Source organism: Jeotgalibacillus salarius (assembly GCF_004405125.1).
GTDB classification, from domain to species: Bacteria; Bacillota; Bacilli; order Bacillales; family Jeotgalibacillaceae; genus Jeotgalibacillus; species Jeotgalibacillus salarius.
In genome coordinates this window covers 57,672-115,342 of the sequence record NZ_SORX01000005.1, presented here as the reverse complement: position 1 = coordinate 115,342, position 57,671 = coordinate 57,672, and the positions used below count along the sequence as shown (strand labels likewise).

The following is a 57,671-nucleotide window of genomic DNA, read 5'->3' as shown; positions in this document are numbered from 1 at the left end:
GTAGCGGTGCTGATCCGCTAAGGCATGATTCAACAGAAGTGAGGTCATATTTCTTGAGATCAGGGTGATTTAAGATCCCAATGTAAATGGTTGGTGCTCCCGGGAATATTGTCGGCTTTTGTTTGTGTATTGTCTTCAATGCTGTTTCCACATCAAACTTTGGAAGCAGAATCATTTTATAACCCTGCATAATAGAAAGAATCATCACAGTGGTCATTCCATAAACGTGGAAAAATGGTAAGATCCCTAAAATGCTTTCTTCACCTTTTTTGTTTTTATACAGCCATGCGTCACACATTGATGCATTAGCGATCAGGTTTTTGTGTGTCAGCATTACACCTTTAGGAAAACCTGTTGTACCACCTGTATATTGTAAAATCGCAATATCTTCCTCAAAATCCAGCGGCGGTATATTCGGATCCGGTGTCGCCGTTTTCAAAATTTCAGTCAGCAGGTGATTGCTTCCTGAATGCTCTACCTTCACTGTGATACCGTATTGCTTTTTCTGAATAAATGGGTAGATTAAATTTTTTGGGAAAGGTAGAAAATCTTTAATTGCTGAAATAATAATGTGTTCCAGATCAGTATCATTAAAAACTTTAGAAATACGTGGAAATAAAATATCCATCGAAATAATTGCTTTTGCTCCGGAATCTTTCATCTGATATTCAAGTTCCCGTTCTGTATAGAGCGGGTTTGTCTGCACGACTACGCCACCTGCATATAAAATTCCATAATACGCAATAACGGAAGCAGGCATGTTCGGAAGCATAATTGCTACACGATCACCTTTTTGGATACCAATATCCTGTAAATACTTCGCCATTTTGAGTGATGATTCATACATTTCTTTAAATGTGAACTCTTTCCCCATAAAATGTACTGCAATTTTTTCCGGGTACTTTTGTGCCGCTTCGGTTAAGTACGCATGGACGGGTTTCGGCTCATATTCCAGGTGTGTAGGAATTGAATCGGGGTAAAGCTTCAGCCAAGGCTGTGATGTCATTGTAAAACCTCCTTCTTATTAGTAAAATAATTAGAAAATTCTCATTTCTGATTCCATTATAAGCTAAAAAGAAAACGGTTACAATTTTATTATGAGAAAAAAGACACAGAGTGCCTTTTTATTAATACTCCATTGATGTTGGCTGGTGATTTCCGCTTCAGGCGGACGCTTTCCGCATGGACGGCGGTGAGCCTCCTCGGCGCAAGCGCCTGTGGGGTCTCACCTGTCCGTCGTTCATGCTGGAGTCGCCGCCTTACGCTCCAATCACAGCTGTGCAAAATCAACATTGCTATTTACTAACTAATAAATAATTGGTAGTTACTTTACTGAGCTGCAGATTAGAGTGGAGAACTGAGACTCCTGCACCAGTAAGGAGAGACAGGACATACGCGAAGCGACGAGGTTCGTCAGGACTGGTGCGGAAAGCGGAGTTCCCCCACGGAAATCAACAGCGGTTTTATATTTGATTACAGTGTAACTAAATAAACAATTCCAATCACCATAAATACTGCACAACAGACGATGAGTATTTTAATTAAATTCTCCATTTTACGTTCTCCTCTAGTTTATACTTGCGCCAATCACATATGACAACCCGATTGAAATGAGCATTGAAATTAACCCTACTGCTCTATTGTCGGCTTTAATTTCTTCATCGACTTTAAAGCCTGGTGTCAGAAATTCAAAAACGAAGTAAGCGAATAACAATAAAATAAATCCATACAATCCCCAGCCCATCATTGTTAAAAGGGTATCATGCTGGCTGATTGAACTGCGGAATATATTTGCGATTCCGAATACCTTTCCTCCAGTTGCCATGGCAACGGAGATGTTACCGTTCTTAATTTCTTCCCAATTCTTGTACTTTGTTACTAGTTCAAAAATTGATAAGAAAACGATCATACAGACAACAACAACACTGAAATAGCCTGCGGTTTCGATCAGAGGGTGCTGCCAGAATCCTTCCATGCCGCTCACCTTCTGTCCCATTATTTAAACTCAACAACGGTCACACCGCTGCCACCTTCACCGTCTTCACCCAGACGTACTTTTTTAACCGAACGATGGTTTTTCAGTTTTTCCTGCACACCTGAACGGAGAGCACCGGTGCCTTTACCATGAATAATGGACACGCGCGGATATCCCGCAAGGAGCGCGTCATCAATATATTTATCCACTCTCATGATTGCATTTTCGAAACGTTCACCCCGCAGGTCAAGTTCCAGACTGACATGAAAGTCTTTTCCTTTCACTGTTGCCAGCGGTTTAGGATCAGGTTTTTTCTCACCTTTAATAAACTCAAGGTCAGATTCATTTACTTTCATTTTCAAAATACCCATTTGAACTGCCCACTCTTTGTCGTCTGTTTTTTTGATAAGCGTACCTTTTTGCCCAAAGCTCAGAACATTCACTTCATCACCAGGCTGCAGTTTTCTTTCTGACTTCACTTTTTCCTGCTTTTTCTTGGCAGAAGCTTTAGGAGCAGCGTCATCAAGACGTTTTCTTGCATCAATGAGTTCATGCTCTTTCACATCTGCCTGTTTTTCAAACCTCAATTGACGAAGCTCTGACATCACTTCTTCTGCTTCGGTTTTTGACTTTTCTACGATCTCCTGTGCTTTCGCTTTTGCCTTTTCGACCAACTCTTCTTTTTTCTCATAGTACTCAGCCATTTGTTTTTGAAGATCGCGATGAATTTTTTCTGCATCTTTTAATAGTTCATGCGCTTCCTCATAGTCAGTTTCAGCGCTTCTTCTGCTCGTTTCAAGTGATGCAATCATGGCTTCTACAGCTTTACTGTCTGTGCCAACAAAAGATTTAGCGTGTTCGATCACATGATCATTCAGACCGAGACGTCTGGAAATATCAAAAGCATTACTGCGTCCGGGTACTCCGATCAATAACCTGTAAGTCGGGCTGAGTGTCTCGACATCAAACTCAACACTTGCATTGACCACACCGTCCCGATTGTATCCATATGCTTTTAACTCCGGATAGTGCGTTGTAGCAACTACTCTTGCGCCAAGACCATGTACTTCGTCTAAAATTGAAATTGCCAGCGCGGCACCTTCCTGAGGATCAGTACCGGCACCAAGTTCATCAAATAAAACTAAACTTTCATTGTCTGCCTGTTTTAAAATTTCCACGATATTGACCATATGAGAAGAGAAAGTACTTAAGCTCTGCTCAATGGACTGTTCATCACCGATATCAGCATGAATCGACTGAAATACAGCAATCTTTGATCCATCTAATACGGGTAACGGAAGTCCTGCCTGTGCCATCAGCGTACATAGTCCAATCGTTTTCAGCGTGACTGTTTTACCACCTGTGTTAGGTCCAGTAATGACAATTGTAGAAAATTCTTCACCAAGATAAATATCATTTGCAACTGCTTCTTCCATTGTCAGAAGTGGATGACGGGCTTTATTAAGCTTTATAATCCCCTGATCATTGACTTCAGGTTTCGTTGCTTTTATTGTTCTGCCATATTTAGCTTTTGCGAACATGAAATCCAAATCAGCAAGAATATTAACGGTCAACAGCAGACTGTCTGCTTCCTGCTGCACTTCAAGTGAAAGGGCAATCAGAATTTTTTCGATTTCCTCCTGCTCCTTCAGACGCTGCTCTCTCAGCTGATTGTTGAATTGTACAATTGAAGCTGGTTCAATAAAGAGCGTTTGACCTGATGAAGACTGATCATGGACAATCCCGCCGTAGTGGCTTCTGTATTCCTGTTTGACCGGGATCACATAACGGTCATTTCGGATTGTGATGACTGCATCTGAAAGCATCGTTGCAGCGTTTTTTGAACGGATGGCACTTTCCAGTTTTTCTCTCACTCTGCTTTCGCTCGTTCTGATCCTCTGGCGGATGGCGCGCAACTCAGTGCTCGCTGAATCAAGCACTTCTCCGCTTTCGTCTATTGAATCAAAGATCTGATGTTCCAAAGGCGTCAGAATCGCGAGCATCTCTTTTTTTTCTGTAATGATTGGAATGGAAATTTCGCGCTCTTCATGAAGATCTTCGACAAAATTTCTAATGTTTTTCCCTGCTCTGATCGTGCTTGCAACCTGAATTAATTCAGCTGCGCTCAGCATTCCGCCAATTTGTGAACGTTTGATATGAGCTCTGATATCAAAGATCCCTCCGAGTGGCATACCACCTTTTACTCTGAGAATCGTAGCTGCTTCATCCGTTTCATCCTGAAGCCTTGAGACTTCTTCTAAAGAGAATGAAGGCGCCAGCTTTTCGATTCTCATTGAACCAAGTGATGAAGCAGCGTGCTCCATCACCAAACTTTTTATTTTATTAAATTCAAGTGTTTTGATTGATTTATTCAACAGGTTTCTCTCCTTACTCGTGGCGTTTTAAGAATTTGGACAGTCCTTCAAAAGTCATGGCATTGATCACTGATTCTTTTTTCAGCCATCCTTTTCGCCCGACCTTCACCCCGAGATCCATAAAGTTCAAATGGGCTTTATCGTGTGCATCCGTATTAATAAAGACAGATACACCCATGTCCTGCGCTTTGGCAATATGTTCATGATTCAAATCAAATCTGTATGAATTTGCATTCAGTTCGAGTCCGGTTTTTGTTTCTGCAGCTCTTTTAATCAGCTGGTCCATGTCCGGATCATATCCTATGCGTTCTCCCACTATTCTCCCGGTCGGATGCGCAATAAAGTCTACGTGCGGATTTTGGAGCGCAGTTTCAAGGCGTGCCATGATTTTTTCCTGAGATTGTGAAAATGATGAGTGAATTGAAGCGATCACTATATCGAGTTCCGCCAGCAGATCATCATCATAATCAAGTGTACCATCAGGCAGAATATCCATTTCTATTCCTGCAAGCACTTCAATCTCACTATACTTCTTATTCAATTCTTTAATCTCAACCATTTGCTTTCTTAAGCGGTCAGCAGACAATCCATTCGCAACTTTTAAATAGGCAGAATGGTCTGTGATGGCCATGTAATCGTATCCTTTTTCAATACATGCTTCAATCATTTCCTCCAGAGAATACGCACCATCACTCCATGTTGTGTGCATGTGCAGATCGCCTTTAATATCTTCTAAGGTAATGAGTGACGCTGCCTCTTCATGTCTCTCTATTTCTCTGCCGTTTTCACGAAGTTCAGGTGAGAGAAATTCAAGATTAAAATAGCTGAAAAAGTCTTTTTCTGTTTCAAACGTTTTCACTTCTCCGGTTTCAATGTTTTCCACACCATACTCACTAATCTTTTCACCCCGCTCTTTAGCGATTTGTCGCAGCCTTACGTTATGATCTTTAGAGCCTGTAAAGTGATGGAGTGTTGAAGGAAACGCCTGATCTTCAATCAGCCTGATGTCTACAGATATTTCAACTCCCCGCTCAAGTACAATTGAAACTTTTGTGTCACCATTTGAGATGACTTCTTTTAATCCTTCAACTTTTAAAATCTGTTCCCTTACCTCTTGAGGCTGATCAGTAGATGCAATAAAATCAAGATCTTTTACAGTTTCTGATGTTCTGCGCAGACTGCCTGCCCTGGAGTAGCGAATAATTTCCTTTATCCCGCCGAGCAGTAAATCAATTTCTTCTGCAATCGGCAATACGGTTGCAATCGGAAGACGTTCCGGTCTGCTGCCTGCATTTTCAACTGCTGCGAGAATCTTTTCTTCAGTTTTTGCACCGAATCCGGATAATGCCTGCACTTTGCCTTCTTCACAGACTTTTTTTAAATCTTCAATTGACTGCACTCCCAGCTCCTGATATAACCGGGCAATCTTTTTACCGCCGAGACCCGGAAGTTTCAATAACGGAATCAAACCTTCAGGCACTTCTTTTTTCAGGGAGTCGAGCACTTCAGACTCACCCGTGTCAACGTATTCCTTAATGACCGCTGCGGTTCCTTTACCTACACCTTTTAAAGCTGTGAAATCATCAATCTGCGATAAACTTCTCTGATCAGTTTCAACTGCCTGAGCAGCTTTCCTGAACGCGCTGATCTTAAATGGGTTTTCTCCTTTTAATTCCATGTAAACTGCAATTGTCTCTAGTAATTTAATAATGTCTTTTTTATTCAAGGTGAACGCTTCCTTTCGTTAAAAAGCCCGGAATCCACTATGGGGAATTCCGGGCTTTCTGCATGGTTAAGATGATGACGAACGCGTTTCCAGCCACCAGTCCTTCACTTGCTCTGAAAACACGGGTGTATGTTCAAGAATAAATGCTGCAATCCAGGAATCAGCCAAAGCGTTTTGTATCATTCCCATCGGTATCATCGCAGCGATATAAATCAGTACAAAGAGCACGATGTACATTTCTATAAAACCCATGAGTCCCCCACCAGCAACATTTAACGGACGGAGCATCGGGAACTGGGCAACAGAATCAAACATTGACCCAATCAGTTGCATAACAATTTTTGCAGCAAAGAAAATAATTGCAAAAGCGATGATCCGGTAATAAGCATCTTCCAGGTTCACGGACTCAGCAATCAAATGAAGTTGTGAATCAGTATCAAAAGCAGGATAAGGCACCCATAGCACCAGCTTTGGCGCTAGTTGTTCGTAATAACGATAAGCAAGGAAAAAAGCAATAATGAAACCGATCATATGGATCAGTTGTAAAATAAACCCTCGGCGCAGTCCGATCAGGAAGCCGGCCACAAGCAAAATAAATAACAGCAAATCCAGCATCTAGCATTCAATCCCTTAATTTTTTTAATTCTTTCTCGAGTTCTTCCATTTCTTCTTTTAACTTTAAATAATCATGTACTGCATTTACAGCTGTCAGTACTGCCAGCTTAGAAGTATCCAGCGCGGGATTAGCCGAGCTGATTTCTCTCATTTTATCGTCAACCATTGAGGCAACAAGTCTGATATGAGACGTGGACTCACTGCCTACGATGGAGTAAGATTGTCCATAGATGTCAACACTTGTGCGGTTTTTATTGTTGTTCGACAACGCAGCTGCCCCCATTCTCAAGAATCCTATTCACTATCATAACATGTACAATTTACAGATGAAAAGAAAAGTTGATTTTATTTACATCTATACTCTCTTAATGTCGAAAGTTGATTTCCGCTCCAGCTGTGCAAAAACAACACGAGATTTCAACATAGGCCACATCTATATTAAATATGGTAAGCTGTCAAAGCAAATATTGCTTACATAAAGGAGAACCAAATGGCAAATGCAGTTTTAACTTTATCTAATTCAACCATCAATGAAATGAAAAAACATTATCAAAGCTTTTTAAAGCCTAATCCACCTGCAGGCGCTTCGTTTGCTGCAAAGGGCCCTTCCTATTCAATCACTGCTTACAAATCAGGAAAAGTATTATTCCAGGGACAGAATGGTGAGCAGGAAGCTGCCAAATGGGGAAAGCCGGCCCAACCAGCGAAAAAGACGTCTTCACCTTCTAATAAAAACCTTCCGGAAGATATTGCAAATATGTCTATTATCGGAACAGATGAAGTTGGAACAGGAGATTATTTTGGTCCGATTACAGTTGTTGCTGCTTATGTATCAAGAGACCAGCTGAAGCTTTTAAAGGAGCTGGGCGTAAAAGATTCAAAGCATCTGACAGATGACACGATCGTTAAAATCGCAAAAGATCTGATTCATACAATTCCATACAGCCTGCTTACACTGCCCAATGAAAAATATAATGCGAAGCAAAAGCAGGGGTGGACTCAGGGGAAAATTAAAGCGGTGCTTCATAATCAGGCTATTCTGCATTTAAGAAATAAGATTGAACCAGTTACACCTGAATGTGTATTAATTGACCAGTTTGCTGAAGAAAAGATTTACTACAGACATATCAGCGGTGAAAAATCGATTTATAAAGAAAATGTGTATTTCAGTACGAAAGCTGAAGGTATTCATTTAGCGGTTGCTGCAGCTTCAATTATTGCGCGCTATGCATTTATTAAAGCAATGGACCAATTGAGTAAGGAAGCAGGCTTCACATTACCTAAAGGAGCAGGCGCAAAAGTAGATCATGCAGCTGCCAGACTAATTCGCTCTAAAGGGGAAAGCAGCCTGGATCATTTCACTAAAACACATTTTGCTAATACACAAAAAGCGAAAAAGCTTGTTTAATAACGAAAGCCGGAACCTTTTTTGAGGTTCCGGCTTCTTATTATGAACGCAATGCTGCGCCAGTTTTTTCTTTAACTGCTTCAAGCACCTGATCGTGCGCCTTCACGACTTCTTCATCAGTCAGTGTACGTTCAGGATCCATATAGGTCAGTGAGAATGCAAGTGATTTCTTACCTTCTTCCATCTTATCTCCCTGATACAAATCGAAAAGCTGTACATTTTTAAGCAGCTTGCCGCCAGCATCTTTGATAATTGATTCAAGTGTTCCGGCGTCAACAGATCTGTCTGTCACAAGTGCAATATCTCTTGAAATCGATGGATATCTAGGAATCGCATTGTATTTAAGCGGTGCCGTTTCATCTCCGTAAATGTCTTCAAGCTTAATTTCAAATACATATGTCTCTTTTAAATCAAGCTCTTTTGCTTTGACAGGGTGAACCTGACCAACAACGCCGACCTGCTTTTCTTTATATAAAACTGCAGCTGTTCTGCCAGGGTGCATGTGATCCATGTTAGATGCTTCATATCGGATTTCATCACTGATGCCGAGTTTTTCCCAAAGCGCATCTAACATTCCTTTTGCAACATAGAAATCTACCGGCTTCTTTTCGCCCTGCCATGGGTGCTGCTGCCAAAGACCAGTCAGTGCCCCTGCAAGGTGTTCATCTTCATTCGGCAGTTCTGAACCATCAGCCAGGAATACTGAACCTGTTTCATAAAAGGCTGAAGAGTCTTTTTGTCTGGCACTGTTATATGCCACACTTTCAAGCAGTTGAGGAATAATGCTTTGTCTGAGCTGACTTCTTTCTTCACTCATAGGCATCATTAATTCAACCGGCGTTTTGGCCGCCAGTGCAAACTCAGTTACTTTTTGCTGATTTGTTAATGAATATGTGACTGCCTGTACTAATCCCGCGCCTTCCATCGTTTGACGGATTAGACGGCGTTTTTGCTGTCTCGGTGACAGTCCGCCCGGATTTGTTTCGTGTACCGGTAGTGTCATCGGGATATTGTCATATCCATAAAGACGGGCCACTTCCTCAATCAGATCTTCTTCAATTTCAAGGTCACCGCGTCGTGTTGGAGCTGAAACTGTAATCAGTCCACTATTTACTGATGCCTCGATTTGCAGACGGCGGAAAATTTCCAGAACGTCCTGTTCAGATAGCTCAGTACCTGTCACTCGATTGATTTTTTCCAGGCTGATTGAAATTTCTTTTTCTTTTATCACCATGTTTTCAGATGCAGAAGTACCTGAAAGGACTTCCCCATCAGCGTAAAGTGACAGCAGCTGTGCCGCGCGTTCTGCTGCAAGGGAAGCACGCTTCGGGTCTACACCTTTTTCAAAACGTGAGCTCGCTTCACTGCGAAGGCCAAGTTCTTTAGATGTCTGGCGGACAGTTGACGGTGCGAAATACGCAGACTCAATCACGACATTAACAGTTTTGTCTGTTACTTCGCTGTCATAACCACCCATGACACCTGCGATTGCCATTGGCACTTCACCATTTGTGATGACTAAATGGTTTTCATTCAGCGTTCGTTCAGCTTCATCAAGCGTTTTAATTTTTTCATTCTGCTTTGCAAGACGGACAACAATTTCCCCTGTCCCGATCTGATCAAGATCAAATGCGTGAAGTGGTTGACCGTATTCAATGAGAATGTAGTTCGTAATATCAACAACATTATTATGCGGTCTGATTCCGGCAGCAACAAGGCGGTTTTTCATCCATTGTGGAGATTCGCCGACTTTCACACCTTTTACTACTTTAGCAAGGTAAATCGGATTCTCTTCAACTGCTTCAACTGTTACTTTGATCGCATCTTCTGCACGCTCTGCAGCAGTTTCATATCCGAGTTCAGGCAGCTTTACAGGACGATCTAGAATCGCTCCAGTTTCATATGCTACCCCGATCATGCTCATGGCATCTGCACGGTTTGGTGTCAGACCCAGTTCAAGTATCGCATCATCCAGCATGAGTGCTTCAAGTGCATCTGCTCCAACTTCTGCATTCTGAGGGAAATTGAAAATACCTTCAGCATACTTTTTCTCAACCAGCTTCGCTTCGACTCCGAGCTCCTGCAGTGAACAGATCATGCCATGTGAAGCTTCTCCGCGCAGTTTGGCTTTTTTAATTTTGAAGTTTCCCGGTAATACTGCGCCTACTTTTGCCACAGCAACCTTCTGGCCTTCAGCAACATTTGGTGCACCGCAGATAATCTGTACATTTTCTTCTTCACCAACATCTACCTGACAAATATTCAGCTTGTCAGCTTCAGGGTGCTTTTCACAAGAGACGACGTGGCCAATCACAACATTTTTAATACCTTCTGCCGGAACTTCCACTCCTTCAACTTCGATACCGGAGCGGGTAATCTTCTCAGCTAGTTCTTCAGGCGTTACATCAGTTAAATCTATATATTCTTCAAGCCATTTATAAGATACAAACATGGTTAGTCCTCCTTAGCGAATTTCTTTACGGGCGAATTGTTTTAAGAAACGGTCATCATTTGTGTAGAAATGTCGGATATCATCAATGCCGTATTTCAGCATCGCAATACGCTCCGGTCCCATACCGAATGCAAACCCTGTATATTTCTCAGGATCAAATCCGGCCATTTTTAATACATTAGGATGTACCATTCCGGCTCCGAGAATTTCAATCCAGCCAGTGCCTTTACATACACTGCAGCCTTTTCCGCCGCAAATCTTACATGAAATGTCCATTTCAACTGAAGGCTCTGTAAACGGGAAGAAACTTGGACGCAGTCTGATTTCACGGTCTTCACCGAACATTTTCTTCGCAAATACATTTAACGTCCCTTTTAAATCGCTCATTCGGATGTTTTCATCTACAACGAGGCCTTCTATCTGCATGAACTGATGAGAGTGAGTCGCATCATCATTGTCACGTCGGTACACTTTACCAGGACAGATAATTTTGACAGGACCTTTTCCTGCGTGACGCTCCATCGTTCTTGCCTGTACCGGAGACGTATGTGTACGTAAAAGTACGTCCTCAGTAATATAGAACGAATCCTGCATGTCTCTTGCAGGATGGCCTTTTGGCAAGTTCAATGCTTCAAAGTTGTAATAGTCCTTTTCAACTTCCGGTCCCTCTTCTACTGTATAGCCCATTGAAATAAATAAATCTTCAATTTCTTCAATAACTGTTGTTAATGGATGCGCATGACCTGCAGGTACCGGACGTCCCGGAAGCGTTACATCGATCGACTCTTCAGCAAGCTGCTTTTCAACCGCTTCCTTCTCAAGTCCTTCCTGCTTCTCTTCAATTGCGTTTGTAATCGTGTCGCGCACTTCATTTGCCAGTGCGCCCATTTTTGGACGCTCTTCAGCAGAAAGCTTACCCATTCCTTTGAGTACTTCTGTAATTGGTCCTTTTTTGCCTAGATAAGCTACCCGGACATCATTCAGTTCTTTTAAGTCTGCAGCATGCTGAATTTTTTCAAGTGCTTCCTGCTTTAATTCCTGTAAACGTTGTTCCATTTCAGCGTTCCTCCTTTAATTCAATACAAAAAAGCACTCCATCCCCTGGTAAAAGGGACGAAGTGCTAAGATTCCGTGGTACCACCCTGATTGATCTGCACAATATAACAGATCCGCTCATAAGACTGATAACGGCGTTTAGCCGGTACACCTTTACGCATAACGCGGTCCCGGTGACAACTCTGGAGGTGAACTTCATCATGGTTTCTGCAGGCAGATTTTCAGTCTTGGATCCGCCTTCCCTACATAACAGATTGACCAGATTACTTTTCTCCGTCAATGTTTTTCAATTCATTCCTTAACAAGTATATACTACTCTATTGTGACTTTAAAGACAATCATTCACTTTTTAAATGATAAAGCAGAATACCTGCAGCAATTGCGACATTAAGCGATTCACTTTTTCCGTAAATTGGGATGTAAAGGTTGTGGTCTGTTTGGTTAAGGAGATCCTCATCCATTCCCGCGCCTTCATTGCCCATAATGAGTGCAAATTTTTTCTGTGAAGATGTTTTGCTGTATGGTTCAGCGTTTTGAAGTGAAGTACCGTAAACGGGAATTCCTTTTCTTTTACAGGTTTCAATTGCTGATAACAAATCCTGTTTGATAATAGGAAGGTGATAATGACTACCCTGTGCAGATCGCAAAACTTTTGCGTTATATGGATCTGCAGTCCCTTTGCCCAGAATCACCGCATCCATTCCAACTGCATCTGCTGTTCTGATCATCGTGCCGATATTACCGGGATCCTGTATCGCGTCAAGCAGTAAAATATTTGACAGGTCCAGATTTTCAACATCAGCTTCCGACTGTTTGCAAACCGCAAACACACCTTGAGTATGTTCAGTTTCAGCAAGTGCTAAGGCGATCTCCTCTGTTACAAAGTGGATGTCTGCTGAATCAAGGTAAGAAGGCAGCGCTACACCTTCTTTTACAATCACCTCAACTGCAGCCTCTGCCTTTACAGCCTCTTCAGTCAGATGCCAGCCTTCTGCAATAAACATCCCGGTTTTATCACGGCCTTTTTTTGTCGTAAGCTTTTTCCACTCTTTCACTTTCGTATTTTGCAGTGATTGAATCACATATATACACTCCCTGTATAATCGATTTTCCTATTATATCCGAGTTTTCATGTATAGACAAAGGGAATGCGGAGAAAATAATACTATTAACAAATTGGAGGTATGATGATGAATTTAAATATCAGACAAACAGTTGTACAAAATGTAAAAGATAATAACACTGAACAGTTACAGGATACGATTGTCGACTCCATTCAGCGGGAAGAAGAACAACTCCTTCCAGGACTGGGTGTATTATTTGAAATTATTTGGAAAGAAAGTGCAGAACAGGATCAGCAGCAAATGTTGCAGAAGCTGGAAAACGGATTAAAGCATTAAGTATTGATTAGAAAATCGATCCCGTAAATAGCAGCATAACCAAAAGCAAGCGTCCACAATGCAATACTGACAACCTGCCAAATAAGTACGCGGGTTTTATCAGCACCTAACGATAATGCGATAAAAGCTGCGATGTGGGTCCCGATCAGAATTGGTCCTAGTAGTGACAGCCCGGGCAAACCGTATTTGTTCCATATATTACGAGCTCTGGTCTGCCGCTTGCTTTCTTTTTGGCTTTGCTTTTTCTCATTCCTGTTTGCTAAATACTCTTTCACTTTTTGAAATAAAACGATCAGAAGAAATACAGTAAGCAGATTTCCTGCAAATCCTGTTATCATTACCCAAAATGGTGAAAGTCCTCTGATAATGCCAAGCGGCACTACCAGTGCAATTTCCAGCCATGGTGTAGCAGCGGCTAAAAAAAGCAGTGCATATTCGACGATAAGCATAATGTGACTCCTTTAAAATTATTATTATTTTATTCAGTATATCACTAAAAAAGATGCCCCCTGAAAAGAGGCATCTTTTTTGTTTCAGTCGAACGTAATTGAATTAACTGCGTCTCGATCCAGTTTCTTAATCACTTCTACGATCAGCTTCACAGCATTCTCGTAATCATCTTTGTGAATCATCGCAGCATGTGAGTGAATATAGCGTGATGCAACAGTGATTGCGATTGAAGGTGCGCCTGTAGCAGATAAGTGAATCGAACCAGCATCTGTCCCGCCGCCTGCAATTGCATCAAACTGGTAAGGAATATTATGCTCATCTGCAATGTTTGTGATGAAGTCTCTGAGGCCTTTATGTCCAACCATTGATGCATCATAAAGGATGATCTGCGGACCTTTACCCATTTTTGAGCTCGCTTCTTTTGCCGTGATACCAGGTGTATCGCCTGCAATTCCAACATCAACTGCAATGCCAATATCCGGATTTACAGCAGCCGCTGCAGTTCGTGCACCGCGGAGACCGACTTCCTCCTGAACTGTCCCTACACCATATACCTCGTTAGGGTGCTGCTGATTTTTAAGGTGTCTCATTACGTCAATCGCAATCGCACAGCCAATACGGTTATCCCATGCTTTAGCAAGGAGCATTTTTTCGTTATTCATTACTGTGAATTCAAAATAGGGAACTGCCATATCACCTGGCGTTATGCCCCATTCCATTGCTTCTTCTCTTGATGAAGCACCGATATCAATAAACATATCTTTAATATCAACAGGTTTTTTACGCGCTTCCGGTGGCAGAATATGAGGTGGCTTAGAGCCAATCACACCGGTAACGTCCCCTTTTTTCGTAACGATCGTGACACGCTGTGCAAGCATGACCTGTGACCACCAGCCACCAACCGTCTGGAATTTCAGAAAGCCTTTGTCGTCAATCTGAGTAATCATAAACCCGACTTCATCAAGGTGCCCGGCAACCATAACACGCGGCCCGCCTTCTTCACCTGATTTTTTCGCGATTAAACTGCCAATGCCGTCTGTTTTCACTTCATCAGCAAACGGCGATATGTATTTCTTCATAACCTCTCTCGGTTCACGTTCGTTACCAGGAATCCCTTTTGCATCTGTTAAATCTTTCAGCATTGTAAGCTGTTCATTATACTTTGTCATTTCTTCGCCTCCCTAACATATTTCCAACAGCTATTATATCACTTCGACAGAGTATTCACAAAATTAGTACTCATTTTTTTGGCGTTCAACATTTACTTCGTTTTTTAATTTATATGCTTTAATCGTATCATTTGCACTGAAGTTGAGGTTGTTTCCTATTGATAAATAGACGTTCCACATATGAATGTAATGGTCTTCGGATTGCACTTTCTCAAATTCGCTAATGCTCCTGTTAAATTGAAGAAATAATTCCGTAAGCGAAGTATCATTTTGATCAGGTTCAACTCCTGCAAATCTATAGTTCGTTTCCAGACCAATTGATAATAAAAAATGAATACCATCCACATACTCTTCCAAAATGATGCTTTTTTCTGAAGGACCTTTACGACTCCAGAATTTGAAGCATCTCGTTTCATTGGCAAGCTCTCCCGCCTCAACGGACAAAGCAAGCAACTTGTCTCTCAACAAATTTTGTTCAGTCAGATTATTCTCTTCTTCTATAAAAGAATCTAATTCATGCTGCATTTGATAAAGTTCTTCCCAGTTAAGCATATTCCACACTCCTTCAAGCATAGTGTATCAAAAAAATATGTTGAATCTGAAACTTTTGTTGTATCCCAAACGTAAAAATGGGAACGATGTTACAGGAGGACCTTTTATGATATTAATATTTCTTCGCGTACTGATCACAGTATTAATTTTTTATTTACTATATAAAGGTATAAAATATTTATTTGATCCAAAAAGAAAGCTTGAATTGGCTCATGAAAAACAGGAGTATTTCTTTCATGATGATGCGCATAATCCGCGAAAAAACTTCTTTATCACTTACAAAGGGGTTATGTTTCAGGGAGAAAAATATCTTGGGGAAGCTGATAGATCGTTTGATGTCGTTAATATTTTTGTGTGGCCTGATGACCCATCAAACCTGCAGGGGTTCAAAGTAGAAGATTTTCGCTTTATGGAAACAGATATCAGAAGCAATTACCCGCATGCTAAAATTGACTGGAAAAGTCCCATTAGAGAACTGCTCGGAAAAGAAACCTGACAATGGCTGCCACATGACAGCCTTTAATCAGGTTTCTTTTTTAACGTACTGCCCATATGATCAGCGCGCTGTGTAAAATGACAAGAACCGGCATACCAACTCTGAATGTAAGATGTTTCGTCTTATGTCTGAACACATTCATACCAGCCCACGAGCCAAGCGCACCACCTAATAGCGCAATCACCCAAAGCGTTTTCTCAGAAATCCTATACTCATCATTCCTAGCCCGCTTCTTATCTATTTTCATTGATATAAAACCAACTACAGACAAGATAAAATAATACAAAGTAAGTACTGATTCCAAAAGGACACCTCTTTCTCTATTTCATGATAGCTATGTTAAGACACTCGTTGTGTTAGTACACCTGGTGATTAGAGAAGAAATCAACAGCAAGATTTAACAGAACCACATAAAAAGACTGCCCATTAAAGGACAGTCTGATCATTATTACTTGTTTAGTTCTGTTTTAGCAGCGTCTGCAAGCTGTGCGAATGCTTTTTCATCTGCAACAGCAAGATCAGCAAGCATTTTACGGTTTACATCGATACCTGCAAGCTTAAGTCCGTGCATAAGACGGCTATAAGAAAGGCCGTTTGTACGAGCAGCTGCGTTGATACGAGTGATCCATAGCTTACGGAAGTCACGCTTCTTCTGACGACGGTCACGGAAAGCATAGTTTCCTGACTTCATTACCTGCTGATTAGCTACTTTGTATAGCGTGTGTTTTGAACCATAATAACCTTTTGCGAGTTTAAGAACTCTTTTTCTACGTTTACGAGAAACGATTCCACCTTTAACACGTGGCATAATAATTACCTCCTAATAAATCATGTTCGTTATTTTTGTATTAGATCATGTGTTTGATGCGCTTGTAATCGCCTGATGACACAAGTGAGCCTTTACGCAGCTTACGCTTAGCTTTTGTAGACTTGTTAGCGAAAAGGTGACTAGTAAATGCACGTGAACGCTTAAGTTTCCCTTTACCTGTCTTCTTGAAACGCTTAGCTGATCCACGGTGAGTTTTCATTTTTGGCATGAGTAGTATCCTCCTTAAATCATTACTTTTCGTTCGTTGGTGCAAGCATTAGGAACATGCTACGGCCGTCCATTTTAGGCTTGGTTTCGATTGTGGAAAGGTCTTTACATTCCTCAGCGAAACGCTCAAGCACTCTCTGGCCGATTTCCTTGTGTGTAATCGCACGTCCGCGGAAACGGATCGATGCTTTTACTTTATCGCCTTTTTCAAGGAACTTTCGTGCATTACGAAGCTTTGTATTGAAATCATGTTCTTCAATTCCAGGGCTCAGACGAACCTCTTTCAAATTGATGATTTTTTGATTTTTACGTGCTTCTTTTTCTTTTTTCTGCTGTTCGAATTTATATTTACCATAATCCATAATTCTCCCAACAGGCGGCTTTGCATTCGGTGCAACAAGAACGAGGTCAAGGTTGACGCGCGCTGCGATTTCAAGCGCTTCATTCTTTGATTTTACACCTAACTGTTCACCGTTTTGATCAATCAGACGCACCTCGCGTGAACGGATGCTTTCATTAATCTGTGTGTTATCCTTGCTAATAGTAATCCACCTCCGGATTGATTTTGAATACCATTGTGACATGTTTTCAGCAATAAAAAAAAGCCGGAAACTTCTGAAGTCTCCCGCTGCCATGCACATATTACCCTTAAAAGAGTTCATAAATGCGTGTTACCATCCAGCTTGTTAGCCGGGAAGGTGAGAAGCGGGTGCTTCTTCTTGTACACAAATTCGTATTCGATTCACTCTAGCTATTGTAGCAACTAATGAGTTGAATGTCAATCCAAGTTCTTAATCAACAAAACTGATGATATCAGATAAGTGAACTTGACGCAACACCATTTCGACAAATACCTCCGTAATATGATTCTTTTTTTGAAAACAGATTTAATTCTGTAACAAATGACATGATCATCTATTGCCTTTACAGCAGGCTAAAAAGCATTTTTTTCATTGAATTATTTTATCATCCTTTATAACAGCATTAACTCAGAATTATTTATTTATCAAAATGAGTTTTAAGATCTTTCTAAACGGCTAAACCTAAGGTAATTCAATAAATTGCTGGAGGTAATGTAAATGAAAAAACGATATGGTATTACAGCAGTCACCAGCTTGAGCCTGCTATTAACTGCATGCGGCGAGGAAGATGAAACTGTCGAAAATCCTGAACCAGTTGAAGATACTGAGCAGGCCAGTGAATCAGAAGGCGGGAATGCGAATCAGGAGGAAGCGGGAATCACTTTCCTCGAATTCGATATGGACGCATCTTATGAAGGGAACGACAACGACTTTGAAATCTCATACGATTCTGAGGGAAGCGAAATTGAAGCTTCCTATGAAAATGAGCGTGACATGATGACGATGTCAGGGGATGACGCATTCCAGGAGATTCAGCCGGTATTGAGCGAGTTTGATTTCACTCCTGAAACGGAAGATGATGAAGTGATCGACAGAGTGATTGAAGGTTTTGAAATTGAAGAAGGTTTTAATTCAATTGAAGTAGAAATCAAATTCGAAGATGGAACTGAAAAAGAATATGAACGCGGAAGTTAAAAAATCTGCCAGAGCTCTCCATGCCAACTCTACAGTATTGTAAAAGTGACCGGTTCATTTCCGTTTCAGTCGGAGGCTTTCCGGACGGCCTGCACTAAGCCTCCTCGTCTTCGACTGCGGGGTCTCAGCTGACAGGCTAATCGTCCCGGAGTCCCCGCCTTCCACTGCAATGAACCAAAGTTATTTATTCAATATAATATAACGAAAAGGAAGACGATGCTCAGTTTCCAGAGCATCGTCTTCCTTTCTTTTGCTTATCATCAATAATTCTAAATTCATCAAAAGCTTATAGCTCCGGCAGATTTTTAACCTTTTATCGAGTGATTTCCTGTTTTAACTGTTGAGCGAAGTCCGATAGTGAGGCAGTTTCTGTATCCTGCTCACCGTATTTACGGATGTTCACTTCGTTATTTTCCATTTCTTTATCCCCTACTACAAGCATGTAAGGAATCTTTTTCATTTGTGCTTCACGGATTTTGTAGCCCATTTTCTCATCACGCGTATCAACTTCTACACGTGCACCTGCGAGCTGAAGCTCATCCTGTACTTTTTTTGCAAAGTCGAGGTGAATAGATGGTGAAACCGGAATGACCTGTACCTGGACTGGAGCCAGCCATGCAGGTAATGCACCTTTATGTTCTTCAATCAGGAAAGCAACAAAGCGCTCCATTGTGGATACAACGCCACGGTGTATCACTACTGGACGATGCTGCTTTCCGTCTTCAGCAATATAGTTTAGGTCAAAACGCTCAGGCAGCAGGAAGTCAAGCTGAACAGTGGAAAGCGTTTCTTCTTTGCCAATTGCAGTTTTTACCTGTACATCGAGCTTCGGTCCGTAGAATGCCGCTTCACCTTCTGCTTCAAAATAATCATGACCCATATCGTCCATTGCTTCTTTCAGCATAGCCTGAGCCTTTTCCCACATTTCATTGTCGTCAAAGTATTTTTCAGTATCCTCTGGATCACGATAAGAAAGTCGGAATTTATATTCATGTAAACCGAAGTCTTTATATACTTCTTCAATTAAACGGACAACGCGCTGAAACTCTTCTTTAATCTGGTCAGGACGCGCAAATATGTGTGCATCGTTCAGCGTCATGGCACGTACACGCTGAAGACCTGACAGTGCGCCTGACATTTCGTAACGGTGCATCAAACCAAGCTCTGCAATTCTGATCGGCAGCTCACGATAGCTGTGAATATCCTGCTTGTAGACCATCATATGGTGAGGACAGTTCATTGGACGAAGGACAAGTGTTTCATTATCCATTTCCATTGGAGGGAACATGCCTTCTTCATAGTGATCCCAGTGACCGCTTGTTTTATAAAGTTCAGCGCTACCCAGTGCAGGCGTGTACACATGATCATAGCCAAGAGAGATTTCTTTATCTACAATATAGCGTTCAATTGTACGGCGGATTGTCGCACCTTTTGGCAGCCAGATCGGTAGACCCTGTCCTACCAGCTGAGAGCTTGTGAAAAGATCAAGCTCTTTACCGATTTTACGATGGTCACGCTGTTTTGCTTCTTCAAGCATTTCCAGGTGGTGGTCAAGATCTTCTTTTTTGAAGAATGCTGTGCCATAAATACGCTGCAGCATTTTATTGTCACTGTCGCCTCTCCAGTAAGCTCCGGCAACACTGAGAAGCTTAAATTCTTTAATGTGCTTTGTAGATGGTACGTGAATACCACGGCAAAGGTCGAAAAACTCTCCCTGTTTGTAAATTGTTACATCTTCATCAGCAGGAATGGCCTCAATCAGTTCAAGCTTATAAGGGTCATTGATTTCTTTAAAACGGCTGATTGCTTCATCACGGCTGACAACCTCACGCTCAACGTTTATATTGTCACCAGTAATTTTTTTCATCTCTTTTTCAATACGGGGAAGATCTTCAGTTGAGATTGAAGAATCTGTATCAATGTCATAATAGAATCCGCCTTCAATAACCGGACCAACGCCGAATTTCGCATCCGGATAAAGACGCTTAACAGCCTGTGCCATCAGGTGGGCTGAACTGTGTCGCATAATTTCAAGTGATTCCTCATCATCCGGCGTTAAAATTGCAACTGCTGAATCCTGCTCAAGCGGCGTGCGAAGGTCAAGCAGCTGGTCATTCACTCTACCGGCTACAGCTTTCTTTTTTAGGCCTGAAGAAATTGATGACGCAATTTTTTCAACTGTAATTCCCTTTGGATACTCCTTACTGTTTCCATCAGGAAAAGTCACTTTAATTTGTTCTTCCATATTAAACACTCCCTCAGTTAAATTTTTGCACATAAAAAAACCCCATCCCTGGTAAAGGGACGGAGTTATAATAACCCGCGGTTCCACCCTTCTTTCTGAACATAAGTCCAGAATCTCTGGTTCAGCTAACGGGCTGCTTCCGGTACAAATTACTGCGATGTTTCACTTGTACGGCTCAAGGGTGGTAAATGCATCACGCGTCATGAGAGGATTTCAGCCTGGTCCTCTCTCTCTTTTGAATCGGCTGTAAATGATTGTTGTCCCTGTCAATGCCTCTAGGTTATAAATTGATTTGATAAGTGTCATTTTAGATTAGGTTTCCTTGAAAAGCAAGCTATATTCTGAATTTAAACTTTCGGCGTTCGATCTCCGTTCCAGGCGGAGGCTTTCCGCGTGGGCCGTTTTTTGGCCCCATCTTACCTCCTCGAGCTAGAGCTCTGCGGGGTCTCACCTAACCGTCTTCTCACGCTGCAGTCCCCGCCTTCCACTGCAATCAACGCTGAACATAATAGGTGATTGATCTTAAGACTTAGTAATGAATTGAAATAAACACTTTATTTAAACAATAACCGATTTTTAAGTATTTCGTTTATTTTTCCCCTTCATTTCAACAGGAAAAGATAAAAACTTTATCCTTTCCATAATTCTCGCCGCTTTTACGGGCTCCTCCTCACCCCGCTGTGAGTAGGTAAGATGGTGCTCAAGCTCCAGGTAATCAAAATTCGAACTGAAAAATGTAGGTAATCCTTCCGCCATGCGGTATTGAAGAATCGTTCCGAGCACTTCGTCTCTTGCCCAGCTTGATAGCGATTCAGCTCCTATATCATCAAGCATCAGTATAGATGATTTTTTAACGGCATCAATTTTACCTGAAAATGATTGATCTCCCAGAGACTGCTTCATCTCTTTTAAAAATTCAGGAAAATAGATAAGGAAACTTGCTTTATTTTGTTTTTTTAATTCATTTGCAATGGCACCAAGCAGATAACTTTTCCCCACACCAAATTTCCCGTACAAATAAAGTCCTTTATAATGTTCAGGATCTTCTACGAGTAGACGTACGGTATCTTCTGCTGCCTGAAGCGCCTTCATTCTTGTTTGATTGTCTACGTCCACATGATCAAAAGTAGCATTCAGTACATCTTTAGGTACATACATACTTTGCACAAGTTTTTCAGTTTTACGCTGTTCTGATGAAGCTATCTGTTTCGGACAAGGTGCGTACTGCATATCAATATAACCATTTTGAATCATCAGTTTTGGTTCGTAGCCCTTCATTGTATTTCGACATTCTGCCAGGCTTGGACAATCAGCACATTTTCTGGATCTTGTCATAAATTCATAAAGCTTAATCATTCCCTGATCAGCAGCATTCCTTGCCAGGAGGTTTTGATTCTTCTGGAGAAAATGCTGAATTTCAGGATCAGATGAAATTTCTTTTTTCATCATTTCATAGCGTTGCTGAAATTCATTAGAACCGGATAACCGTCTGATTGTTCTATTAATCGGATCCATTATTCGTCACCCGCCTTACGCTTTTTCAATTCACGCTCTTTTAAATAGCGTGCCCGCTCTTCAAGGAATGCCGGATCTTCTGATTCTTCTGATTCGTCAGAAGTAAACCATTCCGGAAGTTTTTCCTTGCGAATGGTTTTTTCTTTTCTGGCAGGCTTGTTACCGCCTGACTTTTTCCAGGTTAAATAATTTTTATGTTCTTTTTTCGCTTCTGCCATTGCCTGCTCGGCTGTTTCGATTCCGATTCTGACCCACTGTGATGCAATCTGTTCTGTGAAGCCTTTTGTCAGTTTCATGTTTGTCCGCAGTAATACAAACTGAATCAACACATTCACCACTTCATCAGGTAATTTCTTCTCATGAATCAGATAGTCGATCAGTTGCAATTCAGCAGTAGATGGCTTAACACCTTTTGATGCATCAATCAGTACCTGAACAGGAGAACTCTTTTTTAAATACTTGAGCGTCTGGTCTTCTGATCCTGGTAATTCCTGAACCGGCTTTGCTTCAGCATACTTTTTTAAAGCTGGTAAAGCAGATTTGTTTTTAAGCTGGAATGAATCCCGGCATGCTTTTCGCAACGCTTCTTTATCAACTTTATCTTCTTCAGTCACTGATGAGAGGATCGGGTTTTTCATATCCTGCTCCGATAATCCGTATAACAATGAAAGTTTCACAATCAACTGTTTCACATCATAGGTTAATGCTTTACGCGGAACCATCGCTTCTGACAGACCGGCATAAAGTGCATGAAAATCAAAGTTTTGAAAATCAGCTGCAACCCCACTGTTTTCTGCTCTGAAAACCAGTGTTTTTCCTTCTTCTGTTTTTTCAGGAATATGAGGTGAAACTTTTGCATCTGAATAAAAAACATCCTGAAATGATCTGGTGACCTCTTCGTAAGTATGAAGATCATCAAATGGAATCGTAAACTTTTTCTTCAGCCTTTGAAACTGACCCGTTCCAATTTGACGGTATAAAAAAACACTTAACATCGGATCTTCAAAGAAAGCTTTCGCGCTAAGCGGTGGCTGCAGCTGATAAGCATATTCCTTAGATTCTCCTGTTTTAAGATATGTTTTCAGCAGGCCCATCCCTTCCAGTCGGATTCTGGCCTGAAATATCCTCTCAATTGAAACTGCCATCAGGTCCATCAGAGTTTTATGAGTTCGCACATCACTTTCAAGGGTATGGCGATCGACTTCAAGCCACAGTATATTGTAAAGACTGATTGCATCTGCTCCAAGCAGCGGCTGGTACAGGTACAACAGCAGCTCCCTGTCTTTCTCATTCAGCTGACCGTTCAACTGAATTTTGTATGCATCTGATGGCTGTATTTCTTTCCATAAACTCGTCATAAGCTCAGACCTTTCTTAATTGCCGATCTAAAAAAAAGAGCAGATCACTGCTCTCTACTTTCTTTCTTTATTTAAAAGTTCTTTCATTTCCTCAATAAACACATTTAAGTCCTTAAATTCACGGTAAACGGACGCAAATCTGACGTAAGCAACTTCATCAACTGACGAAAGTCTGTCCATGACCATTTCACCAATGTCGACAGAGGGCGTCTCAGATATACCCTGACTGCGAAGTTCTCTTTCAATATCTGATGAAATCTGTTCAAGTTCCTCGAACGGCACTGGACGTTTTTCACATGCCTTGATCAACCCTCGAAGTATTTTGTCTCTGCTGAACTGTTCACGTATACCATCCCGTTTTACAACAATTAACGGAATTTCTTCAACTTTTTCGAAAGTTGTAAACCGATATTGACAATCTTCGCATTCTCTTCTGCGTCTAATCGATTTCCCATCGTCAACCTGTCTGGAATCGATCACTCTTGTTGCATTTTCATGACAGGACGGACATTTCATTACACCAGCTCCACATCGAATCTATTTCCTTTCATGATATCGAAAAAAGTCTGAAATCACAAGGGTCCGACTTATTTGTCAGCCTCTCTCATTTCCCTTCCCAGTGCCTGGTAACAAGCTAAAATCTCTTCTTTCAGTTTTGGATAAGCACCGCCAACGACCATTTGATCAGTCGATGCTTTCAGGTCCACTGCTGTGTGCATTGGCCGCGTACTGACAACGGTTGCAATAAGAAACATTTTTGGACTCTTCGTACGTGTGATCATAATTTCACCATGGTCTCTCGATTCTGATGAAATTTCATATTCCGAACCAGTAAAGTACTGCTTTACCTGTTCATACACTTTGTCGAGTGATACTTTATAATAGCGTGTTTCGAGCTCTTTCTCCTGATGACGGTCCGCCGTTTCACATTCCTGGCTGAACCTTTTAAATATTCCTTTTAACTTGGCCAATGTAACTCCTCCTCGATCTATATACTATTAGTTTATCAGTTTTTTGCAGAAAATAAAAAAGAGATGCGAATTTGCACCTCTTTTGTCTGATTAACCTGCGTGTACAGTTGATTGTGGCACTTTGACCGGACCCATACCACGTGGTACTTCAATCGTTTCACGTGTCTCAGCTCCAAGTGATTCAGCAATGTGATTCGCTGCAACATTCGGATCAAGATCTCCGCATGTATAAACATCTATGCTTGCATAACCGTGTTCAGGAAAGCTGTGAATCGTTAGGTGTGATTCTGAAATAATCACAACTCCACTTACTCCCTGCGGCGCAAATTTATGAAATGCAACTTCTCTTACTTCAGCACCTGATTTCAGCGCAGCATCTACAAATGTCTGTTCAATTAATTCCATGCTGTTTAACTTTTCAAAGTCACAGCCCCATAATTCAGCTATTACATGACGACCCATCGTTTCCATTGATCGTTCCCCCTTATTGAAGATTTGAACTTACCCGGTTGTTCAGACACTTACTGCCACGGGGGAAAGTTAGTCCAATGAGGTCCTAACCCTTTAAGCAGAAGTTATGTTGTGTGAACCGGAATAAGATCACGAAAATCAGTATAAGGTTTTTTGAAGGATTTTGCAATGATTTGTTTTTAAATTGAGATGATTGATTAAAACAGGTATCTTCAGTAACCGGGGACCTGCGCTTCAGGCGGACGCTTTCCGCGCGGCCGGCGGTGAGCCTCCTCGCCACTTCGTGTCTGCGGGGTCTCACCTGTCCGGCTACTCGCGCTGGAGTCACCGCCTTACGCTCCGGTCCCCTAATGTAAATAAAAGAAGAACTGCACTAATACATGCAGTTCTTCTTATTACACTTATATATTTATTACTAAGCTGTTACTTCTTTTTGGGATTGTTCCATTTGTTTTGCAAGGTGCTGCACGAGATCGACTACGCGGCATGAGTAGCCCCATTCGTTGTCGTACCATGCAAGTACTTTTACTTTTGTAGCGCCCATTACCATTGTTGAAAGTCCGTCTACGATTGCAGAACTTGGGTTTGTATTAAAGTCGATTGATACCAGTGGTTCTGTAGTATATGAAACAATTCCATTCATTTCGTGATCAGCTGCTTTTTTGAACGCAGTATTTACTTCTTCAACAGTTACTTCACGCTTTACATCAACTACCAGGTCTACGAGTGAGACGTTCGGTGTTGGTACGCGGAGTGCCATACCATGCAGTTTGCCCTGCAGGTTCGGCAATACTTTCCCGAGCGCTTTGGCAGCACCGGTGGATGTTGGAATGATAGATTGTCCGCATGAACGCGCACGGCGCAGATCTTTGTGAGGGTTATCAATGTTATTCTGGTCATTCGTATATGCGTGCACTGTTGTCATTAATCCGTTTTCAATACCAAACTCTTCATCCAGTATTTTTGCAATGGGTGCAAGACAATTTGTTGTGCAAGAAGCATTTGAAATCACATCATGCTGACCAATATTAAGATCTTTTTCATTCACGCCCATTACAATCATCACATCTTCCTGTTTGCCAGGTGCAGTCAGAACAACTTTTTTTGCTCCTGCATCAAGGTGTAACGCTGCTTTATCTCTTGCATTAAATTTACCAGTCGCTTCTATTACAATGTCAATGTTCATCGAAGACCATGGTAAATTGGCTGGGTCTCTGTCATTAACAATTTTAATTTCTTTACCGTTCACAATTAATGAGTCCTCCTGCACAATAACTTCTGCAGTGAAAATACCATGAGTAGAGTCATATTTAATCAGGTGTGCCAGTGTTTCGGGTGGATAGCTGGCATTGATTGCAACGATATTCAACCCATCTTCCATTACCGCTTTTCTAAACACCATACGGCCAATTCGGCCAAACCCGTTGATTGCAATGTTCGTCTTGTTCATGAGGATCCCCCTATTAATGTTATACTTATGTTCAAATTAACTAGAATTAGTATAACATATTAAAAGCGCTTGCAAATACATAATGACAATTTTTTTAACAAAAAGAGGATGTGTAAAAACAAATTCTTTTGTAGAGTTAAACAATATTTTTATTGAAAAACTTAAGTGCAGCGGAGCGTAGGGCGGTGACTCCAGCGCGAGGAGACGGACAGGTGAGACCCCGCAGACGCGAAGCAATGAGGAGGAGGAGGTCAAATGGGGCCACAAAACGGCCCACACGCGGAAAGCATCCGCCTGAAGCGCAGCGAAACGAGAAAGAAGATGAGACAGCTTTTGTCCCATCTTCTTTGAGTATTTAAGGCGTGAGTCCCCAGTCTTTAATCAGCTTGTTCAGTTGATCGATTGATTGTTCGATCGAACCGCTGTTATCAATAACAGCATTGGCCTGTTCCCGCTTTTTTTCAATGGAAATTTGAGAAGAGATTCTTGATGCAGCTTCTTCTTCATTATAGTCATTGCGTTTCATCAGGCGTTCTTTTTGCGTTTTTTCCGGTGCATAGACAACCAGTACCTTGTCAACCATCCACTGTAATTCGCTTTCAAATAATAGTGGGATATCCAGAAAAACAGTTTTTTTACCTTTTTCTAAAGCCTGATCTTTTTGCGACAGCATATCTGCACGCACTGCAGGATGGACAATTTCATTTAACTGCTTGCGTTTATGTTCATGATTAAATATAATTTCTCCCAATTTCGGTCTATCCAACTGACCATGTTCAGTAAATACTTCATCACCAAAGGTTTCCCTTATCTTTAAGCTTGCTTGTTCACCCGGTTGCACTACTTTTCTGGCTGACTGGTCAGCGTCTACTACGGTATATCCCAAACGAATTAATTCACTTGCGATTGTACTTTTCCCTGTGGCAATACTTCCTGTTAATCCGATAATCATTTTATTCCCCTCTGGTTACCTTTGACATGTAGTACAGTAGTGAGATGTTCTGCCACCAACCACTGCTTTTTTAACTGGAGACTGACAAACGGGACAAACAGATTTCGCATACATCTGAAGTCGTTCCTGCATGCCTCCTGCTTCACCATTTACATTTCTGTAATCGGAAATGCTGCTTCCTCCTGCAGCAATACCTTCATGCAATACATCCACAATATGCTGAAACAGTTCCTTTTTCTTTTTCAGGCTGAGCCGGTCAGTCCGTCTTTTAGGGCTTACTCCCGCTTTGAACAAAGCTTCAGTAGCATAAATGTTACCGCACCCAGCGATCACACTGTGATGCATAATCGCCTCTTTTATCGGTTTGCGAGAAAATTTCGGGATGGACAATGCAGCTAAAAACCTGATATCTGCATCCTCATCAAAAGGTTCAGGGCCGATTTCGGCAAGCGGCGGATGTGCTTCTTCTGAAGGCAGAAATCTCATTTCACCAAACCGTCTGATATCTGAATAAACCAGCTTCTGTCCGTTTGACAGGGTAAAAATTACGTGTACATGGTTGCGAAACCTGTCTTCAAGGATTTCACCAAGCTCTTCTACCACAAACCATGCCCCCGTCATTCCGAGATGAGACAAAATCAGCATACCTTCTTCAGCTTCTCCGAGTCGAAAGAGTAAGTATTTACTGCGGCGGTCAATTGATGAAATGACTCTGTTTTCTACAGCGTATTTGAAAGAATCAAGACCTTCTCCTTTCACGACTGCTTTTCTTCCTGCATCATGCGCTTTAATCACAGTTTCTGAGAAGGTCACATCCTGTATGGTGAGTCCTTCTATTTTAGGAGAGAGGCCCCTTTTTACATGTTCCACTTCCGGTAATTCAGGCATGTCCCATCTCTCCTTTCTTATTTCGCATCGTACCAGGTGTTTCCGTATGAATAATCAACCTTTAAAGGTACAGAGAGTTCAACGGCTGATTCCATTACTTCCGGCACGATCTTTTCAAGTTTTTCAATCTCGTCTTTGGGACACTCAAATATTAATTCATCGTGCACCTGAAGCAGCATGCGTGTCTGAAGTGATTCGGCTTTCAGGCGGTCTGCCATTTCAATCATTGCTTTTTTTATAATATCAGCGGCAGTTCCCTGAATAGGCGTGTTCATGGCCGTACGTTCTGCAAATCCTCTCAGATTAAAATTTCTGCTCGTAATTTCTGGAATATATCTTCTTCGGTGCAGCAGTGTTTCAACATACCCTTTTTGTTTTGCTTCATGGATAATGTCATCCATGTATTCTTTTACTTTTGGATAGCTGTCTAAATACTTTTTGATAAATTCAGCTGCTTCTTTTCTGGTAATATCAAGACTTTGAGAAAGACCATAATCACTAATACCATACACAATTCCGAAGTTAACAGCTTTCGCGTGTCTTCTCATACCTGAAGTCACATCTTCTTTTTTAACGCCGAAGACATCCATTGCCGTTTTCGTATGAACATCCATCCCTTTATGAAAGGCTTCTTTTAAGCCGGTATCATCCGAAATGTGTGCCAGTACCCTCAGTTCGATTTGTGAATAATCGGCCGCAAACATGACCCAGTCTTTTTCAGAAGGAACAAATGCCTGTCTGATTTTCCGGCCTTCTTCAAGTCTGATCGGGATATTTTGCAGATTAGGGTCAGTTGAACTTAAACGGCCAGTCTGCGTGAGTACCTGATTGTAGCGTGTATGAATTTTATTTGAATCATCATGAATGACTTTTATCAGTCCTTCAATGTACGTAGACTGTAATTTCCCCAACTGTCTGAAATGCAGAATATGTTCAATTATTTCATGTTCAGGTTTCAGTTTCTCTAAAATATCAGCTGATGTTGAATAGCCTGTTTTCGTTTTCTTTAGTACAGGAAGCTTCAAGTTTTCAAACAGAACCACACCCAGTTGTTTAGGTGAATTAATATTAAATTCTTCTCCGGCAATCCTGAAAATATCTGTTTGAATCTCTTCAAGCCTCTTCTTCAGTTCCACACCCATATCCTTTAGCCGGTCAATATCAACTTTAACACCTTTTCTCTCCATTTCAGCAAGCACTGTCGCAAGAGGCAGTTCGAGCTTTTCGAAAAGTTCAAGCTGTTCATTTTTCTCAAGAGATTGGATGCATGTTTCTTTAATGTGATGAATGGCAGCAGCTTTTCTTGCCGTATGCTGTTTCAGTACTTCTGCTTCCGGCACTTTCTTCTTCGCACCCTTGCCGTATATTGACTCATCAGTTGGCACTGCATCAGCGCCATGCCTTTTAGCAATAGAGGCGAAATCATCCGCGGCTTCAGAAGCGTCAATGACGTAAGAAGCAATCAGCAGATCAAAGTCTATCCCTTTCAAATCCATTCCAAGACGTCCGAATGCTACGATCGAACCTTTCGCATCGTAGACAGACTTTGAATGATTCTCGTCTTCAATCCAACTTTTAAATACTTTCGATTTGGACGCATGTTCCGGTGAAATGAAATAAGTCTTCTTGTCAGCGTGTACTGAAATTCCTAAAATATCTGCTGTATGGTAGTTTTCGTCGTACAACTCTACATATAATTCGGCCTGGGATGGCAGGTCATCTTTTTCAAAATCAGTGACTTCTTCCCAGTCAATGTCTTTTAATTCAACCTCTTCTTCTTCACCATCCAGCTTATCTAGCAATGAGTTGAAACCGAGTTCTTTGTAAAGTTTAGTCAGTTTCTCGTAATCTGCTTCCTGCTTTTCAAGCTCAGTCAGCTTCACGGTAACCGGGGCTGTAAGTGTGATGGTCGCAAGCTGTTTACTCATTTCAGCAAGATGTTTATTTTCTTCAAGCCTTTCCTTCAGCTTTTTACCACTGATATCATCTATAGAGTCCAGTACTTTCTCGAGCGTTCCAAATTGCTTCAGCAGCTTGATCGCCGTTTTCTCTCCTACACCGGGTACTCCTGGGATATTATCAGAAGAATCTCCCATCAACCCTTTCATATCAATGATCTGATCGGGGGTTAGACCATATTTCTCTTCAATATGTGCAGGTGTATAACGCTCAAGATCAGTGATTCCTTTTTTCGTAATATCGACTCTGATATGTTCTGAAGCAAGTTGGGTTAAATCTTTATCACCAGAAATGATAACCGTTTCAAATCCATCTTTTTCAGCCTGCTTACTCAAAGTCCCGATAATGTCATCTGCTTCATACTGATCAAGCTCATAGTATTTAATGTTATGCGCATCCAATAAATCACGGACGAATGGAAACTGCTCAGAAAGCTCAGGCGGTGTCTTCTGTCTCCCGCCTTTATAATCTTCAAACGTTTTATGGCGGAATGTTGTTTTACCTGCATCAAAAGCCACCATTAGATGAGTCGGCTTTTCTTCCTCCAGCAGTTTCATCAGCATTGTTGTAAAACCATAAATCGCGTTTGTATGTATACCTTTATCATTATTAAGCAGTGGAAGTGCAAAGAACGCACGGTAAGCAATGCTGTTTCCATCTATCAGCATCAATTTTTTCGACAAACTGATCATCTCCTTTGTTCTCATATCTCTAAAAAGCGTCCGCCTTTAACGGTGATTGATAATATCATTTAAATTTAAACAATAAAAAACTGTTTTCCCTCTTCATTTTAGCATGTCCAAAATGAAAGGGAAAACAGCGGGTCTTATTCTGTTATGCCTTGTAAAAGTGCCGCATAAGGAGAGTCAGATGGCAGAATGATCATTGTTTCTTCATTGACTGTTGTCTTATATGACTCGAGCGTTCTATAAAACTCATAGAACTCAGGATCTTCAGAAAATGATTCATTATACATTCTTGCCGCTTCTGCTTCACCTTCAGCACGGATGACGTCTGCATCAGCATTTGCTTTTGAAAGAAGCTCTCTAACTTCACGGTCTGTGTTTGCTTCAATTCTGTTTTTGTTGGCATCACCTGTAGAAAGGTAATCCTGCGCTGTTGCCTGACGCTCAGAAATCATATTCGTATAAACTGCCTGTTCATTTTCCTCAGGAAGGTTAGTTTGTTTCATTCTTACATCCACAACTTCAATTCCAAATTGCTCCCGGCTGAGAAGTTCATTGACTCTATCAGTAATACGGTCATTCAGACTTCCCCGGGAGGATTTTTCATCGTTGATAATCTGATCATAGTCAAACTGACCCAGTTCAGATCTGACGACTGAATAGATATATTCTTCCATTCTCGACTCAGCATTTACCATTGTACCGGCGTTTGAAATCATAGCAACCGGATCAGTGATGCGCCAGACTGAATAATTATCAATAATCAATCTCTTTTTGTCCTTTGTGTTAATTTCCGCTTCCGATACATCATATGTCATTTGATATTTAGGCAGCGTTGTCACTGATTGCACAAAAGGTATTTTTGCGTTCAAACCAGGTTCATCAATAATTTTAACAACTTCCCCAAACTGTCTTACAACACGGTATTCGCCTTCTTTTACAATGAATACATTTAATAGTGTCGTAATCAAGAGGAACAGCAATAAGCCGATGAGAATAAAGGCCTTTGTGTATTTTCTCCACTCGAGCTCTGCTTTTGGTTTGTTTGTTTTAGGCTTTTTATTAAATTCGAAAATTTTATTCTGATCATTGTCCATTTGCAGATTCCTCGCTTTCTTCAGTCACGGCAGGCTGTTGCTGGCGTTCAGGCTGCAAAGGAAGGTACTTCATTGTATCTCCATCATCATTCATGATATAGAGCTTTGTGCCGGGAAGCACTTGTTCTAATGTTTCTAGTGTCAAACGCTTTCGTGTGATATCAGGGTTATTTTGATACTCAGTCAAAATCTCGTTGAAGATTGCAATATCTCCACGCGCCTGTTCGATTCTTGAAGCTCTTTCACCCTCGGCTCTTGAAATAATTGCGTCTTTTTCACCTTCTGCTTCATTCACTTTCTGACTGCGGTATTTATCTGCTTCATTTTTCTTCGTGATCGCTCCTTCACGAGCATCTGTTACAGCAGTAAAAGCCTGACGCACTTCATCATTCGGGAGTTCAACATCCTGTAATTGGACTGCCTGTACTGAAACGCCGATCTCGTATTTTTCAATTAATGACGCCAGTAATTCTCTTGTTTCAGCTTCAATTTCTGCCTTACCTGAAGTCAGGGCGTCATCAATTGTGGAGCTTCCGATAATACTTCTGATTGATGCAGATGTAGCATCATATATAACATCCCGCGGGTCCTCAGCATTAAATAAGTAATCCTTAGGTTCTGTAATCTTCCACTGTACGACCAGGTCTGTAAGAACAATATACTCATCCCCTGTAATCATTACGGTTTCTTCAGGAAAAGAAGTAATTTCTCCATTTTCTTCTTCATAACCAAACTGTAAACTGAACGTTTCTTTTGATAAAATTTCAACCTGCTGGATTGGCCACGGCAGCTTAAACTTCAGCCCCGATTCGGTGATCGTTTCATTTGCTTCACCGAAAGTCAATACGAGTGCCTGTTCTGATTCATCTACTGTGTACCATGAAGTAAATAAAATGATTAATAATAGAGCAGAACCTATAACAAGCCCAATACCAGCCATGATTCTCTTCAAACTCATGACATTCTCCCCTTCTGTATGTATTAACTTAAATACGTCTTATGTTACAGAAAAGTTTCAATTTTTTAAGACAATCGCTTTGTAAAAGTTCATTGTTGTTTCCACACAGTTGGTGATGGAGCGTAAGTCGGTGACTCCTGTGGCAGGAAGGGACAGATGAGACGATCACGGCGAAGCACGGCCACGGAAAGCATCCGCCTGAAGTGGAAATCAACAGCCAACTTTAACAGAGCCAAGACAATAGAAAAAGCGTGAACGGGGTCTGTTCACGCTTTCTCTTGGGGTTCCCTGGATGAAGGGGTTTTCACTTAGTATCTTATCAATGAAATATTAAACAACTGTCACTTTTGTGTAAATTTCATGTAAAGATTCACATTGCTGTGATTAATTCATTTTAATTGGCAATGTGATCGTGAAAACTGTTCCTTTTTCAGGTTCACTTTCAACTTGAATATCACCTTTATGAACTTCAATGATATGCTTTACAATTGCGAGTCCAAGACCAGTGCCTCCGGAATTTCTGCTGCGGGCTTTATCAACTCTGTAAAAGCGCTCAAAAATACGGGATAACTCTTCTTTTTCCATCCCTATACCCTGGTCAATAAACTTAATTTTTACTTCATCTGTCGATTTTTCGGATTTAATCATGATATCCTGATCAGGGTACGAGTATGTTAACGCATTAGTCAGGAGATTAATAAAAACCTGCTTCAACCGGTCAGCATCGCCTTCAATCATTAGTGGCTTTTGAATATCCAGCTGAATATTAGCATTTTTCTTGCCTGCTTTGTGCTCCATCATGACTGAAACATCCTTCAGAATATCAGCGAGGTCCACCTGTCTCAGTGACAACTTAAAACCTTGTTGTTCTACCCTGGACAGTTCTAACAGATCCTGAATCAGCATCTGAAGTCTGTCGCTCTCTTTTGCGATGATATGCAAAAATGACTCGAGCGCTTCTTTATCATTCATTGCGCCATCCAGGAGTGTTTCAGTAAATCCTTTGATAGAGGTAATTGGTGTTTTAACTTCATGAGACACATTTGCCACAAAGTCTTTTCTCATTTGTTCAAGTTTTTTCAGCTCTGAAATATCATGGAAAACAAGTACAATCCCCTGCCACGCACTTCTTTCACCAATGATAGGTGCACCATATACTTCAAGATGCTTTTGCGGAAAAGTCTCATCAATTAAAATTTGTCTGCGCACCCGCTGTTCAGTAAGAAAAACTTCTTCAGCCAGGGCGTGTACCTGTTCATTTTTAAAAATGTCCACATAACTCTCATTAAGAACTTCTTCAATCTGCGAATGAAAGAAAGAAAGGAATGGACGATTCACAAGAACAATGTAACCTTGTTTATCAATCATAATCAGTCCACTTCCCATATTCTCAATCAGCGTTCTCAGACGGTCCTGCTGCACAGATTGTTCACTCACCATTTCCTGAAGGTTTCTCGCAAGTATATTAATCGCATTACTCAGCATGCCCGTTTCATCAGCTCTATCTTCAAACGTTCTCGCTTTGTAATTTCCTTTAGCAAGTTGAATTGCAACTTCAGTAGCTGATTCTATCGGCTTTGTGTACTGATTCGTAATTCTTGCACCGACATAAATGATCATCCCCATCGCAGCGCCAAGCGTAATAATCAGGATCAGCCATATTTGACGATAGACTTCTTCCAGATTATCGAAGGAAGCAGCCAGGACAACATATCCGTTCTCCAAACCGGTTTCAACACTGCTGATATAGTAATAGTTGTTTTCATCTGCCGGGAATCTGATAATGCCATCAGAAGGATCAGGCAGAGAATCATTAATTTCTTCCATCATCTGATCATGGTCAATATTTGAAATGGCGACCCTTGAATCGTATACGATCTCTGAGTCCTCTGTTAAAATTGCGATTCTCGTTTCAAGCACATCACTCAGTTCATCAAAAAGCTCTGACCTTAATTCGCTAAATGAAGGCTCCTGTTCTGTCTGGTTGATGACAATATTCATCTCTTTTTCAATTCTTGAATGCAGTGCATTGAGGTAATAAGATTTAACAAGCTCTCCAATAATAATGCCTAATCCGATCAGCACCAGTACGATGAGTGTGATTAATGCAAAAAGCAGCCGGCTTTTAAATGAAGTCAGTTTCACGTCGCTTTCGGCTTCTCCATTTTGTATCCAAGACCCCTGATTGTTTTAATATAAACCGGCTTTTTTGTATTCTCTTCAATTTTTTCTCGCAAATGACTGATATGCACGTCTACAATTCTTGTATCTCCGGCAAAATCATAATTCCAGACCGTCTGCAATAGCTGGTCTCTAGTCAGCACGCGCCCTTTGTTTTCAATTAAATAGACGAGTAACTCAAACTCTTTTGGTGTTAAATCAATCTGTTCACCCTTAAAGAAAGCTTCATATTGCTCCGGGAAAACCTTCACTTCACCAATTTCCATAAATTCTTCTTCTACTTCAGGTTCTTTTACTTCTAAACGTCCGGCTCTTCGCAAGATCGCTTTAACTCTTGCAACGACTTCCCTTGGACTGAACGGTTTAGTCATATAATCATCAGCACCCAGTTCGAGACCAAGCACTTTATCAAACTCTTCATCTTTCGCAGTCAGCATGATGATGGGAATATGAATTTGTTTCTGGCGAAGCTGTTTACACACTTCGATCCCATCCATAACAGGAAGCATTAAATCAAGTACCAGCAGATCCGGGTGCTCACTTTCGACGAGCGCGATTCCCTCTGCACCATCATATGCCGTCAGCACATCATAGCCCGATTGTTCCAAATTGTACTTCAACAGTGTAACGATTGATTGTTCATCATCTACAACCAGTACTTTTTTATTCATCATAAACCTCCAGAAGCTATTATTAACCCCAGATCATCCGATTCCATTATAGTACATATTCTTCAGAGATGGTGATTTTATTATGTGAATTGTAATGTATAATTTGACCGCTCCTGATCTCCGTTTCAGGAGAACGCTTTCCGTACGGCGTACCTTTTTGTGGTCCAGCCTTTACCACTCATGCTTTGTCTTGCGGGGTCTCAGCTCCCCGCTGTCCCGGAGTCGCCACCTTACCCTCGGATTATTAGCCAAGAGAAAAAGAAGTCACACTATATTTTTCAAAAATAAAAAGACCTTAAAGGCCTTTTTAGAAGTTATCCAATGCTGAGCTGTTGAATTTTTGAAGTTTGTCTGGAGGGCAGACGATCACTGTTCCTTCGATGACTGTATCTCCACTCTCATCGACACCACGCACGCTGATTTCAACTTCTGATTTAGGACGGTCAATTGCTTTAATTTCAAAAACATAATCAACTGTTGCGTAATGATACAGCGGTTTCGGAAAACTTAAGTTGTGACTTTTAATATGTGTGCCGGGACCAGGCATATATTTTGAAACAGCTGATGTGACAAAGCCAGTCAGCATGATTGTCGGGACAATCGGTTTTTTATATTTTGTCTGTGAAGCATAGTCATGCTGGATATACAATGGATTTGAATCGTTTGTTAATCCCAGAAATAACAATAGATCTTTATCCTCGATCTTTTCAGTGAGCGTTAATTTTTCTCCAATTGACATTTCTTCTATCTGACGTCCGATTTTTCTTTTCTTTCCCAATAACATGTGCTTTCCCCCTTGATGACGTTAATCTTAACCCCTAATTGACTGGATCGTGAAGCGTTCGTTTTGTAAAAAAGGAACTACTCTCAAAAGCAGTTCCTGTTGATGATTATGTTGATGATAAAGCGCTCATCACGCTGCGAACTGAATCAGCAGATTGTTGTAGCTGTGTTTTTTCATGGTCTGTCAGTTCAAGTTCCATGATTTTTTCAATCCCATTGCCTCCAAGTACAGTTGGCACACCGAGATAAATACCTTCAAAGCCATACTCACCCTCGAGATAAGCAACTGAAGGCAGTACACGTTTCTGATCTTTCAGAATTGCTTCGGTCATCTCCATCAGTGCTGCAGCTGGTGCATAGTACGCGGAACCATTGCCCAGCAGTGCTACGATTTCACCGCCGCCTTTTCTTGTGCGTTCAACGATTGCATCAAGACGGTCTTTCGGGATAAGCGTTTCGAGCGGTACACCGCCAGCACTTGAATAACGTGTTAACGGAACCATATCGTCTCCATGACCACCCAATACAAAGCCTTGAATATCCTTAACAGATAATCCGAGTTCTTCAGCTACAAATGTGTTAAAACGTGCTGTGTCAAGTACTCCTGATTGTCCTATCACTCGTTCTTTCGGAAGCCCTGATTCTTTAAATACAGTATAAGTCATTGCATCTACCGGATTTGACAATACAAGGATCGTTGTATCAGGAGAATGCTTAACGATTTCTGCAGTCACAGATTTCATGATCTTTTCATTGGTCTGCACAAGGTCATCACGGCTCATGCCGGGCTTTCTAGGAATTCCCGCAGTAATGATTACAACGTCCGATCCGGCTGTATCTGCGTAATCAGATGTTCCCTTAATCGTAACGTCATACCCAAAGACAGGACCCGCTTCAAGCATATCAAGTGCTTTACCTTTTGTTGGATCTTCATTTTGAGGAATGTCTACAAGCACGATATCTCCAAGTTCTTTTTGAGCTAAAAACAATGCAGTTGTTGCACCTGTGAAGCCTGCTCCGACTACTGAGATTTTTTTACGTGTGAATGCCATTCGTAATTCCTCCTCTTATGTATGTAAAGGCCGGCAATTGCCGGCCTTTAGAACTTACATATTTTCAATAAGTGCAGTTCCGAATTCAGAGCACTTAACTTCTGTAGCGCCATCCATCAAACGTGCAAAGTCATATGTTACGACTTTAGAAGCAATGGTTTTTTCCATTGATTTTGAGATTAGATCCGCAGCTTCATTCCAGCCAAGGTGTTCAAGTAGAAGCACACCTGAAAGGATGACTGAAGATGGGTTTACTTTATCAAGACCGGCATACTTTGGAGCAGTTCCGTGCGTAGCTTCAAAGATTGCATGTCCAGTATCATAGTTAATGTTTGCTCCAGGTGCGATACCAATTCCGCCAACCTGTGCAGCAAGTGCATCAGAAACGTAGTCACCGTTCAGGTTCATCGTCGCAACAACATCGAATTCTGCAGGACGTGTAAGGATCTGTTGGAGGAAGATATCAGCAATCGAATCTTTGATGATAATCTTTCCAGCTGCTTCAGCATCACTTTGTGCTTTATTAGCTGCATCTGTACCCTGTTCATCTTTAATTTGATCATATTGGTTCCAAGTGAATACTTTATCTCCGAATTCACGTTCAGCAAGATCATAACCCCAGCGCTTAAAAGCACCTTCAGTAAACTTCATGATGTTTCCTTTGTGTACAAGCGTTACTGATTTACGTCCTTCAGTCAGTGCATAGTTAATAGAAGCACGTACAAGACGTTCAGTACCTTCCTTGGAAACAGGCTTAATTCCGATTCCTGACGTTTCAGGGAAGCGGATATTTTTAGCTCCCATTTCATCCTGAAGGAAGCTGATCAGTTTTTTCACTTCATCTGACCCTTCAGCAAATTCAATACCTGCATAAATATCTTCAGTATTTTCACGGAAGATCACCATGTCAGTATCTTCAGGACGTTTAACTGGTGATGGTACACCTTCAAAGTAACGTACAGGTCGCAGGCAAGTGAATAGATCAAGCTGCTGACGCAGTGCTACGTTAAGTGAACGGATCCCGCCACCGATTGGCGTTGTAAGAGGCCCTTTAATTGCGATGAAGTATTCATTGATTGCATCAAGTGTTGCCTGTGGCAGCCATTCTCCAGTCTGGTCAAATGCTTTTTGTCCAGCAAGAACTTCTTTCCATTCAATTTTCTTTTCACCATTGTAAGCTTTCTCAACAGCAGCGTCTAAAACACGCTGAGCAGATGCCCAGATATCAGGACCTGTTCCGTCTCCTTCAATAAATGGTACGATCGGGTTGTTTGGCACCTGAAGATTGCCGTTTGATACTGAAATTTTTTCACCTTGTGTCATAAGTCTTTCCCTCCAAATATCATTGTCCGGGGACTGACGGTTTCCGGCAGTCCCCAGGCTCTATAAACTATTACATCAGTTATCTGTCAGTTTGTAAAATGATCCGTGAAAATTAACGCTTTTCAAGCGGTACATATTCCTGCATACCAGGACCTGTATATTCTGCTCTTGGACGAATCAGGCGGTTGTTTGAATACTGCTCAAGAATGTGAGCTAACCATCCTGATACACGGCTGACAGCAAAGATTGGTGTGAAAAGATCGTGATCAATTCCTAAGCTGTGGTAGACAGACGCAGAATAGAAGTCCACGTTTGGCGGAAGTTTCTTTTCAGAAGTGACGATTTCTTCGATCTTAACTGACATCTCGTACCATTTTGACTCTCCACGAAGCTCAGTCAGCTTCTTCGACATTTCACGAAGGTGTTTCGCACGAGGGTCACCCTGCTCGTAAACGCGGTGACCAAAGCCCATAATTTTCTCTTTATTTTCAAGCTTTTTACGGATAACAGATTCAACGTTTTCAACTGAACCGATCTCAGTCAGCGTTTTCATAACCTGTTCGTTCGCTCCACCGTGAAGTGGTCCTTTAAGTGCTCCGATTGCCGCAGTAACACCTGAATAAACATCAGACAGAGTTGCTACACATACACGCGCTGTGAAAGTAGAAGCATTCAGTTCGTGGTCAGCGTGAAGAACAAGTGCTTTATTCATTGCTTCCACTTCAATATCCTCTGGCATTTCGCCATTCAGCATGTATAGGAAGTTTGCTGCAAAGCTCAGGTCATTCTTAGGTGCAACAGGCTCCTGCCCTTTACGGATACGGGCGAAAGCAGTAACAATTGTTGCGATTTTAGCCTGGAGACGAACTGCCTTACGGTAGTTTGCAGCTTCTTCCATGACGTCAGCTTCTTCATCAAACAGTCCCAGTGCAGATACAGCCGTACGGACTGCAGCCATCGGGTGGATGTTCTGTACAGGCATTGCTTTAATCTGCGCGATTACTTCATCAGGAATCGCCATATTGTCAGCAAGCTGTTTTTTAAGTTCGGCAAGTTCGCTTTCTTTAGGCAGACGTAAATGCCATAAAAGATAAATGATTTCCTCAAAGCTTGCGTTCTCAGTTAAATCATCGATATTGTAACCAACATATGTAAGTGTGTCATCAATTATTGAGCTGATTGATGATGTAGTAGCTACAACATTTTCTAATCCTCTCGTTGCTGTCATAAATAAATCTCTCCTTTAAACTTAGTATTTGTATTTAAAGCCATGCAGGCGTTTAAAATACGATTGTCATCACATTAAAAACTGAGCGGATGCTCAGTCAGCTGACAGTATAGAATTCGTCATTTAGGATGCGCTTTCATTGTCCATTATAATCAAAAAGCGGAACTTTGTGAATGAAAACGCATTATTTTACCGGTATTATTTTATTTTGAAGAAAATTGACAGCTTTAAATGAACCTGCCTGCCCATTCAAAAATTTTCATTGCACTGTATGCAATTCCTGCTCCTATTAATGGTCCAACGGCAATTCCGTTGAATAATGCAACCGCAAGAATGGTGCCGAAAACGAGTGCAACCGTAATATGCGGATCTTCCTGCAAAAGAGAAATACCTCCTTTTGCAATCAGCGCTACTGCAATGCCTGAAGCTAATGCTACCCATGCGTAAGGAGATTTAACTGCGTCAGTTAATTCTTTAAATCCAATCACACCGCTTGCGATTGGGGCCAGCACTGCAATCGTAATGATCGTAACACCCCAGTTAATCCCTTTAGATTGAATTAATCCAAAAATCTTTTCATCTGCGCCTGCAACCTTTAATAGAATTAAAAATAGCACTGCAATCATCAGTGAATTGTTTTTGGCAAAAAAACCGATCGCAAGTAATAAGATTAGAAAAATCATTGCCGGGTTAATCATCTCAGCACCTCCGAATTCGTTTATTTCCGTCTTAGCAAGGGAGGAAATATATATGATAAAACGCTGTTTCTATTTGATTATAACAATCATGCTACTCATGTTAATCTGTCGGACGGTCTTTGTTTACTTTTGGCCCTTCGCAGTTGGGGCACTTCTGTCTCTGGTGGTTTATCCAATTGTCATGTTATTGTTCACGTACATAAAATTGCCTTATAAATTCAGCGTAGTACTCGGTTTGATTATCGTATTTATATCCGGCCCACTCATCTTAACAGGATGCATTGCCCTTCTCGAAAATGAAATCATATTCTTCCTAAATCAAATACCTGTTTACTCAGCTTTAATGCTAACTTCTTTGAAAAATCTTCTTCAAAGCTTACCTGCTTTTTTTCATGAACTGACACACCCTTATCTTACCCACGCACACTTAACATTATTGTCTGATGAAATTGAGCAAATGCTGCTGACTTCAGGTAAACAATTGATCACAACATCATCAAAATTTGCTAGTCATCTTCCATCCTTACTTTTTTCATTCGGAATTATGTTGATTGCTGCGTATTACATACTTGTTGATTTTAAAACGTGGACAAATAAGTTGCCCGGGCCATGGGCACGCTACTTCAAACTTTTACGGGAGCTGGGACTGAAAGAAACTGGTTCATACTTTATATCGCAGCTGCTCCTCTCGTCGATCACATTTACGATTACGCTTTCCGGTTTTTTAATCTTAGGTATCCCTCATCCATTTCTATTTGCGCTTTTGTCGGCTGCTCTTGACTTTGTTCCCATTGCCGGTTCAATGCTGCTGTTCTTACCCCTGATCATTTTTAATATGGTTTATACCGGCCCTGCCTTAGCAGCAGGAATCATGGTCATTTACCTCATCATCATCGGGGTCAGACAAGTGACTGAGCCCAAAATTATCGGAGACAGAATGGGCATTCATCCGTTAGCTGCATTAATGGTGCTATATGCTTCTGTAGAATTATTAGGATTTACGGGTATTGTGATTACACCGCTTCTCCTTATTTTTTTATCAGTTTTATTAAAAGTCAAATTGTTTTCAATGATTTGTCATTACATACGGTTTGGTACCATTCCACGCATTTAACTGCTCACTAAAAAAACACACAGCCTCGGCTGTGTGTCATGGTCTGTGGATAATAACATTCCCATTTTTCATTTTTCTCTGAACCCATTTATAAATGAGTGGTTTCATTTTGTTTCTTGTAATCGGAATCAACAGTAAAAACCCGATGGCATCTGTAATAAAGCCTGGTGTCAGGAGTACAACTCCACCGATCAGAATACACAGTCCATCAATGACCGCATCTCCCGGACCACCATCTATGACCGTCATATTTTGTACTCTCTTCAGTGCCTGAAGCCCCTGCGACTTCGCAAGATAAGCACCCAGTACACCTGTCAGTATGATTAGCAATACAGTTGGAATGACACCGATTAAATTTCCAGCACTAATTAAAATCGCAATTTCAAGTGCCGGAACAATGATAATTAAAAGCATTAACCATCTCACAAGGAATTTCTCCTTTCACATTACACGCTAATTTAATTTTACCATAAGCAGCAGCTTTTTAAAAAAACCTGAACGGAAGAATCCGTTCAGGTTTTGAATTATTTATAGTACGCTCGCGTGTCCGTTGTAGACTACGCCACGTTCTGCATCAACTGTTACTTCCTGACCATCAGTGAATGTAGCTACTGCATTGTCCACTCCAACAATTACAGGAAGGCCCAGATTCAAACCAACTACTGCAGCATGACTTGTCAATCCGCCTTCTTCAACGATTAGTGCTGAACACTTTTCGATTGCAGGCATCATTTCCTTATCAGTACCGATTGTAACCAGAATTGACCCTTCTGTTACTTTTTCTAATGCATCTTTCGCATTCGAAGCTGTAACCACTTTTCCGAACCCTGACTTACGGCCAATTCCCTGACCTTTTGCAAGAACGTCACCAACAATATGAATCTTCATCAGATTCGTTGTACCTGATTCACCAACTGGAACGCCTGCAGTAATCACTACCAGGTCGCCGTGGCTGACACAGCCGCTGTTTAAGCTTTCAGTCACTGCCATATCAAGCATTTCATCTGTTGTTTCTGTTTTAACCCCAACCTGAGGGTATACACCCCATACAAGTGCAAGACGTCTGGAAACTGAAGAGTCCGATGTAACGGCTACAATTGTTGCTTCCGGGCGATACTTCGAAATCATTTTTGCAGTGTGTCCACTTTCAGTAGGTGCAATAATTGCGTTCACTTCAAGATTTAAAGCAGTGTGAGCAACTGCCTGACCGATCGCATCCGTCATGTTACGCTCAAAACCTTTACTGCGTTTAGAAAGAATCGCTTTATAATCCAGCGCCTCTTCAGCTCTTGAAGCAATGTTATTCATTGTCTGAACTGATTCTACAGGATAATCTCCCGCAGCTGTTTCACCGGATAGCATGATTGCATCTGTGCCATCAAAGATTGCGTTTGCTACGTCAGATGCTTCAGCACGCGTTGGGCGTGGATTGCGCTGCATGGAATCAAGCATTTGTGTCGCTGTAATAACCGGCTTACCTACAGCATTACATTTACGGATCAGCTGTTTTTGTACTAATGGTACTTCTTCAGCAGGAATCTCAACACCAAGGTCACCACGGGCAACCATCAGGCCGTCAGATACTTGAAGAATCTCATCAATGTTATCGACGCCTTCCTGGTTTTCAATCTTAGGAATAATGTTGATTTTCGGTGATCCGTTTTTCTCGAGTAGTTCACGGATATCCATTACGTCAGAAGATCGTCTTACAAATGATGCAGCAATAAAGTCTACGCCCTGCTCAATACCGAAAAGAATGTCTTTCGCATCTTTATCAGTAATCCCGGGAAGGTTTACTGATACACCAGGAACGTTTACGCCTTTTTTATTTTTCAGTGTACCTGTGTTAAGAATTTTTGTTTTGATTTCACCTGCGCCTTTATCAACAGACAGCACTTCAAGTCCGATCAATCCATCATCAAGCAGAATTTTAGAGCCTGTATCGACATCATTCACAAGATCGCTGTAAGTAATAGAAAACTTTTCAGTCGTCCCTACTACTTCTTCCATCGAAACGGTGATTTCGTTACCTGCTTCAAGTTCAATTGCCCCGTTTTCCATCGTGTTTGTCCGAATTTCCGGACCTTTTGTATCTAAAAGAATCCCAACATTTTTACCTAACTTTGCAGCTGCTTCACGAATGTTTTTAATTCGTGCGCCGTGCTCTTCAAAGTCCCCGTGTGAGAAGTTCAGTCGGGCTACGTTCATCCCCGATTCCATAAGCTGAGTCAGTTTTTCAATGCTTTCACTTGCCGGTCCAATCGTACATACAATCTTAGTTTTCCTCATGTTAAACCTCCTGAAAATCTATTAAAAATAGTTTTTAATTCATGCAAATCGTGTTAAATCTGCAAATTCATCAATTTCATCAAACTTTGTTTTTAAAACATGATGAAGTTAAATAGATAGCTCCTGGGATAAGCGATACAGGTCAATGTCTGCCTGATGTTTCATTTTCAATGCTTCAATAATATCATAGTCAACCAGTTCATTGCGCTGTATTCCTACAGCCCGTCCGCCTTTGTCATTCATGAGCAGTTCAACTGCACGTGCACCAAGACGACTTGCAAGCACGCGGTCAGATGCCGTTGGTGAACCGCCTCGCTGCATATGACCAAGGACTGAAACTCTAGTTTCAATGCCTGTTTTTTCTTTCATAAGGGCAGCTAATTCTCCCCCGGACATAACCCCTTCTGCGACAATAATAATACTATGCTTTTTACCGCGGGCATGCCCTTTTTCAATTTTATTCACGACCTTTTCTATATCATACGGGTCCTCTGGAATTAAAATCGTTTCCGCGCCTCCTGAAAGACCTGCCCATAAAGCAATATCTCCAGCGTTTCTGCCCATTACCTCAATAATGAAAGTGCGTTCATGGGAAGTCGCAGTATCACGGATTTTATCAATCGCATCGATCACTGTATTAAGCGCAGTGTCAAAGCCAATTGTGAAGTCAGTCCCAGGGATGTCATTATCAATTGTCCCCGGTACACCTACACATGGATAACCATGTTCTGTCAATGCTTTAGCGCCCATATAAGAACCGTCTCCACCAATTACGACAAGGCCTTCGATACCAAATTTTTCAAGCTGTTCAATACCTTTTTTCTGCCCTTCCGGCGTTTTAAACTCTTCGCAACGCGCAGAATAAAGCTTCGTTCCACCGCGATGAATAATATCACCTACAGAACCAAGCTCAAGCTTTTCAATATTACCTGAGATTAAACCTTGATACCCCTGATAGACGCCGTATACTTCAAGCCCATGATAAATGGCTTTACGTACAACAGCTCTTACAGCAGGATTCATACCAGGTGCATCTCCGCCACTGGTCAGCACGCCTATTCTTTTCATTTTGATGTTCCCACCTTTAATTGAAAAATTATGTTAACTATTTCACAGAAATAGTGTTCCGAAGTTGGATGTACAAGTTCGTTTTCATCCTTTTAAAAATAACATGAAGACGCTTTGTTCTCAATCAAAAGTCTTTTATCCCTGACAAACTTCTGATAATCGCAAAAATGAAAACGTTTTAATTTCGAATCACATACACATTTTAGACACAAAATAACTTTTTGATCGCTTTCATTTATTGTTTACACATTTCACTAAAGAAAAAACCTTTTCAGAAATGTTCTGAAAAGGCAAGTGAGTTACACTGTTTCTTTAGTAAATTCACCGATTGATTGAAACTTGTCATATCGTTGCGCAACTAGTGATTGTTCATCCATTTTTGATAACTCTTTCAGAGATCGCAATAGAACCTGATCAATTGCTTTCGCCTGTGTTTTTATATCTCTATGTGCACCACCTCTTACTTCAGGAATAATTTCATCAATAATTCCCATTCCTTTCAGGTCTGGTGCTGTAATTTTCATTGATTCTGCTGCCTGTTTTGCAAGGCTGGCATCTTTCCATAGAATTGACGCAGCCCCTTCAGGAGAAATCACTGAGTAAGTGGAATTTTCAAGCATGTGAAGATGGTTCCCAACGCCGAGTGCCAGTGCACCACCGCTTCCACCTTCACCGATCACGATACAAATAACCGGTACAGTCAGACCTGCCATTTCGAACAAATTACGCGCAATTGCCTCACTTTGTCCGCGTTCTTCAGCAGCTTTACCAGGATAAGCGCCTTTTGTATCAATAAAACATATAATAGGGCGCTTAAACTTTTCAGCCTGTTTCATCAGTCGAAGTGCTTTTCTATATCCTTCAGGATGAGGCATTCCGAAGTTCCGCTTAATATTTTCCTTCGTGTCTTTCCCTCTCTGGTGGCCAATCACTGTGACTGCCTTCCCTTTATACCTCGCGATTCCGCCAACAATTGCATGATCATCACCATATAAACGGTCTCCATGCATTTCCATAAAATCTTCAAACAGCTCTTCTATGTACTCCAATGCTGTCGGCCGCTCGGGATGACGGGCCAGTTGAACGCGATCCCAGGGTTTTATAGAGGAATAGATGTCTTCTTCCAGACGTGTAAGACGCTCTTCAAGCTTTGCAATTTCCTCACTTAAATCAACTTCTGAATCAGTTGTAAAAGCTTTTAGTTCGTTGATTTTTTCTCTCAATTGATTCAACGGCTTTTCAAACTCTAATTCATTTACCATGATTCTCCCCCTTTTTCATGCATTGAAAGAAGCACACTTAATTTTTGCTTCATGTCGAGACGGGAGATCACCTGATCAAGCTGGCCATGTTCCATTAAAAACTCTGCGGTTTGAAAATCTTCAGGCAGTTTCTCTCTAATCGTCTGTTCTATAATCCGTCTGCCAGCGAACCCGATTAATGCGCCAGGCTCTGCGAAATTATAATCTCCAAGTGATGCAAAGCTTGCCGAAACCCCACCGGTAGTCGGATGAGTCATGACCGACACAATTAAACCGCCTTTATCACTGAAGCGCTTAAGAGCAATACTGGTTTTTGCCATTTGCATGAGAGACAGCACACCTTCCTGCATACGTGCGCCTCCACTTGCTGTGAAAATGATGAATGGCAGGTTTTGATCTTCAGCAACCCGAACTGCATCTGCGATTTTTTCACCAACTACAGAACCCATACTGCCCATTCTGAATGTTGAATCCATGATCGTTAACACCGTTTTATGTCCATCGATTGTACATACACCTGTAACTACCGCTTCATTTAATCCCGTTTTCTTTTTGTCCTTTTCAAGCTTCTCCAGGTAATCAGGAAATCCCAGTGGATTTTCAGAAGTCAGATGCTGGTTAAATTCCTGAAAAGAACCCTCATCTGCGAGACATTCAATTCTTTCTGCAGCATTCATTGAATGATGATATCCGCACTGCAGACAGACTTTATGATTTTTATATATTTCTTTTGTGTAAATAATCTTTTTACATTTAGGACATTTCGTCAATATCCCTTCCGGCACATCGTTTTTATCATGCTCGGATGGAATTGTTGCATATTTTTTCTTTTTTGCAAATATATCCTTCAGCAACCTGTCGTCCTCCCTTGTTGTTTTATGCTTGTTCATTCAGCAGATTCAGTAAGCTGTCAGTATCTTCAGATTGCAAATAATGATAAAAATCGGATATTTTTTCATGTGTTAAGGCAACAGTATCCTGACTATCTGCATAATAAAAATCATTTAGCACCAGCCAGATCTTGACATAGAGCTGGTTGCCTCCAGCTTCAACTATTTCTTTTTTAAAATGTGAAAATGTCTGGAGTTCAGATTTATTATATTTTGCTGATATGTGCTCATACACATGTAACATCTCTTTATTTGTCAGCGACATCAGCCGGCGAATTGAATCCGCCTCAATCCAGCTCTTCACTTCTGCTACATCACTGATTGCACGGCCATCCTGCAATATAAACATACCAAGCAGATCGATCAGGTGATGGTCCCTGAAATCCCTGAGAAAGGTACCTTCTCCTCTTCTTGTCTCAATTAGCCCCAGCAGCTCGAGTGCTCTTAACGCTTCTCGCACAGAAGAGCGTGCAACGCCGAATCGTTCCGACAGTTCACGCTCTGAAGGGATTCTGCTGCCAGCTGAAAGACGATCCAGTTGAATCATATCCCTGATTTGATGGACAACAGATATATACCTTTTGTGTTCTTTCAAATGCCTCTCACTCACTTTTCCCAATCTGAGATAAGCGAGCAGTTTTTTCTCTGACTTCTTCAGGGTCCACTTTAATTCTGGCAACACCTGTTTCCATCGCAGCGTTTGCAACACGGGATGCCACAGCTGGTGCAACTCTTGCATCGAATGGAGCAGGAATAACGTAATCTTCATTCAGTTCATCTTCTGAAATTAATGATGCAATTGCTTCAACCGCAGCAATCTTCATTTTTTCATTAATATGTGTTGCTCTTACATCTAATGCGCCTCTGAATATTCCAGGGAAAGCGAGCACATTGTTAACCTGATTCGGAAAATCAGAACGTCCTGTACCCACCACTCTGGCACCATTCGCTTTTGCCAGCGCAGGCATTATTTCAGGGACGGGATTCGCCATTGCAAAGATGATAGAATCGTCGTTCATTTTTTGAACCATTTCTTCTGTCAGCGCACCCGCAACAGATACTCCGATGAATACATCTGCACCTTCAATCACATCTGAAAGTGAACCTTCAAGCCGCTCCCTATTAGTGATCTTAGCCACGTTGTGCTTGACCTCATTCATACCATACGGTCGTCCTTCATAGATCGCACCCTTAGAATCACACATAATGATATCTCTTACACCATAGCTATATAAAAGTTTAATGATTGCAATTCCGGCAGCCCCTGCTCCGTTCATCACAACTCTGATAGAAGAAAATTCTTTGTTTGTAATCTTCAGCGCATTGACTAATCCTGCGACTGTCACAATCGCAGTACCGTGCTGATCATCATGGAAAATTGGTATATTTGTTTCTTTCTTTAATCGCTCTTCAATTTCGAAACATCTGGGTGCTGCGATATCTTCCAGATTAACGCCTCCGAAAGTAGGCTCCATTAGTTTTACAGTCTCTACGATTTTATCAATCTCAGTCGTATTCAGACAGATTGGGAAAGCATCTACACCTGCGAAACTTTTAAATAGTACAGCTTTTCCTTCCATAACAGGAAGTGACGCTTCAGGACCAATGTTCCCAAGGCCAAGTACCGCTGTTCCATCCGATACAACGGCTACCATGTTTCCCTTCATTGTATAATCATAGACCGTTTCAGGTTTGTCATAGATCTCTTTACAGGGTTCTGCCACTCCAGGTGAATAAGCAAGGCTTAGTTCCTCAGCATTTCTCACTGCCACTTTAGATTTTGTTTCCAGTTTCCCCTGATTCACTCTGTGCATATGTAGTGCTTCATCTCGTAAGGACAACGAACTTCACTCCTATTTTATGGGTTACCCCTTTATTTAACAATTGGTCAGACCACATTCTTATTCACTATAACAAAAACAATTCTACATTTGCAATTTATTGTTCGACGACATTTCCTTCTCCCAGCAGCTGAATCAGCCTGTTACGAAGTTCATGTTGAACTTCTACCCCATCGATATTCAATTTAATTTTATTTTTTGATTCTTCATCATAAACCACAACAGGTGAATGACCGGGAAACTGACCACAATGTCTTGAAATAATTGAAATAGAATCTTCCAGTTCCATCGTTTGAGGAATTCTCAGGAATAACGTTTTTATTTTTTGATCAGAATGGAACTGGTCGGCAGGAACCGCCTGCTGAACTACAAACTGAAGCTTGCCATTTCTTTCTTCTATTTTACCGGTGAACACTGCCGTTATACCTTTTTGAATAACGGAGGAGAACTTTCTGAATACATCCGGAAATACTACTGCATCTATATCTCCCGAATCATCACTTAACGCAATAAAGCACATATTTTCACCTTTTTTTGTTCTGATGACCCTGACGTCAGTTATAAAAGCACCCATTATTCCTTTTTTACCAGCCAAAGCTTCATCTGCTTTGAAAGCACCTGCCTCACTCAGCAACTGACGATAAACAGAAACCGGGTGAGAAGATAAGTAAACGCCTAAAACCTCTTTTTCGTATGACAATTTCTGATCGACTGGCATAGGGGCTGCTTTTGCATGTTTTGGTTTTATATCGAGATCTTCAAACAGGCTTCCTTCTCCCTGAACAAGACCCGCATGATCAATCGCAATTTCAATAGAAGCAAGCAGAACCGAACGATCCTGTCCAAAGCAGTCAAGCGCACCTGAAAGAATGAGCGGCTCAAGTAATTTGCGATTAACAAGCTTAGGGTTTAATCTGCTGCACAAATCAAAAAAATCACGATAAGGCTGGTCTTTTCTGACACTGATGATTTCTTCAGCAGCAGCTTTGCTTATGCCTTTTACTGCACTTAAGCTGTATATGATCGACTGGTGTTCACCTTTGAAATAACGCATGCTTTTATTAATATCCGGTGGTAATACTTCAATAGAGAGCTTTTTGCACTCTTTTATATATTGCGCTGTTTTATCTTCATTCCCTGTAGCTGTCGTCATGAGTGAGGACATAAACTCCACTGGGTGATGTGCTTTTAAATAAGCAAGCTGATAACCGATTTTACTGTATGCGACTGCATGGCTTCTATTGAATCCATAGTCAGCAAACCGAACGATCAGATCATATAACTCAGTCGCAGCCTGAATGGAGTAGCCTTTGTTAACTGCACCATCAGTAAATCTTTTTCTCTCTCTGTCTAGATCATCTTTTTTCTTTTTACTGACAGCTCTTCTTAACACATCCGCCTGTCCTAGAGAAAACCCTGCAAACTTTGAAGCAATTTCCATGATTTGTTCCTGATACACAATGATGCCGTAGGTTGATGATAAGACAGGTTTAAGATCATCGTGAATATAAGTTACCTGTTCCTGTCCATATTTCCTTTTAATATATTGTGGGATAAACTCCATTGGTCCAGGACGATTTAATGCGTTCACGGCTACAAGATCTTCAAACTCTGATGGCTTGAGCGTCATCAGTACTTTTGTTACACCTTCAGCTTCGAACTGAAATATGCCGCTTGTCCAGCCTTTTCCGAGCAGTTTGAAAGTTGCCTGGTCATGATCCGTAATTTCTTCTATTTTAAAATGAGGATCCGATTGTCTGACTGTCTGAATGACTCTATTCAGAATGGTAAGGTTGCGAAGACCGAGATAATCCATTTTCAGCAGCCCAATTTCTTCAAGCACACCCATAGGCCACTGCGTAATGTGTGCGTACTCCGTTCCTTTTTGAAGAGGTACAACTTCTGCGAGCGGAACATCACTGATAATCACACCTGCAGCATGGACTGATGTATGTCTTGGCAGCCCTTCAAGCTTCATCGCTGTAGCAAACCATTCTTTATACCGTTCTGACTGATTGACAAAGCGCTGTAATTGGGGAGATTGCTGATAGGCTTCTTTTAGCGTAATGCCATGCAGGGAAGGAATTGATTTTGAAATAACCTCCATTTCCCCTGAGCTCATGCCATACACTCTTGCCATATCCCTAGCGACTGCTTTAGCGGATAATGTTCCGAATGTAGCAATCTGAGCTACTTTTTTCCTGCTGTATTTCTCAGCCGTATACTGAATCACTTCATCACGCCGATCGTCGGGAAAGTCTAGATCAATATCCGGAAGCGTCACACGCTCCGGATTTAAAAACCTTTCAAAAAGTAACCGGTGTTCAATCGGATCTACATGCGTAATATAAAGCGCAAAAGCGGTCAGTGATCCAGCTGCTGAGCCCCGCCCTGGCCCGGCGAGAATATGCTGCTCCCGCGCGAACTTCATGACATCCCAAATGATAAGAAAATAATCATTAAACCCCATCTGATCAATCACACTTAATTCATATTGCAGCCGCTCCCGGTACTCAGGTGTGATGTGTCCTACCCGCTTTTTCAAGCCTTCTTCACATAAATGTGCAAGCACTTCTTTTTGCGTGACCTCGTCCGGCACAGGATAAACCGGCAAATGAGAAGAGGAAAAATCAATATTTATCTGACAGCGTGATGCAATTTGATATGTGTTTTCAACTGCTTCCGGATAATCCGACAGTTTATTCTCGACTTCACGAGGAGACTGAAAATCAAAATCTCCATCCAGCTGAACTTCATCAACGGTTAACCCTTCTTTTAAAGCCGCCATTGCTTCATAAGCTCTTTTGTCCTCACGATCGCTGTATCTCACCTCTGAAGTTGCAGCTAAGGGTATACCGGTCTCCAAAGACAGTTCAGATAACAATTGAATACATTCATTGTCTTCCTGACGACTGTGGTTGGAAAGACCAAAGTAAAACTGATCCTCACCCATCATTTCACTGAGTTGTTTTGCACGATCTGCTGCTTCTTCAGAGTGACCATTCATTAAACATGTTTCAATTTCCCCGTCACTACCGGGTGTGATCGCAATTAAACCGCCAGCGTAGGCTTTAAGCCACTTTTCAGGAAGAGAATGTCCGGTGGTCGAGATCGCACTGGAGATTTTGATTAAGTTTTTATATCCTTCATCTGTTTCTGCAAGTAAAACAAGCGGAAATGATTGTTCATCATTTCCGCTGATATCAGCTTTCAAACCGATAATCGGCTTAATCCCTTCTTGTTGACACGCTTTATAAAAAGGAATGACACCGTACATTGTATTGTGATCAGTCAGAGCAAGTGCAGACAGCTTCTCACGCTTCGCCAGTGCGATCAGTTGTGATATCGATACAGTACTGCTCAGAAGACTGTAAGCACTTGTGACATGCAAATGAGTAAAAGCCATCCTCTCTCTCCTTTCATCATGCTTTCAGACACCTAAGAATTACAAATTGCCTCTAATTTTTGAATAACCTGTTCAGCTTCTTCCCAGTGGTGGATGGATGCGCCAGCTGCAACCGGATGTCCCCCACCGTTATATTGTTTTGCTAATTCATTTACGATTGGACCTTTCGAACGGAGGCGTACACGTATTTCTTTTTCTTCCTCAATAAAAAATACCCACGCCTTAATTCCTTTAACACTTCCCAGCGTGCTTACAAGAAGAGAAGCTTCTGAAGGTGCAGCATTGAATTCAGCAAGTTTTTCTTTTGTCAGCTTCACATGCGCTGCCCCATTTGGTGACATGTGGAAGTTCTGAAGCACATACCCCTGAAGCTTTAGCACATGTGCCTCCATCTCATAAAGAAAATTATACAGTTCACTGCGGTCAAATGAATATTTGATCAGCTCTCCCGCGTAATCAAAAGTTTTTTGCGTCGCACTCGGATATAAAAAGCGTCCGGTGTCACCCACGATACCCGCATAAATCAGTCTTGCAGCAGCATCTGACATTTTGAGTCCTTCTGCTTTGCCTTCAAGATACAGTTCAAAAATCATTTCACTCGCTGAACTTGCTGATGTATCAACCCATAAGAGATCCCCGTATGCATCTTCATTAGGATGATGGTCAATTTTTATCAGTTTTGCACCGTTTTTATATCTCTGATCATCAATTCGATCAGTGTTTGCTGTATCACACACAATAATGAGTGCGCCATTAAAGTCTTCATCCGTACATTCATCAAGCTGATGTAAAAACGCAAGTGTGGGCTCCGGCTCACCTGTTGTGTAAACTTTTTTTCCCGGAAAAGATGCTTTAATCAGTTCAGCAAGTCCTGCCTGAGAACCGTATGCATCAGGATCCGGTCTTACATGTCTATGTATAATAATTTTGTCATATTGTTTAATCTCTTGAATGATTTGTTGTTTCAATGAATGTCACTCCCTGAATTAGTGGAATTTAACCTCATAAGCCATTACAATAATAGTAGTTTATTATTGGAGGAATCGAAATGGCGATTTTAGTTTTTTTAATTATTATGTCCGGAGTTGCTTACTTATATTTTAAAACAAAGCAAATCCGTACTCCCCGCCCTGTTGAAAAAGAGTGGCAGGCCAGCCGTGCAGGAATGGCACTTGGCGTTGGAATGGGGCTTGTAGGGATAAACACTCTTTTTCTTTTTAACTTTGAGCTTGCGTCAAATCTGATATTTACTTATATCGTTGCGCTATTGTTCATCATTATCGGATTTTCCAGCGCATGGATTCGCTATAAAGCTTACAAACATTATACGCCTTTACTTGCGGAAGAAGAAAACAACTGGAATAATTAATTGATTAAATATAAAAAGTACTTAAACCGGCTGCTGACAGCCGGTTTAATTATTTTTCAAGCAGTTGACACATCATCATTGCTTTTCCTACCAGGTTTCCTTCACTGAAGACTTCCACATCCACTTTACCGAATTTGCGTCCTACATCAAGCAGTTTCGGTAGTACTTCAAGCACACTGTCGATCTGAACCGGCTTAATAAAGTAAATGGTGATATTTTCAACAACGAGATCACTTCGTTTGTACTCTTTCAACAACTGGTTGGCTGCTTCTGTAACCAGTGTCGTAAAAACGCCATATGAAATGGCACCAAGATGGTTTGTCATCTGTGGCGTCACCTGAAAAACGTGACGGTTGTTTTCATTCTTTTCCACTTGAAGTTCCTGTAATATCAGATCATCGATTGTTTCCCCCATTTGAGGCTGTCGCTGGATCATCTGCATTGCTTTTAATACATCCTGTCTGCTGATTACACCCTTCAGCTGATGTGCTTCATTCACGACCGGAAGCAATTCAATCCCTTCCCAAATCATGATGTGAGCTGCAGACGCTACACTTGTTTTCGCATTTACCGTGAGAGGATATTTTGTCATTACTTTTTCAAGAAGTTCATCCTTACTGCGTCCAAGGATATCCTTTGCTGTAACCATGCCGGTTACTTTTAAAGTCGAACCATCGACGACCGGAAAGCGGCTATGATGAGTTTCTTTATTCAATTCTTCCCACTGCCGGATCGTTGATTTTGAAGTAAGGTAGTATGATTTTTCAAGTGGGATCAGGATATCGTTAACAAGCACGATTTCTTTTTTGATCATCTGATCGTATATTGCCCGATTGATCATTGCTGCAACTGTAAATGTGTCATAACTTGTAGAAATCACAGGCAGCTCAAGGTGGTCAGCGAGCTTTTTTACAGGTTCTTCTGCATCAAATCCACCGGTAATTAATACAGCTGCTCCTGCATTCAGCGCATACTCATGGGCTTTTGTACGGTTCCCCACGATTAGCAGGTTTCCAGCTTCTGTATAACGCATCATCGCTTCAAGCTTCATGGCACCAATCACAAATTTATTCAGTGTTTTGTGCAGACCTGAACGGCCTCCCACAACATGTCCATCAACAATGTTTACGACTTCTGCATATGTAAGCCGTTCAATGTTTTCCCGTACTTTTTTCTCTATCCGGATTGTTCCAACCCGCTCAATTGTACTCACCAGGCCGTTGTTTTCAGCTTCTTTTATTGCCCGGTAAGCTGTTCCTTCACTCACAGCCATATGCTTTGCTACCTGTCTGACTGAAATTTTATTCCCGACAGGCAGGGATTCTATATGCTGAAGTATTTGTTCGTGTTTAGTAGCCAATCGCTAATCCCCGCTTTCTTCATCGTACATTCGTTCCTTTATTATAACCGCAGTGGTAAGAAAGGTTCAAATCGATGTGAAGACACAAAACAAAAAGGCTAAGACGAATATGTCTTAACCCTTCCAAATCGTTTCGCTTCGCTTCAGGCGGACGCTTTCCGCGGGGACGTCGCTGAGCCTCCTCAGCCTGCGGCTTCCGGGGTCTCAGCTATCCGTCAGATCCCGCTGGAGTCGCCACCTTACGCTTCGCTGCACTTTAATATTATTAATCAATGTATTGTTATTCACATCCAAACCTTTTTATAATTCTACATGATCTCCTGCATGCATCATTTTACCCTGTCCGTTTTTGAGCATGCTGATGAATTTTTCAGGATCCTGTTTGATTGGTGGGAATGTATTGTAGTGAATTGGTACGACGTGTTTTGCCTGGAGCAGTTCTGCAGCGTAGGCAGCATCGTCAGGTCCCATTGTAAAGTTATCTCCGATCGGGAGAAAAGCAATGTCGATTGGATGTCTGTCACCGATCAGTTTCATGTCGCCGAAAAGCGCTGTATCTCCCGCATGGTAAACTGTTTTTCCTTCTGACATAAATAAAACACCTGCAGGCATACCGGTATAAATAATTTCATTCTCTTCAGTTGTATAGGAAGAACCATGAAAAGCCTGGGTGAATTTCACTTTTCCGAATTCAAATTCATACGCTCCGCCTATATGCATCGGGTGAGTGTTCAACCCTTGCATTTCCATATAGTTAGCAAGTTCGAATGGAGCTATTACAAGTGCGTTACTTCGTTTAGCAATCTCTACTGTATCCCCTACATGATCATTATGTCCGTGTGTCAGAATAATCACATCCGGGTTCTGATCATCTGCTTTCAGGTCTGTCTGATCATTCCCATTGATAAAAGGATCCATCAAAATTGTTTTGCCGTTTGTTTCAATTTTAATAATTGAATGTCCATGGTAAGAAATTTTCATCTTCATTCCTCCTAGGTTACGGTTTCTCCCTCAACTTTTCCCTTCCTGCGAATCGTGAAACATTTACATGTGCTAAATTTAGTGATAATTTTGAACTGGCTGAACTTGAAAGGATGAGATAAATGATAAAAAAAATTCAGGCATATTTAAAAAAAGAACAGATAGACAGTGCTTTTTTAACATCAACTGAAAATGTTACATATACAACAGGATTCAGAAGTGATCCGCATGAAAGATGGCTTGCTGTTTATGTGCCGGCTGAAGGTGAGGCCATTTTAATCTGTCCGGGGATGGAAGTTGAAGATGCCGGGGCAGCCGGATGGAGCGGCCCGATTATTGGGTATAGTGACACAGAAAACCCGCTTCAATTACTAAAAGAAAACGTTCAATCTTTTAACAGCCTCGCGATCGAAAAGAATCATTTAACCGTTGAAAGATTAGAACTTCTTCACGAAGTGTTTGGGGATTTCAAAACATATCCAGCGGAAAACTTCATGAATGAATTAAGAGTGATTAAGTCTGATGACGAGCTTAAGCTGTTAAAAAAAGCTGCGGAACTGGCTGATTTTGCAATTGAAACAGCATGCAGTGAACTTACAGAGGGAAAAACAGAGCTTGATGTCCTGTCTAAGATTGAATATGAATTGAAAAAGAAAGGCATCACAGAAATGTCCTTCTCAACTATGGTGCTTACAGGTGAAAATGCATCCTCCCCACATGGTACGCCAGGAGACACCACGATTAAAAAAGGTGATTTAGTGCTGTTTGATTTAGGTGTTGTTTACAAAGGGTACTGTTCAGATATTACGAGGACAGTGGCATTCGGGGAAATTTCAAATAAGCAGCAGGAGATTTATGAGACTGTTTTAAAGGCAGAATTGACCGCCCTGGAAATGGTTAAACCTGGGGTCAAAGCGAGTCAACTTGATAAAGCCGCAAGAAAGGTCATTGAGGATGCAGGGTATGGAGACTACTTCCCACATCGCCTTGGACATGGACTTGGACTGAACGTGCACGAGTTTCCTTCTATCACATCCGAAAGTGACTTTGTCTTAGAAGAAGGGATGACATTCACAATTGAACCGGGCATCTACGTACCAAAAGTAGCCGGAGTCAGAATCGAAGACGATGTCCTGGTCACGAAAGACGGCTATGAAACATTAACAAAATTCCCTAAAACGCTGCAAACAATAAAAGTATAATGCTACACTGCTTCAACAGCAAAAGATGACCCCAAATTAGAAAAGTAGCTACTGAAAAAGTCTCGTGAAAATGTCCGGTTCATTTCCGTTTCGGGCGGAAGCTTTCCGGACGGCCTGCACTAAGCCTCCTCGTCTTC

Annotated in this window: 53 protein-coding genes and 2 other annotated features (1 of these 55 only partly in view); of the genes, 7 read left to right on the top strand and 46 right to left on the bottom strand. The window is 41.4% G+C overall.

Going from position 1 to position 57,671, the window contains the following annotated elements:
- The 6 genes from E2626_RS09920 to zapA form a co-directional block, all read right to left on the bottom strand.
- Window positions 1-1,006: the 5' portion of a long-chain-fatty-acid--CoA ligase gene (locus E2626_RS09920; RefSeq protein WP_134381598.1), read on the bottom strand. Its footprint begins 689 nt before the window's first position; only the first 1,006 of its 1,695 coding nucleotides appear in the window; it begins with the start codon at window positions 1,004-1,006; the stop codon falls past the left edge of the window.
- Window positions 1,007-1,567: 561 nt separating this feature from the next.
- On the bottom strand, window positions 1,568-1,975 hold the full coding sequence (locus tag E2626_RS09915; protein WP_134381781.1) for a DUF350 domain-containing protein: 408 nt from the start codon (window positions 1,973-1,975) through the stop codon (window positions 1,568-1,570).
- A 20-nt stretch (window positions 1,976-1,995) separates the two neighbouring features.
- The gene (locus E2626_RS09910) at window positions 1,996-4,353 is read right to left on the bottom strand and encodes an endonuclease MutS2 (protein WP_134381597.1); all 2,358 of its coding nucleotides are present in this window, start codon (window positions 4,351-4,353) and stop codon (window positions 1,996-1,998) included.
- A 10-nt stretch (window positions 4,354-4,363) separates the two neighbouring features.
- Window positions 4,364-6,076: a DNA polymerase/3'-5' exonuclease PolX gene (gene polX / locus E2626_RS09905; RefSeq protein ID WP_134381596.1), complete on the bottom strand. Its 1,713-nt coding sequence runs from the start codon at window positions 6,074-6,076 to the stop codon at window positions 4,364-4,366.
- 66 nt (window positions 6,077-6,142) lie between these two features.
- Window positions 6,143-6,691 (bottom strand): CvpA family protein, encoded by a 549-nt coding sequence (locus E2626_RS09900; protein ID WP_134381595.1) that lies wholly within the window; start codon window positions 6,689-6,691, stop codon window positions 6,143-6,145.
- 7 nt (window positions 6,692-6,698) lie between these two features.
- Window positions 6,699-6,974, bottom strand: a complete 276-nt coding sequence (gene zapA, locus E2626_RS09895; RefSeq protein WP_208528138.1) for a cell division protein ZapA — start codon at window positions 6,972-6,974, stop codon at window positions 6,699-6,701.
- 207 nt (window positions 6,975-7,181) lie between these two features.
- Between zapA and rnhC the strand changes: the two genes are divergently transcribed.
- Window positions 7,182-8,099, top strand: coding sequence for a ribonuclease HIII (gene rnhC, locus E2626_RS09890; RefSeq protein WP_134381593.1), 918 nt, complete (start codon window positions 7,182-7,184; stop codon window positions 8,097-8,099).
- Between the two features lie 40 nt (window positions 8,100-8,139).
- On the opposite strand, the gene pheT is transcribed toward rnhC, so the two are convergent.
- The 3 genes from pheT to E2626_RS09875 form a co-directional block, all read right to left on the bottom strand.
- Window positions 8,140-10,551, bottom strand: coding sequence for a phenylalanine--tRNA ligase subunit beta (gene pheT, locus E2626_RS09885; protein ID WP_134381592.1), 2,412 nt, complete (start codon window positions 10,549-10,551; stop codon window positions 8,140-8,142).
- A gap of 12 nt (window positions 10,552-10,563) precedes the next feature.
- Window positions 10,564-11,607, bottom strand: coding sequence for a phenylalanine--tRNA ligase subunit alpha (pheS, locus tag E2626_RS09880; RefSeq protein ID WP_134381591.1), 1,044 nt, complete (start codon window positions 11,605-11,607; stop codon window positions 10,564-10,566).
- Window positions 11,608-11,657: 50 nt separating this feature from the next.
- Window positions 11,658-11,896 (bottom strand) — a binding site (T-box leader).
- Window positions 11,897-11,945: 49 nt separating this feature from the next.
- On the bottom strand, window positions 11,946-12,695 hold the full coding sequence (locus E2626_RS09875) for a TrmH family RNA methyltransferase (protein ID WP_134381590.1): 750 nt from the start codon (window positions 12,693-12,695) through the stop codon (window positions 11,946-11,948).
- Between the two features lie 102 nt (window positions 12,696-12,797).
- Between E2626_RS09875 and sspI the strand changes: the two genes are divergently transcribed.
- Window positions 12,798-13,007: a small acid-soluble spore protein SspI gene (gene sspI, locus E2626_RS09870; protein WP_134381589.1), complete on the top strand. Its 210-nt coding sequence runs from the start codon at window positions 12,798-12,800 to the stop codon at window positions 13,005-13,007.
- On the opposite strand, the gene E2626_RS09865 is transcribed toward sspI, so the two are convergent.
- The 3 genes from E2626_RS09865 to E2626_RS09855 all read right to left on the bottom strand — a co-directional run bounded on the left by E2626_RS09865 (window position 13,004) and on the right by E2626_RS09855 (window position 15,178).
- Window positions 13,004-13,456: a small multi-drug export protein gene (locus E2626_RS09865; RefSeq protein ID WP_166786789.1), complete on the bottom strand. Its 453-nt coding sequence runs from the start codon at window positions 13,454-13,456 to the stop codon at window positions 13,004-13,006. The two genes, sspI and E2626_RS09865, sit on opposite strands and share 4 nt — an antisense overlap.
- An 84-nt stretch (window positions 13,457-13,540) precedes the next feature.
- Window positions 13,541-14,626 (bottom strand): M42 family metallopeptidase, encoded by a 1,086-nt coding sequence (locus E2626_RS09860; protein ID WP_134381588.1) that lies wholly within the window; start codon window positions 14,624-14,626, stop codon window positions 13,541-13,543.
- Window positions 14,627-14,689: 63 nt separating this feature from the next.
- Window positions 14,690-15,178, bottom strand: a complete 489-nt coding sequence (locus tag E2626_RS09855; RefSeq protein ID WP_134381587.1) for a dUTP diphosphatase — start codon at window positions 15,176-15,178, stop codon at window positions 14,690-14,692.
- Between the two features lie 106 nt (window positions 15,179-15,284).
- Here E2626_RS09855 and E2626_RS09850 point away from each other — a divergent pair, with 106 nt between their 5' ends.
- Window positions 15,285-15,674: a sigma-w pathway protein ysdB gene (locus E2626_RS09850; RefSeq protein ID WP_134381586.1), complete on the top strand. Its 390-nt coding sequence runs from the start codon at window positions 15,285-15,287 to the stop codon at window positions 15,672-15,674.
- A 40-nt stretch (window positions 15,675-15,714) separates the two neighbouring features.
- On the opposite strand, the gene E2626_RS09845 is transcribed toward E2626_RS09850, so the two are convergent.
- From E2626_RS09845 to infC, 4 genes are all read right to left on the bottom strand, one after another.
- On the bottom strand, window positions 15,715-15,978 hold the full coding sequence (locus E2626_RS09845; RefSeq protein WP_244094293.1) for a DUF1294 domain-containing protein: 264 nt from the start codon (window positions 15,976-15,978) through the stop codon (window positions 15,715-15,717).
- 144 nt (window positions 15,979-16,122) lie between these two features.
- Window positions 16,123-16,482 carry a 50S ribosomal protein L20 gene (gene rplT, locus E2626_RS09840; RefSeq protein WP_134381585.1) on the bottom strand — a complete coding sequence of 120 codons (360 nt, stop codon included), beginning with the start codon at window positions 16,480-16,482 and terminating at the stop codon, window positions 16,123-16,125.
- Window positions 16,483-16,522: 40 nt separating this feature from the next.
- Window positions 16,523-16,711, bottom strand: a complete 189-nt coding sequence (gene rpmI / locus E2626_RS09835) for a 50S ribosomal protein L35 (RefSeq protein ID WP_134381584.1) — start codon at window positions 16,709-16,711, stop codon at window positions 16,523-16,525.
- Window positions 16,712-16,733: 22 nt separating this feature from the next.
- Window positions 16,734-17,294, bottom strand: coding sequence for a translation initiation factor IF-3 (infC, locus tag E2626_RS09830; RefSeq protein WP_134381583.1), 561 nt, complete (start codon window positions 17,292-17,294; stop codon window positions 16,734-16,736).
- 6 nt (window positions 17,295-17,300) lie between these two features.
- Window positions 17,301-17,437: a sequence feature (ribosomal protein L20 leader region), on the bottom strand.
- A 352-nt stretch (window positions 17,438-17,789) separates the two neighbouring features.
- Between infC and E2626_RS09825 the strand changes: the two genes are divergently transcribed.
- A complete protein-coding gene (locus E2626_RS09825; protein ID WP_134381582.1) occupies window positions 17,790-18,266 on the top strand; it encodes a YusW family protein in 477 nt (158 codons plus the stop codon).
- 313 nt (window positions 18,267-18,579) lie between these two features.
- Here E2626_RS09825 and thrS read toward each other — a convergent pair whose 3' ends face one another.
- The 19 genes from thrS to E2626_RS09730 all read right to left on the bottom strand — a co-directional run bounded on the left by thrS (window position 18,580) and on the right by E2626_RS09730 (window position 40,752).
- Complete coding sequence (gene thrS / locus E2626_RS09820; protein ID WP_134381581.1) at window positions 18,580-20,511, bottom strand: threonine--tRNA ligase; 1,932 nt, start codon at window positions 20,509-20,511, stop codon at window positions 18,580-18,582.
- Between the two features lie 576 nt (window positions 20,512-21,087).
- Window positions 21,088-22,026, bottom strand: coding sequence for a primosomal protein DnaI (gene dnaI / locus E2626_RS09815; RefSeq protein WP_208528137.1), 939 nt, complete (start codon window positions 22,024-22,026; stop codon window positions 21,088-21,090).
- Entirely contained in the window at window positions 22,026-23,384 is a 1,359-nt protein-coding gene (locus tag E2626_RS09810; protein WP_134381579.1) for a replication initiation and membrane attachment family protein, read from the bottom strand. Before E2626_RS09810 ends, dnaI begins: the two co-directional genes overlap by 1 nt.
- A 54-nt stretch (window positions 23,385-23,438) precedes the next feature.
- Window positions 23,439-23,900 carry a transcriptional regulator NrdR gene (nrdR, locus tag E2626_RS09805; protein WP_134381578.1) on the bottom strand — a complete coding sequence of 154 codons (462 nt, stop codon included), beginning with the start codon at window positions 23,898-23,900 and terminating at the stop codon, window positions 23,439-23,441.
- 71 nt (window positions 23,901-23,971) lie between these two features.
- Window positions 23,972-24,355 (bottom strand): cytosolic protein, encoded by a 384-nt coding sequence (locus E2626_RS09800; RefSeq protein WP_134381577.1) that lies wholly within the window; start codon window positions 24,353-24,355, stop codon window positions 23,972-23,974.
- 90 nt (window positions 24,356-24,445) lie between these two features.
- Window positions 24,446-24,826, bottom strand: coding sequence for an adenosylmethionine decarboxylase (gene speD, locus E2626_RS09795; protein WP_039810295.1), 381 nt, complete (start codon window positions 24,824-24,826; stop codon window positions 24,446-24,448).
- A 415-nt stretch (window positions 24,827-25,241) separates the two neighbouring features.
- Complete coding sequence (locus E2626_RS09790; RefSeq protein WP_134381576.1) at window positions 25,242-26,276, bottom strand: glyceraldehyde-3-phosphate dehydrogenase; 1,035 nt, start codon at window positions 26,274-26,276, stop codon at window positions 25,242-25,244.
- 355 nt (window positions 26,277-26,631) lie between these two features.
- Window positions 26,632-27,228 (bottom strand): dephospho-CoA kinase, encoded by a 597-nt coding sequence (coaE, locus tag E2626_RS09785; RefSeq protein WP_134381575.1) that lies wholly within the window; start codon window positions 27,226-27,228, stop codon window positions 26,632-26,634.
- A 15-nt stretch (window positions 27,229-27,243) separates the two neighbouring features.
- Window positions 27,244-28,116 (bottom strand): bifunctional DNA-formamidopyrimidine glycosylase/DNA-(apurinic or apyrimidinic site) lyase, encoded by an 873-nt coding sequence (gene mutM, locus E2626_RS09780; protein ID WP_134381574.1) that lies wholly within the window; start codon window positions 28,114-28,116, stop codon window positions 27,244-27,246.
- Between the two features lie 17 nt (window positions 28,117-28,133).
- Window positions 28,134-30,767, bottom strand: coding sequence for a DNA polymerase I (gene polA / locus E2626_RS09775; RefSeq protein WP_134381778.1), 2,634 nt, complete (start codon window positions 30,765-30,767; stop codon window positions 28,134-28,136).
- Window positions 30,768-30,901: 134 nt separating this feature from the next.
- Window positions 30,902-31,858: a protease modulator HflC gene (hflC, locus tag E2626_RS09770; protein WP_134381573.1), complete on the bottom strand. Its 957-nt coding sequence runs from the start codon at window positions 31,856-31,858 to the stop codon at window positions 30,902-30,904.
- Complete coding sequence (hflK, locus tag E2626_RS09765) at window positions 31,848-32,816, bottom strand: FtsH protease activity modulator HflK (protein ID WP_134381572.1); 969 nt, start codon at window positions 32,814-32,816, stop codon at window positions 31,848-31,850. Before hflK ends, hflC begins: the two co-directional genes overlap by 11 nt.
- 384 nt (window positions 32,817-33,200) lie before the next feature.
- Window positions 33,201-34,955 carry a two-component system histidine kinase PnpS gene (pnpS, locus tag E2626_RS09760; protein WP_134381777.1) on the bottom strand — a complete coding sequence of 585 codons (1,755 nt, stop codon included), beginning with the start codon at window positions 34,953-34,955 and terminating at the stop codon, window positions 33,201-33,203.
- Between the two features lie 2 nt (window positions 34,956-34,957).
- Window positions 34,958-35,668 carry a response regulator transcription factor gene (locus E2626_RS09755; RefSeq protein ID WP_134381571.1) on the bottom strand — a complete coding sequence of 237 codons (711 nt, stop codon included), beginning with the start codon at window positions 35,666-35,668 and terminating at the stop codon, window positions 34,958-34,960.
- A gap of 307 nt (window positions 35,669-35,975) precedes the next feature.
- The gene (locus E2626_RS09750) at window positions 35,976-36,452 is read right to left on the bottom strand and encodes a MaoC/PaaZ C-terminal domain-containing protein (protein ID WP_134381570.1); all 477 of its coding nucleotides are present in this window, start codon (window positions 36,450-36,452) and stop codon (window positions 35,976-35,978) included.
- 106 nt (window positions 36,453-36,558) lie between these two features.
- The gene (mdh, locus tag E2626_RS09745; protein ID WP_134381569.1) at window positions 36,559-37,503 is read right to left on the bottom strand and encodes a malate dehydrogenase; all 945 of its coding nucleotides are present in this window, start codon (window positions 37,501-37,503) and stop codon (window positions 36,559-36,561) included.
- Between the two features lie 54 nt (window positions 37,504-37,557).
- On the bottom strand, window positions 37,558-38,826 hold the full coding sequence (gene icd, locus E2626_RS09740; RefSeq protein WP_134381568.1) for an NADP-dependent isocitrate dehydrogenase: 1,269 nt from the start codon (window positions 38,824-38,826) through the stop codon (window positions 37,558-37,560).
- 112 nt (window positions 38,827-38,938) lie between these two features.
- Entirely contained in the window at window positions 38,939-40,054 is a 1,116-nt protein-coding gene (gene citZ, locus E2626_RS09735; RefSeq protein WP_134381567.1) for a citrate synthase, read from the bottom strand.
- Window positions 40,055-40,281: 227 nt separating this feature from the next.
- Window positions 40,282-40,752 carry a DUF441 domain-containing protein gene (locus E2626_RS09730; protein ID WP_134381566.1) on the bottom strand — a complete coding sequence of 157 codons (471 nt, stop codon included), beginning with the start codon at window positions 40,750-40,752 and terminating at the stop codon, window positions 40,282-40,284.
- A 52-nt stretch (window positions 40,753-40,804) separates the two neighbouring features.
- On the opposite strand from E2626_RS09730, the gene E2626_RS09725 reads away from it, so the two are divergent.
- The gene (locus E2626_RS09725) at window positions 40,805-41,866 is read left to right on the top strand and encodes an AI-2E family transporter (RefSeq protein ID WP_134381565.1); all 1,062 of its coding nucleotides are present in this window, start codon (window positions 40,805-40,807) and stop codon (window positions 41,864-41,866) included.
- Window positions 41,867-41,902: 36 nt separating this feature from the next.
- Here the strand turns inward: E2626_RS09725 and E2626_RS09720 are convergent, their stop codons facing one another.
- The 9 genes from E2626_RS09720 to E2626_RS09680 form a co-directional block, all read right to left on the bottom strand.
- The gene (locus tag E2626_RS09720; RefSeq protein ID WP_244094292.1) at window positions 41,903-42,292 is read right to left on the bottom strand and encodes an FxsA family protein; all 390 of its coding nucleotides are present in this window, start codon (window positions 42,290-42,292) and stop codon (window positions 41,903-41,905) included.
- A gap of 102 nt (window positions 42,293-42,394) precedes the next feature.
- Window positions 42,395-44,155 (bottom strand): pyruvate kinase, encoded by a 1,761-nt coding sequence (pyk, locus tag E2626_RS09715; RefSeq protein ID WP_134381564.1) that lies wholly within the window; start codon window positions 44,153-44,155, stop codon window positions 42,395-42,397.
- A gap of 108 nt (window positions 44,156-44,263) precedes the next feature.
- Window positions 44,264-45,223 (bottom strand): 6-phosphofructokinase, encoded by a 960-nt coding sequence (gene pfkA / locus E2626_RS09710; RefSeq protein WP_134381563.1) that lies wholly within the window; start codon window positions 45,221-45,223, stop codon window positions 44,264-44,266.
- A 299-nt stretch (window positions 45,224-45,522) separates the two neighbouring features.
- Window positions 45,523-46,485, bottom strand: a complete 963-nt coding sequence (gene accA / locus E2626_RS09705) for an acetyl-CoA carboxylase carboxyl transferase subunit alpha (RefSeq protein WP_134381562.1) — start codon at window positions 46,483-46,485, stop codon at window positions 45,523-45,525.
- Window positions 46,479-47,339 (bottom strand): acetyl-CoA carboxylase, carboxyltransferase subunit beta, encoded by an 861-nt coding sequence (gene accD / locus E2626_RS09700; protein ID WP_134381561.1) that lies wholly within the window; start codon window positions 47,337-47,339, stop codon window positions 46,479-46,481. The genes accA and accD overlap by 7 nt, the downstream gene beginning before the upstream one ends.
- Before the next feature lie 22 nt (window positions 47,340-47,361).
- Window positions 47,362-47,970: a FadR/GntR family transcriptional regulator gene (locus E2626_RS09695; protein WP_166786788.1), complete on the bottom strand. Its 609-nt coding sequence runs from the start codon at window positions 47,968-47,970 to the stop codon at window positions 47,362-47,364.
- A 7-nt stretch (window positions 47,971-47,977) separates the two neighbouring features.
- A complete protein-coding gene (gene ystJ, locus E2626_RS09690) occupies window positions 47,978-49,216 on the bottom strand; it encodes an NADP-dependent malic enzyme (protein WP_134381559.1) in 1,239 nt (412 codons plus the stop codon).
- 97 nt (window positions 49,217-49,313) lie between these two features.
- Window positions 49,314-52,622: a DNA polymerase III subunit alpha gene (dnaE, locus tag E2626_RS09685; RefSeq protein WP_134381558.1), complete on the bottom strand. Its 3,309-nt coding sequence runs from the start codon at window positions 52,620-52,622 to the stop codon at window positions 49,314-49,316.
- Between the two features lie 32 nt (window positions 52,623-52,654).
- Window positions 52,655-53,590, bottom strand: coding sequence for a DHH family phosphoesterase (locus E2626_RS09680; RefSeq protein ID WP_134381557.1), 936 nt, complete (start codon window positions 53,588-53,590; stop codon window positions 52,655-52,657).
- An 80-nt stretch (window positions 53,591-53,670) separates the two neighbouring features.
- Between E2626_RS09680 and E2626_RS09675 the strand changes: the two genes are divergently transcribed.
- A complete protein-coding gene (locus E2626_RS09675) occupies window positions 53,671-53,991 on the top strand; it encodes a YtpI family protein (protein WP_134381556.1) in 321 nt (106 codons plus the stop codon).
- Between the two features lie 49 nt (window positions 53,992-54,040).
- On the opposite strand, the gene E2626_RS09670 is transcribed toward E2626_RS09675, so the two are convergent.
- Together E2626_RS09670 and E2626_RS09665 are read right to left on the bottom strand one after the other, a co-directional pair.
- Entirely contained in the window at window positions 54,041-55,351 is a 1,311-nt protein-coding gene (locus E2626_RS09670; protein ID WP_134381555.1) for a DRTGG domain-containing protein, read from the bottom strand.
- 300 nt (window positions 55,352-55,651) lie between these two features.
- Entirely contained in the window at window positions 55,652-56,332 is a 681-nt protein-coding gene (locus E2626_RS09665; RefSeq protein WP_134381554.1) for a metal-dependent hydrolase, read from the bottom strand.
- Between the two features lie 122 nt (window positions 56,333-56,454).
- Here E2626_RS09665 and E2626_RS09660 point away from each other — a divergent pair, with 122 nt between their 5' ends.
- Entirely contained in the window at window positions 56,455-57,534 is a 1,080-nt protein-coding gene (locus E2626_RS09660) for a M24 family metallopeptidase (RefSeq protein ID WP_134381553.1), read from the top strand.
- Window positions 57,535-57,671: the final 137 nt, after the last annotated feature.

Bases quoted from the DNA above. Each gene is read 5' to 3' on its own strand.
- E2626_RS09915 (WP_134381781.1), bottom strand. From the start codon at position 1,975: ATGGAAGGATTCTGGCAGCACCCTCTGATCGAAACCGCAGGCTATTTC.
- E2626_RS09900 (WP_134381595.1), bottom strand. From the start codon at position 6,691: ATGCTGGATTTGCTGTTATTTATTTTGCTTGTGGCCGGCTTCCTGATC.
- zapA (WP_208528138.1), bottom strand. From the start codon at position 6,974: ATGGGGGCAGCTGCGTTGTCGAACAACAATAAAAACCGCACAAGTGTT.
- rnhC (WP_134381593.1), top strand. From the start codon at position 7,182: ATGGCAAATGCAGTTTTAACTTTATCTAATTCAACCATCAATGAAATG.
- pheT (WP_134381592.1), bottom strand. From the start codon at position 10,551: ATGTTTGTATCTTATAAATGGCTTGAAGAATATATAGATTTAACTGAT.
- pheS (WP_134381591.1), bottom strand. From the start codon at position 11,607: ATGGAACAACGTTTACAGGAATTAAAGCAGGAAGCACTTGAAAAAATT.
- sspI (WP_134381589.1), top strand. From the start codon at position 12,798: ATGAATTTAAATATCAGACAAACAGTTGTACAAAATGTAAAAGATAAT.
- E2626_RS09865 (WP_166786789.1), bottom strand. From the start codon at position 13,456: ATGCTTATCGTCGAATATGCACTGCTTTTTTTAGCCGCTGCTACACCA.
- E2626_RS09860 (WP_134381588.1), bottom strand. From the start codon at position 14,626: ATGACAAAGTATAATGAACAGCTTACAATGCTGAAAGATTTAACAGAT.
- E2626_RS09855 (WP_134381587.1), bottom strand. From the start codon at position 15,178: ATGCTTAACTGGGAAGAACTTTATCAAATGCAGCATGAATTAGATTCT.
- E2626_RS09850 (WP_134381586.1), top strand. From the start codon at position 15,285: ATGATATTAATATTTCTTCGCGTACTGATCACAGTATTAATTTTTTAT.
- rplT (WP_134381585.1), bottom strand. From the start codon at position 16,482: ATGCCACGTGTTAAAGGTGGAATCGTTTCTCGTAAACGTAGAAAAAGA.
- rpmI (WP_134381584.1), bottom strand. From the start codon at position 16,711: ATGCCAAAAATGAAAACTCACCGTGGATCAGCTAAGCGTTTCAAGAAG.
- infC (WP_134381583.1), bottom strand. From the start codon at position 17,294: ATGTCACAATGGTATTCAAAATCAATCCGGAGGTGGATTACTATTAGC.
- E2626_RS09825 (WP_134381582.1), top strand. From the start codon at position 17,790: ATGAAAAAACGATATGGTATTACAGCAGTCACCAGCTTGAGCCTGCTA.
- thrS (WP_134381581.1), bottom strand. From the start codon at position 20,511: ATGGAAGAACAAATTAAAGTGACTTTTCCTGATGGAAACAGTAAGGAG.
- dnaI (WP_208528137.1), bottom strand. From the start codon at position 22,026: ATGGATCCGATTAATAGAACAATCAGACGGTTATCCGGTTCTAATGAA.
- E2626_RS09810 (WP_134381579.1), bottom strand. From the start codon at position 23,384: ATGACGAGTTTATGGAAAGAAATACAGCCATCAGATGCATACAAAATT.
- nrdR (WP_134381578.1), bottom strand. From the start codon at position 23,900: ATGAAATGTCCGTCCTGTCATGAAAATGCAACAAGAGTGATCGATTCC.
- speD (WP_039810295.1), bottom strand. From the start codon at position 24,826: ATGGAAACGATGGGTCGTCATGTAATAGCTGAATTATGGGGCTGTGAC.
- E2626_RS09790 (WP_134381576.1), bottom strand. From the start codon at position 26,276: ATGAACAAGACGAACATTGCAATCAACGGGTTTGGCCGAATTGGCCGT.
- coaE (WP_134381575.1), bottom strand. From the start codon at position 27,228: ATGATTATCGGATTAACAGGAAGTATTGCCACAGGGAAAAGTACAATC.
- mutM (WP_134381574.1), bottom strand. From the start codon at position 28,116: ATGCCTGAATTACCGGAAGTGGAACATGTAAAAAGGGGCCTCTCTCCT.
- polA (WP_134381778.1), bottom strand. From the start codon at position 30,767: ATGATCAGTTTGTCGAAAAAATTGATGCTGATAGATGGAAACAGCATT.
- hflC (WP_134381573.1), bottom strand. From the start codon at position 31,858: ATGGACAATGATCAGAATAAAATTTTCGAATTTAATAAAAAGCCTAAA.
- hflK (WP_134381572.1), bottom strand. From the start codon at position 32,816: ATGAGTTTGAAGAGAATCATGGCTGGTATTGGGCTTGTTATAGGTTCT.
- E2626_RS09755 (WP_134381571.1), bottom strand. From the start codon at position 35,668: ATGAATAAAAAAGTACTGGTTGTAGATGATGAACAATCAATCGTTACA.
- E2626_RS09750 (WP_134381570.1), bottom strand. From the start codon at position 36,452: ATGTTATTGGGAAAGAAAAGAAAAATCGGACGTCAGATAGAAGAAATG.
- mdh (WP_134381569.1), bottom strand. From the start codon at position 37,503: ATGGCATTCACACGTAAAAAAATCTCAGTAGTCGGAGCAGGCTTCACA.
- icd (WP_134381568.1), bottom strand. From the start codon at position 38,826: ATGACACAAGGTGAAAAAATTTCAGTATCAAACGGCAATCTTCAGGTG.
- citZ (WP_134381567.1), bottom strand. From the start codon at position 40,054: ATGACAGCAACGAGAGGATTAGAAAATGTTGTAGCTACTACATCATCA.
- E2626_RS09730 (WP_134381566.1), bottom strand. From the start codon at position 40,752: ATGATTAACCCGGCAATGATTTTTCTAATCTTATTACTTGCGATCGGT.
- E2626_RS09725 (WP_134381565.1), top strand. From the start codon at position 40,805: ATGATAAAACGCTGTTTCTATTTGATTATAACAATCATGCTACTCATG.
- pyk (WP_134381564.1), bottom strand. From the start codon at position 44,155: ATGAGGAAAACTAAGATTGTATGTACGATTGGACCGGCAAGTGAAAGC.
- pfkA (WP_134381563.1), bottom strand. From the start codon at position 45,223: ATGAAAAGAATAGGCGTGCTGACCAGTGGCGGAGATGCACCTGGTATG.
- accA (WP_134381562.1), bottom strand. From the start codon at position 46,485: ATGGTAAATGAATTAGAGTTTGAAAAGCCGTTGAATCAATTGAGAGAA.
- dnaE (WP_134381558.1), bottom strand. From the start codon at position 52,622: ATGGCTTTTACTCATTTGCATGTCACAAGTGCTTACAGTCTTCTGAGC.
- E2626_RS09675 (WP_134381556.1), top strand. From the start codon at position 53,671: ATGGCGATTTTAGTTTTTTTAATTATTATGTCCGGAGTTGCTTACTTA.
- E2626_RS09665 (WP_134381554.1), bottom strand. From the start codon at position 56,332: ATGAAAATTTCTTACCATGGACATTCAATTATTAAAATTGAAACAAAC.
- E2626_RS09660 (WP_134381553.1), top strand. From the start codon at position 56,455: ATGATAAAAAAAATTCAGGCATATTTAAAAAAAGAACAGATAGACAGT.